This is a genomic window from Lentzea waywayandensis (genome assembly GCF_900115955.1).
GTDB lineage: Bacteria > Actinomycetota > Actinomycetes > Mycobacteriales > Pseudonocardiaceae > Lentzea > Lentzea waywayandensis.
The window spans coordinates 1-57,671 of sequence record NZ_FOYL01000024.1; the positions used below are offsets into that span (position 1 = coordinate 1).

Consider the following 57,671-nt stretch of genomic DNA (forward strand, 5'->3'; position numbering starts at 1 on the left):
GCACCATCTCCTTGACGATCTTCGCGATACCGACCGTCACCACGCTCACCGTGATGTCGTCGACCGTCTTGCCCAGGAACGTCGAACCCGCATGCACCACGATCTGCAGAGCACGCGCCACCCACGCCGTGAACTGCTGAAAGATCAACTTGACGACACCCTGCATCATCCCGATGAACGGACCGATCAACGGCCACTCGAACGGATCCACCCACATCCGGATGATCTCCGTCGCCGCGAAAATCATCTGCACGATCATCGAGATCTTCGCACCCTGCACGTTCAGCGAATAACCACGCGCCAACTCCGCCAGATCACGCGCACCCCGCGCATAAAACGCCGGCTGCTCCGCCAGCTTCTCCCCATAACGCCAAAAAGCACGACCCACAGTCGGATCGACGTGATTCATCACCTCCTGCAACGCCAGCACAAGACCATCGACAACACCATCGAGATCGTCACCGGCCTCCAGCAACGCCTCATGGATCTGCCAGATCTCACCCTCACGACCAGGCGGCCAATCACCACCCGCAAGAATGATGAAAACCCAATTCAACTCCGGAGGCACAAACATATTGCCGTGGACAGCCATATACCCGTCCCCCGGTCAACGCAGCAGGAACCCGACCAGGACCGAAGTCCCCGACCGGGTTCCCAAGCTGATCATCACACCAACACTTTCCGCTCTAACGACGACCGAAATGACCGCCGGTACTCCCGCCTCCGCCGCCGGCACCGCCGGGGAGGGGCGGCGGCGGTAGCGGCGGGATGCCGTTCAAACCAGGGCTGGAGCCGGGGCTGGTGACCTTGTCGAGGTCACCCGCCATCGTCGTGGTGACCTTGTCGGTCTTGTCCACGGCGTCGGCCATTCCGTCCACGCCGTCCGCGGTTGCCCTGACGCTGCCGCTGACCGCGCGGACGCCCTCGTCCCACTGACGGAAGTCCTGGTCCCACTTGGCGAAGAACTCACGACCACCCTTGTCGTCACCGAAGGTCTCCGGGTTGACTACGGTGCTGTTGACCTTGGCGTAGAGGCGGGAGACGACATCGTTGAACCGGCCGGCCTCTTCCGCGAGCCTGGTCGCGGCGGCACGAAGGCCGGCAACGCTGGCCCAGTTGACATCACTCGAAGGCATCGGTGTTCTCCTATACCTCGTCCAGCCCGCGGAAGAAGACCCCGTCCTCCGGGTTCTCCGGGAAAAGGCGGTCGATGTCGAGCTTGCCCGGCTCCTTGCCGCGCATCGACATGCCCGCCGGCATCATCGGCTCCATCAGTTCGACCAGCTGCTCGCGCGCCATCGTCTGCGCCTTGCGGACGGTTTCGCGCACGACCTTCGCGAGTTCCGCTGGTGCCATGTTCTTGTAGGCGTTGGTGGGGAACGCGATGCCGGTGATCTGGCCGTGCGTGTCCACGGTCGCCGTCACGACTTTGCGCGGCGCGGACGCGGTCGACGACATCTCAGCCATCTTCTCCTGCATCTGCTGCAGGTCCGCACGCTTCTGCCGGTACTCGGCAAGGGTCTGCTCGAGCTGATCCTGCAAAGACGACGACATGAGCTCACCTCACCGGACGAACAGAAGTAGATGTCAGCGAGTAAAGAAGATGGTCTAGACGTACAGCAAGTGACTGCGCTCACCTTGGCGTATTCCGGGCTGACCTCCGTGCCCGTTTGGGCACGGAGGTTGCACAACCACGGCCGTTCGGTCTCAACAGGTCAGCCCACGGAGGCCAGCCCCAGCCCGGTTTCCGCCGTGCTCACTGCCGCCGGAGGCAGGTCCGCGACGGCCAACGTGCGGGACGCTGCCGTGCGAGCCAGCCTGCGGGCCAGCTTGTGTGCCGGGTAGACGGTCTCTCGGTCGGTGATGCCGGACAGACGCTCGGCAACGGCGTCGCGCACCTCGTCAGGCACCTCGTGGCCACGGCGAACAAGCTCGCGCACCGCCAGCGCGGCGAGTTCGCCCACTGAGTACGGCGCGAGGTCCCAGCCTTCCAGGAAGCAGTCGGCCAGCGTGGGCACCTGTTGGAACAGCGGCACCAGCCGGGCGTGCTCGCCGAGCACGACGACGACCGGATCTGCGGCCCCGCGCAACATCCGGCCGGTCATCGTCTCGACGACCTCCAGAGCGTGCTCAGGGTCCAGGTCACCGTCGAGATCGACCACGAGCACACCGCCCGCTGCGTCCTCGAAAGCCGTGCGCACCAGGCTTTCCGCCTGCCCCGGCCAGTGCGACAGCAGGTCGGAGGCGACGGATCTGCGGACCAGGTGCCCGACCCGAACCAGCTGAAGTTCGGACAACGCCTGCGCGTACAGTCTGGCGATCTCGCCGCGACCGCTGCCACGCTTGCCACCGATCACGACGTTGGCCGCGTTGCCCAACGCTTGGTTGCCGCGCTTCATCGTGGCCAGGCGCACCAGATTCGCGCCTGCGGCTTCCCGGATGCTCGCCTGCCCGATCATCGAGTGGAAGCGTTTCCAACTGGCGCTCCCCTGCACTGCCGCAGAGGGATCGAGCGTGTCGTCACGGCTTGCGGGAGCGCTCTCGGCGACCGTCTGCAGCACGTCGATCTCGGACTGGAGGTCGTCCGCGGTGAGACGGTTCATCTCCGAGTCCTTCGACGGCGGCGCGGTGGCCAGTCGAGACGCCTGGTTGTTGACCATCGCCTCGAACAGCTTTCGCGCCACACGACCGTTACCGAACGTGGCGTTCTTCGGCACCCGCTCGAAGTACTCGGTGAGCGCCTGCAGACCGTCTTCGGTCATCTCGTAGTAGTGCTTGCGGCACAAGCCGAGCGTGATCGTGACCAGCTCGTCGACGCTGTAGTTCGGAAACTCGATCGTGCGGGTGAACCTGGACGCCAAACCAGGGTTTGACTCCAGGAAACGCTCCATCAGCTCGGAGTACCCGGCGACGATCACCACGATCGACTCGCGCTGGTCCTCCATGATCTTCATCAGCGCGTCGATGGCCTCCTGGCCGAAGTCCGGACCCGACCCGCCCGTCTGCGCGGACAACGTGTACGCCTCATCGATGAAAAGGACGCCACCGATGGCCTTCGTGACCACCTCGGTGGTCTTGATGGCCGTGGAACCGATGTACTGCCCGACGAGGTCGGCGCGCGCGACCTCGACCATGTGGCCCTTCTCCAGCACCCCGAGCTCGGCGAGGACCGTGCCGTAGAGCCGGGCGACTGTGGTCTTACCGGTACCCGGAGGGCCTGCGAAGACCAGGTGCCGCGACATCGGGGGCATCGGGAGCCCCATCTCCTTGCGTACCTGGGACATCTTGATGAGATTGATCAGCCCGGTGACTTCGCGCTTGACCCCGCTCAACCCGACGAGGGTCTCCAGTTCGGCCAGCGGTCCCGACAGCGGTACGTCCGAAAGGGTCTCCTGCACCGGTGTCGGCGCGACGGCCTCACGGTCGGTCCGCGCCGCCACGGTGGCGGCCACCGAAGCCGGTCTGGACCGTTCCGCTCGAACTCCAACGGGTTCCTCGATCGTCACGCGGTCGTCGCCGAACCGCCGCACGTCGACCCCGCGGCTTTCCCGCACCACGCAACGGCTCAGCAGCACCGGTTCCGCGGTGTCCAGCCGGATGCCGTCCTCCGCGCTGCCGACCACCTCGCACTCGGTCAGCGTACCGCCCGCGCCGGACGAGAAGCTCACGCCGGTGCCCTTCGACGACAGCACGCGGCACCGCGTGATCGTCGACGCGGCACCCGACCGCAGGTCGAGGCCGTGCGAACGGGAGCCGACGAACTCGCTGTCCTGCATGGAGATCTGCGTGTCCGACGCCCGCAATCCGCCACCGCGCACCAGCAGCGATGTCAAGGTGGCCTTCACGCCGCCATCGAACAGGATCGCGGACTCCGCGGTCGACTGGATCCGCAGATCCGATGCATCCACAGTGGACCCGTCGGATGCCTCGAGCGCCGTCTCGGCCGCCACGTCAAGCTCGATGTCGGACAACCGGATCACGCTCTTGCCCACGACCACCAGACCGCGCCCGGTGCTGAAACCCATCCGCAGCCCCGAGAACACCGCCTTCGACTCTGTTCCGACATGGACGGCGATCTGCGCGATACCGTTCAGCTTGACCCGGTCGAACTCGGGCGAGCTGCCCTCGTCGACGGCGATGCCGACCGGCGATTCGCCGACCTGACAGTCGGTGAACTTGGGTGACGAAGCACCGTTGACCTGGATCGCGGTGCGGCCGACGCCGGTGAAGGTGCACCCGGTGAACACCGGCTCCGAGGCGCCCGCGATGTGCGCGGACTGCACTGCCGCACCGTCGAACTTCGAATCCGAAATGGACATCCGCCCCTTGCTCATCAGGTACAGATCGACGTTCTCGCTGCCGGTGACGGTGAGCTGCGAGAGCTTCAGGCTGCCCTGCTGCTCGGCCACGATGGCGGGCTTGACCGCTCCCGTGATCTCGCACCGCTCGGCCTGGATCGTGCCGGCACCGTTGACACAGAGCCCGTTGCCCTGCGGCCGGGTGATCACACAGCGGCGCAGCACCACGGACCCGTGTTCGGTCGCGACCACCGCGGACGAGCCGACGTCGATGATCTGGGTGTCCTCGATCGTGCTGACCGACGGGGATGACGTCACGATGCCCGCCCCGGCCGCGCTGGTCACCTTGCACCCTCGCAACGCGATCGCACCAGTGCCCCGTGCGTACATCGTCGTCCAGGCCGAGCCGCCGAGATCACAGCCGTCGAACGCCACCTCGCCGCGCACGACGTCGACCCCGGCCAGCTGCGAGTCCTCGCACCGCAGCGTCAACCCGTTGAGCTGCACAGCTTCCGCGCTCGCGACGAGCACGCTGCCCTGCTTCGCGATGATCTCCACGGTGCCGGAGCCGTTCTCGGCGTGGAGCGTCACGAGCTTGCTGACGACCAGGTTTTCCTCGTACCGGCCGGGCGCGATCGAGATCATGGCGCCGGGGAGCGCGCTTCCGAGCGCGGCGCCGATGGACGGGAACGCGCCCGGCGTATCTCCCGCGACGCGGAGCAGCTGTCGGTTCATCGGTTCACCAATCCTCATGCCAAGCCGGGCAATGCGCCGAAACGGTCAGCCGCGGCGGGGTCCACCTCGACCTGCTGGGCGCCGCCCGCCCACTGCTCCGCCTGCCTGCGCAACGAGTTCAGCGCAAGCTCGTCGAGCGAGATCCGGTTCGGGTCGACCCGGCCGTCCGCGTCGATCTCGACCGCGGTCAACTCGCGCAGCAGGATCTGGCCACGCGCGCCGTCTGCCTGCGGTTCGGTCATCTCCAGCACCTTGAAACTGGTGCCTGGCACGAACAACACGCGTTCCTTCACGCCGCTCTGGCCTTCGAGGAGCTTCGTGCGCCGCGCGGTCATCGACCACACGAGCACGTCGACCTCGCTCGTCTGATCAGCGGGAAGCCCGGTGAGCGCGTGCAGGAAACCCCACTCCGTCAACAACTTGTGCTCGCGGTAGAGATCCCACTCACCGGGCGTGGGCGAGGCGCCGAACACCGCCGGCCCGCGGTGCGACGGCAGCCTGCTCAACCCGGACACGACGCAGCGCGCGAACGGCACGTGTGGCCCGACGGCGGCGGTGCGCAGCGCGTCGTCGACGGCCTTGCCACGGTCGGTCAGGTAGAGCTGCACGGCGACCGCGTCGGTGAGCACCTCGCTGGACGAGGCCGAAAGAGCGCCCTGAAAGCCGGGGTGTTCGGAGAGGATGCGGGCGACCGAGTTCGACAGCACACCGAACTCCGCGGCCAGTGTGCGGCGCAGCCAGGCACGCTCGTCTGCGATGCCGCGCTTGGGCAGGAGGCCGGTCGCCTCGGGCGCGGGAACGGGCTGCAGCCGCGCGATGTCCGCCACGGCGGGCTTGGATTGAGCGACGGGCTGTGCTGGGAGCGTCACCTCGGCTGCGGGCTGTGGTGCCGGCTCCGCCACGGCCAATGGCTCGGGTGCGGGCTCCGCCTCGGGCTGTCGTGCCGGCTCTGCCTCAAGCATCGGCTCGGCTGCGGGCTGTGTGGGCGCGGCCTGGGCCGGAGAGACCGCGACCGGTCCCACCCCGAGACCGGCGGGCTGCACCGGCGCGTCGAACACGAGCGGAGCCGACTCGATGACGGGCGGTGCCACCGCAGCGTACGACGCGACCGGGGGCGAGAGGTCCACCTGAGGGGAGACGACGGTCGGCGACACGGCGTCCAGCCGCGCGGCGACGACGCCCGGCCTGGAGAGGTCCAGTCGAGTGGAAACGATGCCAGATGCGATCTCCGCCCGTGCGACCTCCGGCACAGCGAAGACATCCGACGCGGCAACAACATCCGGCGAGAGCGCGCCCACCGAACCAGAAGCCTGAGCACGGTCCCGCTCCGGCCCGACGGCCTCAACACCGACCGACTCGGCATAGGGACCCGACACCGCGCGAATCACGGTAGTCATCTCCACTGACGCCGGCAGCGCGGCGATCGACGCTTCCTCACTCTGGTCGAAGATCCCGGCGGAGCTCAAGGTGTCCGCGAACCCGGCAGCCACCTGCGAGAAGGGCCGAGCTTGGGTGTTCAGCAGAGATCGGGCGTGCAAGACGCGCGACATCGGGCGCACCGAGTTGCCGAGGCGCTGCGAGAGCTCGCTCGCGAGGTGCTCCATGCGCGCGAGGTCGGCCTCGGTCTCAGCCTCGTACATCAGGTTGTGGGTCGCAGGGTCGGTCGGGATGGCCTGGATCGCCTCGACGTTCGTGGTCGCGGCGGGCGGGCGGACGAGCAGGCCGGACTGGACGACCTCCACGACCGCGTCGACCGAATACCAGTAGATGCCGCGTGAGACCTCGCGGACGCCGGGGAACGGGGCTCGGTGCGTTACCACGGTGGGGACCTTGGGCATCTCGGCTTCCGAGGAACGCGGCTGGTACTTCAACTCGCGGGCGAACGCGTGCCAGCCGAGGGTGCCGTCCTGGCGCACGGTGAAGATCTCCGGCGCGACCGCGGGACCGATGGGCATGCCCGCGAAGAAGATGATCTCGCGTCCCAACGCGTCAGCGAGCGTCTGGCCCAGCTCACCGCGCGGCACGGACATCGGTCCATATTGGACGAACCGCACGCGATCGTGCAGGTGCTCCGGAAGTTCGCGCCACATCAGGGCGACGTCATTCTCACTGAGCGGCACACCACCGGGGCTGCCGAGCACCACGCTGATCAGGTCAGGCTGGCACGGCATGGTCTCGATCAGACGCAGCCGGTTGGCACGCAGCTGCGGGTCGTCTCCGATCGGCCGGATCCAGATGCCGCTGGGCAACTGCTCGGCGACACCGCGCGCGCTGGTCAGGAAGTTCTCCGACATCAGCGCCGCGTCCCACTGCGGGCGGGGGAAGCGCTTCGCCTCCAGGCGAGGCGGTTTGCCGGGGCTGCACCGCACCCAGCCGCTGCTCGGTCCCGAGTGGACGAACAAAGTCCCACCCGCGCCACACAGCAAAAGGCCGTCCGGAACCAGCACGGTGCGCTTCAACCGCTCGGCCAGCCAATGGCCCGCGAGTGCGGTCGTTTCGCGCGAGCGCCCACCGATCACGAGGCGCACACCGCGCCGTCGCTTCGGCAGCACCTGTGCGACCGACTCCCACATCCAAATCGGTGAGCTCACCGGTAGATCGACCACGACGAGGTCGTTCTCGGTGTCCGCCGCGACGTTGAGCGCCAGGTTCTGCGCCGCCTTGGTCATGTTGCCCACCGGGTAGACCACGAGAGCGTTGCCGATGGTGTGCTTGGCCAGCCCGAACTCACCCCCGTCGGTCTCTCGGTCGCGGGTCATGATCGCCATGTCATCCTCCCTGTTCAACGACCACGGAGTTGCGTGTCAAGGCAGGCCCAGCCGGGATCGTGGACAGCACTTCGCTGCGCATCGGAACAGGCTGCACACCCCCCAGACCGAGCGCCTGGATCGAGTTGTCGTCGGGAACGAGGTAGCGCTTCCCGCGTTCGGTGATCAAGTAGCGGTCAGGCCCCTTCTGGCCGTTCGGAATCGGCAGCTCCGCCACCAAGATGCCGCGGTTGGTCGGCACCCAGACACCGGCGGGCCACTTGTGCGCGCCCGGCACGGTCACCATGTAGCTGACGACGTCTGCGCCCCTGCCCTCCTGTTTGAGGCACGGATGGCCGATCGACTCATCGAGCGGCTTCTTGACCACCACGTCGGGCAGGCGCGTGAGCATCGACTGGTCCGCGGAGAACGGCGCGGTGAGGATCTGCTGCGCGTTGATCTCCACTGGAGACTTGCCCGGCTGAGCCCTCAACAGCGCGAACTCGGTCGCCGACACGGGTGCAAGTCCTTTGTCCACCAACACGTAGCGCTGCTCGGTGCCGTTGCCAGGGTCGTGCGTGAAGAGATCACCGATCTTGTGTGGGCGACCGGCTACGGCCAGCCCGGCCTTCCCGGCGTCCGGGATGACCGCTGACTTGAGCGGCGTACCGGTCGGGATGATGTTGAGCCACAAGTCGGGCACGCGCGGTGCCGGCGTGGAAGCCAGACCGAAGACGACCAACGAGTTTGCGTCCGGGACCTGGTGCTTCTGATCCTTCCAGATCACCCAGAGCGTGCCGGCGGCGGATTGCACGACCGCGTACCGGTCGTCCGGCATCCACTCGGACTTCTCGCCGGGGTCGAAGTTCACGTTCACACCGGGCTTGCCGCCCTCGACGGGCGCAGTCGGACACAGCAGCCACGACGCCGGTACCAGATCCTGTGGCGTCGGCACGGTGTCCGGAGCGCCTGCAATCCCCATCTGCGGCCCGCGCGACAGACCCTCCAGCGACTTGCGCGAGATCGTGGTGACCTTGTTGCCAGGCCCCTGGATCAGCATGGCCGACGCCAGGTTCGGCGTTGCCATCAGCGCGCCGTTGACGTAGACGTACCGGGTGCCGGACTCCTTCTCGACGAGGATGGCGCCCTTCTGCCGCCACGCCGTGTTGCCGCCGGGCACGATCAGCCCGTAGACGCCGAACCCGATCACGATCAGCAACGCGATGACGGTGCCGGTGAGCAGACCCGAACGGCCGCGCCTGGTGGGCGGCTCCATCATGGTCGGATCGCCGACTGTCAGCGCGGTCGTCATCCGCTGCAGCAGGAACTGGTATGCGTGGACGTGGTCCTTCTGCGTCTGCACGAGAGGTCACCCGGCCAATCCGCGGGCCCAGGCGTAGACGCCCAGGATCTGCAGCAGCACCGGAATCGTGGCTGCGGCCACCAGCCACTCGATCCAGTTCGCGCGCTGCACCCAGAGCGGCACGAGGCGCCGCGTCGGCGGGCGCAGCACGGCCAGCACGAGTGCGATCAACGTGACCACCACGACCGAGAGCACGACGACGCGCCACCCGAACGTCAGGCCGTCACCGAACGCGATCAGCAGCTTGACGCAGCCCACCACACCGGCGATGACGAGAGCGATCCGCTGCCAGGCGTTGAGGAAACCGCTGGAACGCACGAGCGCGGAGACGAGGACCAGGATCCCGAGCGTTGTCGGCGCCCAGCCCTCCGCCTCGAACAGTACCGAGTAGCTGAAGCTGAAGACGAGCGCCGCGGTGACCATGAACGAGGTCAGGTAGCGGTCCGCGTACCTGGTGCGCTCGATGATCATCTCGACGTCGAGCGGGTCGATGTCGGAGTTCAGCTCATCGGCCGTGCGCGGCAGCTGCGGCCCGCGCAACCGCGCCATCCGGATCACCAGCTTCGGCACGCCGATCAGCACCGCCAGCGCGACCACCGAGTACAGGCCCGCGGCGGTCTCGGGTGCCAGCTCCATGTCGAGGTAGACGCGCATGCCGAGGAACGCGACGAGGCCCGCGCCCATCAGCACGCCCAGCGGCACCACCGGCAGCTTGGGCGCCCACAGCGTCGAAGCACCGAACAGCGCGACCGACGCGACCGCCAGCGTGAGCCCGCCCAACGCGACCGAGCTCGCGTTGAGGTCGAACGCCGCTTCGACCCCATCCGCCGAGAAGGCCCCGGCGAGAGCGAGGTGTACGAGGCCCGGCACCGCGAACAGCAGCGCCAGCGGCTGGTCCTCGATCTTGCTGGACACCGGGACGGCCGCACCGGCGAGCAGCAGGCCGATGACCGCCGACGTGAGCGCCGCAGTGAGCGTCGACCCCGCGCCGGCGGCCAGCGCGGCCATCACGGCGGTCGCTGTGACGCCGAGCGTGAGAAACAACCACCGGCTGAACTCCGGCTTCCAGCGATCCTTCTGCCGGCCCAGCGCTACCGCCATGCCGTCGGAGATGTCGTCGAAGGCCAGCTCCGGCAACGGGTTCGCGGCCGGACGAACGTAGAACGTCTCGCCCTCCAGCCACTCCAGACTCTCTGGGGTGCCCTCGGGGTCGAGCGGCGGCTCGCCCAGTCGCTGCAGCACCCAGGACCGCTCACCGGTGACCTCGACGCCCGCGACGACGTGGTCGTTCGGATCGGTGGTGTGCTTGAGCAGCACCGGAAGCAGACCCGCGAGCGGGATCGAGACGGGCACGGCCAGATCGGCCCGGCCAGCCGGGCCGAACACGGTGATGCGGCAGAGCTCAGCCTGTGCACTCGTCATGACTGCTTCCTATTGCTCATGTTGCTGTTGGTCGTCTCGATCTCGGTCACTGCCATCTCGCACCACCTGCCGCCGACGCGACCGGAATCTCCACGTACCCTGTTTGCACGAGCCGGATGCCCTTGCGGTTCACCAACTGCGCGCGGCCCGCCGGCAATTTGCGCGGCATCGCCTCGCCGAGGAACTTGCCCTCCTCCTTGGGGTAGGAGAAGACGATGCCGGGCGTACCGAGTTCCCACATGCGGCGGATCACCGGATCGCTGAGCGCCCGCATCGCGCCGGACGTGCTGCGGGCGATGATGACGTGCAGTCCGATGTAGACACCCTGGGCGAGCATGGGCAGCAGGGCGTCGAGCGGGGAGCCCATGCCCATACCGAACAGCTCGTAGTCGTCGACGACGAGGAAGAACTGCGGCCCGTCCCACCAGTCGCGCCTGCGCAGCCGGTCGGAGCTGACGTCCTCACCGGGAACCCGGCGCGACATCGACACCGCGGCCTTGCCCACCAGGTCCTTCAACGTGTCGCCGGTGATCGCGTAGCCGACCCGGTACGCCTCCGGCACGAACGTGTCGAGCTGCCGGTTGGGATCGCCGAGCAGGATCTTCGCCTGGTCGGGCGAGTAGCGCGACTTGATCGACTGCAGCACCATGCGCAGCGCGTTGGTCTTGCCGGTCTCGCTGTCGCCGAACACCAGCAGGTGCGAGTTCTGCTCGAAGTCGTGCCAGACCGGTTCCAGCCGCTCCTCGTCCAGGCCGATCGCGATCCGGAGATCGCCCTCCGCCCGCGGCAGGTCCGCGACGGACAGCAGGGGCGGGAGCATCCGCACCGGCGGGGCCGGTTGGCCTGGCCAGAACGTCGCGACCTCCTCGGCGAGCGACTTCGTGGCCGACGCCATGGACTCCGTGTCCGAGCTGTGGTCCATGCGAGGCAGACCGGACAGGAAGTGCATGCCCGCCGGGGTAAGGCCGCGGCCAGGCTGCGAGGGAACGGTCTGCGCCTTGCGGGACCCGACCTCGGACTCCATCGGGTCACCGAGCCGCAGCTCGAACTTGCTGCCGATGACGTCGCGCAACGCGGGCCGGATCTCCGACCAGCGGTTCGCGCCGATCACCACGTGGATGCCGAACGAGAGACCGCGCACCGCGAGCTCGTTGATCCGCGGCTCCAGGTCGGCGTAGTCCTGCTTGATCGTGTACCAGCCGTCGACGATCAGGAACACGTCGCCGTACGGGTCGGTGATCTGGCCGTTGCGCCGCATTTCCCGGTACGCAGCCATGGATTCGAGGCCACGGCTGGTGAACTCGTTCTCGCGGGTCTCGATCAGCAGCAGCAGTTGCGCGATGGTGCGGACCACCCGGTCATGCTCCAGGCGGGTCGCGATAGAGCCGACGTGCGGCAGCCCCGCGATCGACATGATGCCGCCACCGCCGAAGTCGAGGCCGTAGAACTGGACCTCCGACGGCGTGTGCGTCATCGCCAGTGACAGCACCAAAGTGCGCAGCAGGGTCGACTTGCCCGACTGCGGGGCGCCGACCACGGCAACGTGACCGTCCGCACCGGACAGGTCGGCGACCATCAGCTCGCGCACCTGCTCGTACGGGCGGTCGATCATGCCCAGCGGCGCCCGCAGCTTGCCCTGCATGGTCGGGTCCTCGACGTTCATGCCGCGGAACTGGTCCGGCAACACGCTGGGCAGCAACGAGTCCAGGCTCGGCGACTCGGCGAGCGGCGGCAGCCACACCTGACGCGCGGCGGGTCCGGCACCCTGGAGCCGGCCGATGAACGCGTCGGCGAGGCTGACCGTGCTGGCCTGCGCGACCGTTTCGGCCTCGGTCTCCTCCGCCTTCTCCTCCTCGTCCAACACGATGAGTCGGCGCAGCGGCCGGGCGTGCGTGGCGAAGGGCACGATCTCCTGGGCCGCCTTCTCCTCGACGGCGGCCTCGGTCGTCGGCACCGGCGCCGGACCTGAGACGTAGGCGCCCTTGAAACGCACCAGGTTCGTCTGGTCGATCTTGAGGTAACCGTTGCCCGGCTCGGACGGCAGCTCGTAGGCGTTCGCGACACCGATGACGCTGCGGGACTCCATAGAGGAGAACGTGCGCAGCGCGATCCGGTACGAGAGGTGGCCCTCGACGCGGTTGATGCGACCCTCGTCAAGTCGTTGCGAGGCAAGCAGAAGGTGCACGCCGAGGCTTCGGCCCAGGCGGCCGACCGAGACGAACAAGTCCATGAACTCCGGCTTGCTGGCCAGCAGTTCGGAGAACTCGTCCACCACCAGCAGCAGCGTGGGGAACGGCGCGAGCGGCTCGCCTGCCGCCCGGGCCTTCTCGTACTCGAACAACGACGGATAACCACTGACGCGCAACAGTTCCTGGCGCCGGATCATCTCGCCGTTGAGCGAGTCCTGCATGCGGTCGACCAATGGCAGCTCGTCCGCCAGGTTGGTGATCACCGCGGAGGTGTGCGGCAGCCGGTCCATGCCGAGGAACGTCGCGCCACCCTTGAAGTCGACCAGCACCAGGTTGAGGATCTCAGAGGAGTGCGTCGCCGCGAGCCCTAGCACCAGGGTCCGCAGCAGCTCGCTCTTGCCGGAGCCGGTGGCACCGATGACGAGACCGTGCGGACCCATGCCGCCCTGCGCCGACTCCTTGAGGTCGAGCTCGACGACCTCGCCCTCCTCCGTGACTCCGATCGGCACGGACATGCGGGCGCGCTGGGCGTTGCGGGGCCGCCACTGGTGGTTGATGTCGAACGTGTTGACGTCGCGAATGCCGAGCAACGTGGTCAGCTCGAAGTCGGACTCCAGCGACCGCTCGATCAGCTCGACGTGACCGCTGGTGCGCTTGGGCGCGAGGGTCCGCGCGAGCACCTCGGACTCGACCAGACTCAGCTCGTCGCGCGACGCGATACCGGTGCCGTCACCGGACGGGAACTCGATCCTGTCCTCGACGGCGGTGAGGCGCAGCACCTTCTCGCCACCGGGCAGCATGCCGGTGATGTCGAGCAGCACGACGTTGCGCAGACCGACGTCGAAGAGGCGCGAGGACTCGGGCACGGTCGCCAGGTGGGCGACCACCACAACGAGCGGCTCGGAGTTGCTGGGTGCCGCCGCCTTGTCGTGCGGGCTGCGGTCGGTGACCTCCTTGCCCAGCATGTCCATCAGCTCGTCGTGGTCGCACGCGAGCATCCGGATGGGACCGGCGTCGTCGCGCGCCGTCGGGTGCGCGGTGTGCGGCATCCACTTGATCCAGTCCCACTCGGACCGGGTCTCCTCCGAGGTGAGCACAGCGATCCGCAGTTCTTCAGGGGCGTGGAACGTGACGAGCTGCGCGAGCATCGCACGCGCCAGTGCGAGCGCCTTGCCGATCTCACCGGCGAACTCGACGCTCGTGAAGCTGCGCAACCCGACCGCGATCGGAATGCCGGCCACCGTCCGGTAGGTCTCACTGAATCGCCGCAACGAGATCGCCGACAGCGGTTCGAGGTCCTCGATCGGCTTGGTGGTCGGCGGCACCAGCTCCAGCGCCGCCTGCTGCGTGCCCAGCCCGATCCGCACCCTGCCGAAGTCCTCGTGGCTGGCCCTGCGCTCCCACAGCCGCGAGCCGCTGGCGATGTACCAGAGCCACCCCGGCGCGGGGTTGTTCCACAGCACCGCAGCCCGTTGCTCGTCGGCTGTGGCACGGGTGCGTGTGCGCATCTGGCCGATGTAGCGCAGGTAGTCCCGCCGCTCGGCCGCCATCTTCTTCTTGCGGTCGCCGGCCCCCCTGCCCATCTGGCCGAAGCCCATGCTGATCATCGCGATGCCCATGCCGCCACCCATGACGTACGTCATCGGCGAGCTGCCACCGGCCCCGGAGAAGGCCAGGATCATGACCATCGAGCCGAGGCCCATGGGCAGGAACATCATCATGGACGCGAAGTCCAGAGCGGCGGGCTCGGCGAGCACAGGGGGTTCCTGCAGCTCGATCTGCCCGGTCGGCATTTCGGGACCGGCGACCCTGGGGGGACGTTTGACCGTCTCGGTCGCCATCAGACTCGCTCCTCTTCGGTCATGGTCATTCGAGGACTCCCGTCGGCTTCGCGACCTTCACGCGGCCCCACGCCGACTCGCGCTCGTTGAGAAGGTCGGCTGCGGAACGCTCCTGCGGTTCGGCGTCCTCGTCCTCGTCTTCGCCCCGCTCGATCCGCTCGATCCGCTCGGCCTCAGCGGCCAGCCAGGCTTCCCGCTGATCGACCGGCACGGAGAACTCGTCCCCGCACGACCTGTCCGGCACGAAGCTGTCGACGACCTTGGGCCCTTCCTCGCCCGCCTTTCGGCGCCGGTAGGTGGCGAGCGCGATCGACGGCTCCACGTCCCACAACGGGGTTTCTTCGAGTTGGGCGTCGACCGTCGGTCCCTCGGCGTCCCAGCCGGACTTGTCGGACTTGTCGGACCTGTCCATGACGAACGGCGTCGTCACGCCGGCCAACAGGAGGCCCGTTCCGCCGGTGTCCCACGCACTGGTGTCGAGCACGGCGTCGTCCGGCCTGACCACGACCACCGAGTCGACGCCGGGCAGCGGTCCTGGTGCACCGCCCCTGAGCACCAGGCCGCCTGCCTCGTCCTCGTCGTCCTGGACGTTGCCGTCCGCGTCGACGTGAGGGAACTCGGAGGTGGGCAGGGTGGTCGAGCCGGTCCCGTTGGCGGACAAGCCGTTGCTCGTGCCGTTGGGCATGGTTCCCGGCGGCGTGGCACCGGTCGGCGGCACATTCGTGAGCATGGGAGCCAACGCGGCTGCCGCCGTGACGCCACTAGCACCCAGCACCGCAGCGGTCGCCGCGGCCGACGGCCCGTCCTGCACGGCCGGAACGACATCGGAACTCGCCGCCCATCCGGCCGGTGCAGCCGCCGGTGCCAGGTCGACGGACCCTGGCATGACAGCTTCCAGCGTCAACTTCTCAGGCGCGACAACGAACTCAGGCGTCTCGGCGTCCGGAACCACGAGCTCGGGGTTCACCTCAGCCAGCGTCTCCGGCGTCACCGCCCAAGGCGCGGATCGCGCAGCCGGCGTCATTGTCACCTGGTCCGTGCCCGACGGCGGCGCGGACTCCCACGACCCGGTCTCGCCGCCGAGCAACGCCGACGAGTCCGGCCGTTCCGCAACCGCAGCGGGCGTTCCGGCGCCCGGCGGAACCACCGGCGGCGGCACCACGGGCGTCTGGTCCGCGGGCATTAGCGCCCACGACTCCGACGTCGCCGACTCCGACATGTCCGAGGTGCCACCGACCCGGCCGTCGTCACCCGAACCGGTCCACGGCGCGTTGACGCCGCCGAGCAGACCCGATGAGTCCGGCCGCTCCGCGGTGCCACCGGGCTGGCCTCCCGCGCCAGGAGGCGGCGGCATCATCGGCGCACCAGGCGGTACCTGCTGCCCCGGCGGGGTCGTCAGGTCGACCGCAGGCGGCAGGCCAGGCAGTTGGAGTCCCTCGCCACCAGGCACCTGGACACCGGACGAGCCGGAATCACCCGTCGCCCAGTCCTCGGGCGCCACCACGGGCGGCGGTACCTGGCTGAGGTCGAGCGAGGGCGGCTTCGCACCCTCCCACGGCTTCGTCTCGCCACCGAGCAGGCCGGACGAGTCCGGGCGCTCTGCAGCAGAACCACCAGGCTGACCACCCATGCCCGAAGGCGGCGGCATCATCGGCGCACCAGGCGGTACCTGAGCACCGTTGCCGCCACCGGTACCGGTCGACGGCGGCGCGGCCCAGTCCTCCGGCTTCGTGAGCGGCGGCTTGACCCCGCCGGGGTCGCCGAGCGGCGGTGGTGAGCCCGCTTCCCACGGCTCCTTGACGCCGCCGAGCAGACCCGACGAGTCCGGCCGGTCAGCGCCCGCACCGGGTCCCCCGCCACCCGCACCCGCGGGCGGCGGCATCATCGGGGGCGGCGGCACAGCGCCACCGCGATCGTTGAGCGCGTTGCTACCAGAGGGCCCCTCGATGCCGAGAGCCGGCGGCCTCGGCACGTTCACGTTGTTGCCAGTACCGCCATCGCTGCCGCTGGGCGGCGGGTTCACGGCCAGGGCCGGCGGCACCTTGATGCCACCAGTGCCACCGCCAGTGCCACCCGTGCCACCACCGGTACCGCTCGGAGGCGGCACGCTCAACGGCGGCGGCTTCGGGATGTTGCCCGTACCTCCGTTGCCGGCACCACCCGTCGGAGGCGGCGGCACGTTGAGAGACGGCGGCTTCGGCACGTTGCCGGTACCACCGGGACCGCCACTACCCGTACCGGGAGGCGGCGGCACGTTGAGAGATGGAGGCGGCGGGATGTTGCCACCACCGGCACCGCCAAGACCACCACTGGGACCACCACCCGTGCCAGGAGGCGGCGGCACGTTGAGAGACGGAGGCGGCGGGATGTTGCCACCACCGGCACCGCCAGTCGGAGGCGGCGGGATCTTGGGCGGAGGCGGGGGCTGGTTGCCATCACTGCCGGGTGGCTGCGGCGTGACGTTGAAGTCGGCGGGGTTCGGCGCCGTCACGCTGTTGGTGTTCATTACGTACTGCTGCGCGAGGATCCGGACGATCTTCTTCATGTCCTCGGTCATCTGCGCCACCAGCTCGGGGTAGTCCGAGATGCGCGCGAGGCCGTTGCCCATCGTGACGCCAATGGAGCGGACGTAGTCGGCGTAGTAGACGTCGACCGCCTTGATGGCTTCCTGGGCCCATTCCAGGTGGTTTCCGCTGTTCCACAACTGGGCGGGCACGTTGTTCGTGCCGACGTACTCGCCACCGTTGATCTGCTGGGCCTTGGCCTCGAGTTTCGCGGAGAACAGGAGGTTGATCGAGCGGAACGCGTCGGCGGCGGGGCTCTTCCACGCGCCGTTCTCACCGGCGAGGGCTTCGGTCTGCAGCCGGATGTTGTCGCTCACGTGCTGGAGTGCCCAGCGCGCCCGGTTGAACACCACGGAAGCGTTGCGGATCGAGTCGGGGTCCGCGAAGGAGGGTGTGCTCGTCGGAACAGCCCCGGCTGGAGCGGCCGAGTAGCCGACGACGGCAGCCCGGATCTGCTTCCAGTCCCAGCTCTCGTAGTCCTTGTTGTCGGTCAGGTTCGCGGTGGGATCCGCGAAGATCCCGCCGTTGGGACCGAGCTTGAAGCCGTCTTTGTCATACACGCCGGGAGGCATCGCACACCCACACCTTTACTCAAAGAAAGACCTGCCAGGCCGCCGCCTTCGCCTGGCAGGCACCGGAACCACGCACCGCCGAACGTGGTGTGCCGGGCCCGGCCGGCCGGTCCCGACTGGTCGAGACCGGTCAGCTGGCCGCCCCGAGCGGCAGGTTGCTGACCTTGGCCTTCACGCTGCCCACCATCGACGAGAACTCCTTCACGTCGAGCTCGGTGAGCTCGTCCGCGGTCTTGTACTTCTGCGCGATCTCGAAGCATCGCGCCGAGACCTCGTCGATGATCGTCTCCGCTTCGACGAACACCTGGCGGGTGGACTCGAGCAACGTCGCGGTGTTCTTGCCGCTGGCCCCGCCGAACACCTTGGACTTGAAGTTGTTCGCGGCGCCGAAGTTGCCCGCCCCGAAGCCCCTCGTCGCGAGGTCGTCCAGCTCCTTGATCGCCTGCGTGATCACCCGCTTCAACGACCTGATGTTGTTGGCGTAGAGCTTGATCGCGTCGACGTTGATGACCTTGACGCCCTTACCGGGCGTCTCGGTGCCACCGGGAACTTTGGGCGCCGGGGGGAGCGGCGGATGGTTTCCCTTGTGGATGTCCCACGGGTCGCCTAGCTGGGTATTGCTGGTGTCAGGCTTCCAGTCGGGGTCCGGCTTCGGTGGGGAGCTGTCGCCGCTCCAGATCACCGTGTCGCCGTTCTCGTACTTGCCGACCCAGCTGCCGTCTTCTTGCTTCGTGGCGCCCTTGAAGTCTTGCTCACCGTGGCCCATGGGGTGTTGGGCGCCGTCCGGGGGTTCACCTATCACGGTGCCGGGTGGCTTGTCCTTGGCCATTCAGCACGCCTCCTTCATCAGGTCGGTCACAGGGCGTCTGTCGCGAACCGCAGCCGGGTGGACCGATCCACCCGGCTGCTGGGCCGCGCCACCACCCGTGAGTTACCGGGGTGCTCAGCCCCAGCTGTCGGTGATGGCCGACTCGGTCTGGTTCAGCCGGGTCGTGACGTTCGTCAGGATTTCCGACCCCATCTGGAGCGACACGGGCATCGCGGCCGCGGCGTTGTCCCAGCGCGTCTTCCGCGCGTTGTACGCGTCCCTCGAAGTGGGGCTCTGCCAGGCGGCCAACGAACTCTGGAGGGACGTGTGCAGGTCGTCCAACTCCCGCTTGACCCTGGTGTTGGCGTCCATGATCTCGGCCGCGACGCGCTGATTGATGGCGCCGCTGTAGGTGTACGTGGGCTGACTCACGATTCGGTTTCCCTTCTAGGTTCCAGGTTCGCGAGGTGTTCGGGGAATTCCGCGATCTAGAGACCGGAAAGGCCGCCGAAGGTGCCGGCCATCCTGGCCGAGGCTTCCGTCACTTCGTCCGTCGTGTCGGCGTCGCTCTTGCCGACGTGCTGCGCGCCGTCCTGCATGATGCGGATCATCTCCCTGAGCGCCGACTCGATGTCCGTGACGTTGGCGAACCAACTCGTGAACGCGCGCTTGTACTCGTTGGCGGCGCCACCGGTGAAGGTGCCGGACAGGCTGTTGATCGAGGCCTCGACCTCACCGCGCTCCCGCTGGACGGCGCTCAGGGTCTGCCCCATCCGCTCCGCCGCGGCGAGCATTCCCTCCCTGGTTACCGAGTTCTCGGCACTTGTCATCGCTGCTCAACTCCCTCAATGAATCTCACGACGTCGCCGGTCAATGTCCAAAAGAGGACAGCTGCCACCGATTCATCATCGTTTCGCGTGAACTGGACGAACAGTCCGGCGAAGCCACCGGGTGGGCGGGCGACCACGGATGCGCTTCAACGGTGGGAGCGTTCTCGCTTCCAGTTCCGGACGTTAATCATCGAGACACAGCTCACGCAACCAAAGTTGCAGCTCACCAAAGCAGCTCTGCCCGAACGTGTCGCGACTGTGTGCCCTTTCAGACATCAGTCCAGCTCAAAACCCGTCGCGCATCTCAGTTCGCAGTGTGCGCAAATCGAGTCTCAGCCGTGATGACTGACGGAACGCAACATGTGCAGCGCCCACTTCTGGTCGTCCGGATCCGTGAAGAAAGCACCGAGGCTCAACGCGGTGCCCTCCCTGACCACGTGGGCGTAGAAGTCGCGCTGCGGACGCCCGTCGACCACCGTGTCCACCCAGAAGGCGTGCGTGATGTCGTCGGCGGTGGGTGTGATGAGCGTCTGCTCCTTCGGCACGTCCGGCGCGCCCTTCAGCAGGTCGCGCAGGAACTCCGCGGGCGAACGCCGCTCCTTGTCGGTCAGCACGTCGACGAACACCGACCGGCCTGGCTTGCCGAACCGCCAGGTGCCGTCGTTCAGTCCTGCCGCCGTTCCCTCGCCTCGCTCGACGCTCCAGTGCCTGCTCACCCTGGCGCGGATCGCGACCGGCAACGGGTCGGGGAACCAGTTCAGCACGACATCCCGGTCCCACGTTTCGGTCAGCATTCGGTGCAACATCGGATGATCCGAGTTCACGATCGTCGGCGGCTCGTCCATCGCGCGGACTGAGGCCATGACCTCAGCGCCCCGCAGCGTCGCGGTCCACGGCTTGAGGTCGTTGCCCAGCGCGCCGTGCAGGACCAGACCGTCCCAAGTGGAGTCACGCCAGGCGGCGAACGCACGCTGGAAGTCCTCCTCGCGCAACTCCAGCCACGTCATGTACATCAGCGTCGTCCCCCCGGTGAGCATCACCGGCAACAGGCATCGCACGAACGTCGGCCCGGCTTCCAGGCGCAGAAAGGCCGCGTTGGGGTTGGTCTCCTTCGACGCGACCGCGCCATCGGGCAGGGGCACGGTCAAATCGATGCGACCCGGGCTGTTGATCGCGGCGCCACAGCAAGCGCACTGCTCGACAGGTGGTGTCGTCACACCGTCAAGGCTATTTCGTCGCCGGTCGAGCCGAGACCGCTTCGCCGCCCGGATGACCGGAAGGCCTCTCAATCACGCCCGTTCGCGCCTTGTGCGGACGCGCAGTGAACCTCGCAGTGAGGTACGAGCGTCGTCGTCCTCCGGATCGTGGGCAATACCAAGAAGAACGCCGTTCTCGCTCATTTCATATGCATCCGCCGGACGAGCGAATTCGTCCATCGACGAACCAGGCTCGGATCCGGGCATTGCGGTCTCGAAGCTGTACATCTGCTTCTCCTCGTCGGTCCTATTCCAAACCAACAATGCCCACGAATCCCACCGATGTGGGCGTTCCCGAGCCGAGAGTGCCTCAATTCCCAGCGAACACTTCCCTCAGGAACCCCGGAACGTCTCAAATGGCGCCGACGCGCATCGCGTACGACACCGCATGCGCGCGATTACGCAGCCGCAGCCGGCTCATCACGTCCTGAATGATCTTCTTGATCGTCCGCTCGGAATAGTTGAGCTCGCTCGCGATCCGGGTGGTGTCGTAGCCCTCGGCCAGCCGCCGGAGCACCTCCACCTCGCGCTCGGTCAGCCCACCGGCCATGACTCCCTGCGACGTCAGCATGTCGAACTGGGACGACCGCACCTCGTCGACGAGCCACCGCACCAGCACGTCCGGCACGACCGCCCGTCCCGCGGAACTGGCCAGCACCGCACGAACCACCTGATCCGCCGTCACACCGCGGTACGGCAGCACGCTCACCACACCGGCCCCGAAGAGCTGCGGCAGGTACCGCTCCCGCAGCGGGCCCGCGACCAGCACGATCCGCTGCCCCGCGGATTCCTGCGCAGCCAGCTCGTCGACCACCGCGTCGGTCACCAACTCGGCCAGCACCACGACCACATCCGCGTCGACCCACTCGGTCGCCAGCACACCCAAGTCCTGGCGCGCGGTCAGTGCGGCCACCACCTCGCCGCCCAGCCCCGCATCACCCGCCAGCACCGTCACGGCCACCCGAACGGGTCCCGCGGGCGTCACTCTTGCCATCGCCTGCGACATCACTGCACCTCATCCACCACCACTGCAGATTGAAGGGTGCAGAAAAACACAGCACCGTCAACAGGTCGTCGACACGGCGTCAACGAATTCATGCACGGCCGTACCAGGAATCGCGCCAGATCGTCCGGCAGTAGTCCGAAGATCTTTCAGGACGAGCGCGCCGCCGCACCCAGAACGGGAAGAACCCGCAGTTCACAGACCTAACACGAGCGAACCACAAACTCTCCCCCGCCTGGTCGAGTGCCGTTGACAGCCTGCCGCCGCATCGGGCGAACGGAGTCGCGGAACCGTGACCGTGCCGCGATTTGCACTGCTACGAATAAATCATCAGCCATCAATGCGACCGCACCGGACGCCGGGCCGGATCCGGGAACTGCGCTCCGGCACCGGCGCGCCCGCCACGACGAAGCGGCCGAAGGGTGAACGGCGCAATGAACTGTGCCCTGACAACCCCCTGCCAAGCTTGAGCCGAACGGGGCACAGAGACGTAACATGCGCATATGGTCGCGTTCAACTTGCCCGAGGCGAGCGAGGAACAACCGCGGACCGGCAACGGTCTAGCGCTCGCGGTGCTCGGCTCGGTGCGGGCGTGGCGCAATGGGTCCGAACTGGACGTCGGCTCACCTCAGCAACGGCTGACGCTCGCCGTGCTGGCCCTGGCTCGCGGCCGGGCGGTGCAGGTACCGGAGATCATCGCGGCGCTGTGGGGAGATCGCGAACCACAGGCCGCGCGCGGCACTGTGCGAACGTACGTACACCGGTTGCGCCGGGTCTTCGACGACGCGTCCGGCACGATGAATCCGTTGCGCTCGGTCGGCAACGGCTACCAGCTCAAGATCGACGACCAGGCGTCCGACCTCGGCCGTTTTCTCTCCGCGCGCCAGGCCGCCGCCGAGGCCAGGTCCCACAAGGACCCGCACCGCGCGGTGGCGCTACTAAGGGAAGCCACCGGCGAGTGGCACGACGACGCGCTCGCCGGCCTGCCCGGCGAGTGGGCGGAGACCGAACGCCAGCGCTTCAAGCGACTCGGCATCCAGACCATCGAGACACTCGCCGAACTCGAGCTCGAACTGGGCCACAGCACGGAGGTCGCGGAACGGCTGACCGTGCTCGCGGAGGCCGAACCGCTGCGAGAGCACGTGCACGAGCTGCTGATGCTCGCCTTGTACCGGGCCGGCCGCCCGGCCGAAGCACTCACCGTGTTCGAAAGACTGCGCCTCACCCTGCGCGACGAGCTCGGTGTGGACCCCGGACCCTCGCTGCGGACCTTGCACGAACGCATCCTGACCGCCGACGTCACGCTGCTGCCGCAGCCGGACGCGGGCCCTCCCCCGGGCCCGCCTCCCCTGATCCGACCCGCCCAGCTGCCCTCCGCGCTGCCCATGTTCGTCGGCAGGCGCACCGAGCTAGACGACCTGACCGCGAGGTTGTCCACCGCACCGGTTCCCGGCGTCGTGGTGGTGCACGGCACCGCCGGCGTCGGCAAGACGACGTTCGCGGTGTACTGGGCGAACCACGCGGCACCGTCCTATCCGGACGGCCAGCTCTACGTCAACCTCCGCGGCTTCGAGGCCGGCGGCGTCGCGAGGAAACCGGAGGAGGTGCTCACCGAACTCCTCGACGCGCTCGGCGTGCCCAAAACGAACCGGCCCACCAGCATCGACGCCCTGACCGCGCTCTACCGCAGTGCGCTGGCCGACCGGCGCGTGCTGGTTCTGCTGGACAACGCGCGGACGAGCTCACAGGTGTTGCCGCTGCTGCCGGGCGGAAAGCACTGCGTGGCCCTGATCACCAGCCGCATCGAACTGACCGGCCTGGTCGCCACCACCGGTGCACACGCCGTCACCCTGGACCTGATGAACGACCAGGAGTCGGCAGAGCTGATGGCCGCACGACTCGGCGCGAGCCGAGTCGCAGCGGAACCCTGCGCCGTCCGGGAGATCGCGGACATCTGCGCCCGGCTCCCCCTCGCGCTCGCGGTCGTCTGCGCCCGCATCGCCAACAACCCCAGGCTGCCGCTCTCCGACGCCCTGGACCAGATCACCCGTCACGCCGAGAACCGGTTGGACGTGCTGGGCGGCGCTGACCCGAGCACGGACCTGCGCTCGTTGCTGTCGTGGTCGTACCGCGCCCTCAGCCCACAGGCCGCACAACTGTTCCGGCGCCTGTCCTTGTTGCCGGGAGCCGAGTTCAGCCCGCACGCGGCTGCCAGCCTCGCCGAGTTGCCCCTGCGCCAGACCACCGCGGTCATGCAGGAGCTGACCAGGGCGTGCCTGCTCACGCCGCAGCGAGGCCGCTACAGCTGGCACGACCTGTTGCGCGACTACGCCGAGGAACTGCTGGAGGACACCGAGAGCACCGAGGAGATCCGCGCGGCGCACCGCCGTCTCTTTGACCACTACGTCCTGCTCACCAAGGCTGGCACGAACGGCATGGACCCGAACAGCGAGGACCAGCCACCGCCGTTGGAGATCGCGCCTGGGGTGCTGCCGTGCAGGGAGTTCGACGAGCAGTCGTCGGTGGCCATGTTCAACACCGCCTACGAGACCGTGCTGACCCTCATCCACCTCGCCGCCGAGACCGGGTTCGAGCAGCATGCCTGGCACCTCACCTGGTACACGCGGCGCTACCTCGACTGGGCCGGTCGCATCGACGACCTGGCCACCTGCAACCAGGTCGCACTGGAAGCCGCGCAACGAACTCAGGACCAGCGCGGGGCCGCTTACGCCTACCGCGGGCTCGCGCGCGTCGCCTGGTGGAACAACAACATCGACACCTGCCTGGCGTACCTGGACGCCGCCGCCGCTGCGTTCAGGGCCGTCGGCGACCGTCTCGCGGAGGCCTACACCCACCGCCAGGCGGTGGGCGTGCTGGCCGCCGTGAAGCAGAACGACGCCGCGCTCGACCGGATCGAGCTGGCGCGGGAGCTGTTCTGCGCCGAGAATCGGATGGACCTCGAACGCGGGCTGCTCAGCGCTGCCGCCAAATGCCTGTTCCAGCAGGGCCGCTATTCCGAAGCGATCGAAGCCGGATACGTGGCGCGCGAACGCAACCACGAACTGGGCGGCAAGGACGACCTGTCCACCGCGCTGAGCGTGCTCGCCTACGCCCACGCACACCTGGGCAACTACCACGCGGCCGTCCAGTTCATGGAGGAGGAGATCGAGGTCCAGCGCGGCAGCGAGGAGTTCACCGGCCCCAACTACGCGGCGAGCCGGCGCGGCCTGCTGACCATCGAGATGATCCAGTTCGGCCGGATGCTCTTCGCCGCGGGCGAGCACGAGCGAGCCGAGCGTGTGCAACGTGAAGCCCTGCACCGGCTTCGCAACGAGCTCACCGATCTCTGGTCGACCGCGGACCTGGTGTCCGGCGGCGAGCGCCACGCGGTGCTGGCCGACCTGGACGCGTTGCTGGCCGTGGACCTGCCGGACCACGACTGGCACGCTGCCTGCGAGGCGATCTTCCACCGTGCGGACCGGGTGACGAACCCCTTGGGGTCGTTGCACTGGCTGAACGATGAGCTGCCACCGGCAGAGAACGGTGCCCGGCCGGCGTGATCACGACCAGGCACCGCGGGTTCTACTTGGTGGATCCCGCCAGCACGCCCTGCACGAAGTAGCGCTGGAACGCCAGGAACACCGCCAGTGGCACCACCATCGACAGGAACGCGCCACTGGCCAGCAGGTCGATATTGGTGCCGAACTGCCGCAGCTGACCCCGCAGGGCGACCGTGATCGGTGCCGAGTCCTGGTCCGCGAACACCAGTGCCACCAACAGGTCGTTCCACACCCAGAGGAACTGGAAGATCGCCAGCGAAGCCAGGGCAGGCTTGGCGACCGGCAGCACGACCCGGCGGAAGATGACCCACTCGGTCGCGCCGTCCATCCGTGCCGCTTCCACGAGATCACGCGGAATCCCCGTGAAGAAGTTGCGCAGCAGGAAGATCGCGAACGGCAGCCCGAACGCGACGTGGAACGCCACGACTCCCGTGATCGTGCCGAACAGGTCCAGCGCACCGAACAGCTTCGCCACCGGGATCAGCGCGACCTGCACCGGCATCACCAGCAGACCCACCACCCCGACCGTCAGCCAGATCCGGCCGCGGAACTCGATCCACGCCAGCCCGTACGCCGCGAGTGCCGCCAGCACCACCACGAGGATCGTCGACGGCACCGCGATGTAGACGGTGTTGAGGAACGACTGCAGGATCGTCGCGTTGCCCATGAGATCCACGTAGTTGTTCAACGTCAGCTCGGCTGGCTTGGTGAAAACGGCCCACCAGCCCGACTCGCTGTTCGCCCGCTCACTGCGCAGAGACGCGACGAACAGACCGAACACCGGCATCAGCCAGAACACCGCGACCAGCGCGAGCACGACCTGCACCGCGCCGTTGCCCAGCCCCGACATCGCACGGGACAACACGCCCCGGCGTGGCGTCCCGGACACGCTCAGCTCGACGACGCGAGGCTTGTCCTGCACCAGAGTCACGTCTGCTCCCGTCGGAATCGGCGGATGTTGAACAGCATCGCGGGCGCCACCAGCAGGAACAGCACCACGGCCAGCGCGCTGCCCGCTCCCTGGTCACCGCCAGAGCCGAAGGAGACCTGCCACATCTGCAGCGCCAGCACGTTCGCCTCCTCCTGCACCGAGCCGGGCGCGATGACGAACACCAACTCGAAGATCTTCAACACGTTGATCACCAGCGTCACGAACACGACCAGCAGCACAGGGGTCAGCAACGGCACCGTGACCCGCTTGAAGACCTGCCACTCCGTCGCGCCGTCCACCCGCGCCGCTTCGAGAGCGTCACGCGGGATCGCGGAGAGGCCGGCGGCGATGAACGTGATCGCGAACCCGGTCATGATCCAGATCCAGGACGAGATGATCACCGGGGTGATCAGCGACGGCCCGAGCCACGTCAGGCCGCGGAACGGCAGCGCGAAGTTGCTGGGCGGCAACCGAAGCGCGTAGTCGCGGTTGGCCAGGTCCGGGAACGTGAAAATGCCGTTGGACCCGGTCGTGGTGCGCGCGACGACCTTGCCGTCGGCCACCGCCTCGACGATCACGCCGGGCAGTCCACGTTCACCGGAGTCCGTTTTCGCCGCCATGCCACCGGCAGAGACGTCCAGCCACACAGCACCGCGCAGCTCGTCGGAGTCCGCGGCCGGCAGTGCCGCGTCGGCCGCGGTGTCCGGCAGCTGCTGGGGCTGGAACCCGACCATCGGCACCGTGACCACGTCACCGGGACGGAACGACGAGTTCGTGGCGTACCCGTCCGGTGTCGCGGTGATCGGCGCACCCTGCCGCGGACGTGCGCCCGGGAACGACGACTGCGCGGCGAACATGTCGTGGACGCCAACCGCGACCGCGTTGACGATGCCCTGGTTCGGGTCTTCCTCGTAGACCAGCCGGAAGATGATGCCGGAAGCGAACAGCGAGATGGCCATCGGCATGAAGAGCACCAGCCGGAACGCCGTCGCCCAGCGGATCCGCTCGGTGAGCACCGCCAGGATCAGCCCGAGCCCGGTGACCGCCGCCGGTGCCACCACGACCCAGATCACGTTGTTCTTGAACGCGGTCAGCGTCCTGGGGTCGGTGAACAGGTCCACGTAGTTGCCGAGTCCGACGAACTCGTCACCGGTCCGGTCGAAGAAGCTGCGCACCATCGAGTACAGCAACGGGTACACGACGAGTGCGCCGAGCACGAGCAGTCCTGGCAACAGGAACGGGATGGCCTGCCTCGGGGAACGGCCGGGGATCCGGTCCGGCCGCGCCACCCTTTTGAAAGGCACAGGCTTCGCTGCTGCCGTCATGCGGCGAACGCCTTCGCTGCCTCGGCTTCGAGTCGCTGCATCGTGGCGTCGATCGCGGCCGGGTCAGCCAGGAAGTCCTGCAGCGCCTTCCACTCCCCCGCGCCCTTCGTGCCACCGAACGCAGCCGGGGCGAGGTCGGACATGTCGAAGCGCACGTTGTCGCCGGCCTGCACGAGCTGCCGGGCGAGCTCACGGCTCACGTCGTCGGGGTAGGTCTCCGCAGGCACGTTCTTGTTGGGGGACAAGAAACCGCCGAGCCCCGCCCACACCGCGGCGGCGTCGGCGGAAGCAAGGTACTCCATAAGCTTCGTGGTGGCCTCGTCGTCCTTGAACTGCACCGCCATGTCGCCGCCCGCAACGACGGCAGGGGCGCTGCCGTTGATCGACGGGAACGGGAAGAACCTCGCGTCAACGCCGACCTTCGCGGACGTGCTCGCGGTGATGACACCGGAGACGAAGTCACCCTCGAACACCATCGCGGCCTTCTGCGGGTTCCCGAAGACGTTCGTCACCGACTTGGGGAACTCGGTCTGCAGCGCACCAGCGGAGCCACCTTCAATGAACTGCGGCGAGCCGAAGATCTGGGCCAACGCCTGCAGCGCCGTGCGCACCGACGGGTCGGTCCACGGGATCTCGTGCTTGCTGAGCTTGTCGTAGTTCGCAGGTCCGGCGGTGCGCAGGTAGACGTTCTCGAACCAGTCGGTCAGCGTCCACCCGTCCGCACCCGCGATCGACAGCGCCGGCGTGCCCGCGTCCGACAGGGTGCGCGCAGCCAGGACGAACTCGTCCCACGTCTTCGGCTGGCCGACCCCGGCCAGCGCCAGCGCGTTGTTGCTGTACCAGACCGTGGACTTGTTGGCGGCCTTGAAGTACACGCCGTAGAGCTGGCCCTTGACGCTGCCGAGCTGCTTCCACACGCCGGCGAAGTTCGAGTCCACGGCGGCGGAGACGCTGGCGGCGACAGGCTTCAGCTTGCCGTCGGTGGCGTACCGCGCGACGAGGCCGGGCTGGGCGACGAGTGCGACGTTCGGCGGGGTACCGCCCTGCAGCCTGGTTTCCAGCACGGTGGGCAGCTCGTCGCCGGCCGCGGTGTAGGTCACGTCGATGCCGGACTTCGCCTCGAACTTCGCGATCACCTGTTCGAACCGCGCCTGCTCGTCGCCGGACCAGGTGCCGACCACTTCGACGGACTGCCCGCTCTGGGCCGGCGTACCGCCGGAACAGCCGGCCAGCACCAGTGCTGTGGCGACCGCTGTGATGCCGAGGATTCTCATCGCTGTTCTCCTGAAGTGGTCCAGATGGAGGACCCGGTCACCGGGTCGAAGAAGTGAAGACGCGAGGTGTCGACCCAGGTGGCGACCTGCTGACCCTCGTAGACGTTGGCGCGGGGCGAGAACCGTCCAACCAGGACGGTGCCCTTTGACGATGGGTGGAGGTCCGCGATGCCCGCGTCCTCGGCCAGCAGCCGGGTGTCCTCCGTGTTCGCCGGAGGTGCGTCGATCGGCAGGTGCACCAGCACGTCGGACCCCATCGCCTCCACGAGGTCCGCCACGGAGTGCAGGAGCTGTCCTTCCTGCGCGTCGGCGAGTGAGGCGTCCTCCATGTCCTCCGGCCGGATGCCGACGACGACCTCCTGGCCGACGTAGTCCTTCAACGCCGGGCGTGCGTGCAGCACCGAGTCGGGCAGCAGCAAAGTGTCGGAGTTCAGTGACACCCAGTACCGGCCGTTGACGTGGTGCAGCCGTGCCATCACCTGGTTCATGCCCGGTGAGCCGATGAACCCGGCCACGAACAGGTTCGCGGGGCGGTCGTAGAGCTCCTGAGGCGGCCCGACCTGTTGCAGGACACCACGTTTCATCACGGCCACCCGGTCGCCGAGCGTCATGGCCTCGGTCTGGTCGTGCGTCACGTAAACAGTCGTCACGCCGAGGTCGCGCTGCACCCGTGCGATCTCGGCACGCATCTGCACCCGTAGCTTGGCGTCCAGGTTGGACAGTGGTTCGTCCATCAGGAACACCTGCGGGGAACGCACCATCGCGCGGCCCATCGCGACCCGCTGACGCTGGCCGCCGGACAGGTTGCGCGGCTTGCGGTCGAGGTGCTCTGCGAGCTCCAACGACTCCGCGACCTCGCGGACACGTTCGTCGATCTTCTGCTTGGACAGCTTGCGCAACGTCAGACCGAACGCGATGTTGTCGTAGACGTTCAGATGCGGGTAGAGGGCGTAGGACTGGAAAACCATTGCCACGTCCCGATCACGAGACGGCACGTTGTTGACGACCCGCTGGCCGATCCGGATGTCGCCCTCGGTGATGTTCTCCAGTCCCGCGATCATCCGCAGCGCTGTGGTCTTCCCGCAGCCGGACGGGCCGACGAGCACCAGGAACTCACCGTCGCGGATGTCGAGGTTCAGGTCTTCCACCGCGCGGGTGCCGTCCGCATACGCCTTGCCGAGCCCGGTGAGGACTACCTCTGCCACACCTTCTCCTCGCTCTCTGGCGGCCTGGAGCGGCCGGTGCGTGGACGGTATTGCGAGGTTCCTTAACGGTCCCTTAAACGCGGAACACGGTTCGACCGACTCGCAACGCGGGGATGACGTCGTGGCAACACCAGAACTACCCTTCGTGTCATGTCGCAGGTTCCGGTGGTGGTCCGGTGAAACGGGAGATGACCAGGTCGTTGATGTTGGCGACCGGCCTCGTCGCGCTGGTGCTCGTGTGTGCCGCGTCCGCACTTCTCTTGTGGGACAACGTCCGTGGAGCCGAAGCCGCCGATCGTCAGGACCTCGCGGCGGTGACCGCGGTAGCGGCGGTGACCCTTGACCCGGACGACCTGCGTGCCGCGGTGGCGCGGACGGCCGCCGGCGCGGACGGCCGGATCGCCGTCCATCTCGTGCTCGGCGACATCATCGGCTCCGGCCGGGCGACCCACGCGGAGGTGGCCATGGTGGCGGCGGGCGCACCGGCGCCGTCGTCGTGGCGGGTGCTTCCGGGTCGCGCCGTCATCGAACTGACAGAGCCCGCCGCCGTGGTGGACATGGCGACGGTGGGCGAGATCGGGCTGCTCGTGGTGGCCGCCGCCCTGGGGAGTGCCGCCGCCGTTGCGTTGGGAGGCAGGCGGTTCAGCCCGCTGTTGCAGGACATGCGGACGCTCGCCGACGCCGCACGGGCCGGCGGGACGCGGGTGCACGCGACCGGACCTGCCGAGCTGACCGACCTCGCGGCGGCCGTGAACGAGGTAGCCGATCGCGCGGATCGTTTACTGGCCAACGAACGCGAGATGATCGCGGACGTGTCGCACCGGCTGCGCACGCCGTTGACCGCACTGCGCCTGGACATCGACGTCCTGGGCGACAGCGTGGTGGCGAACCGGATCCGCGGCGCGGTGTGCGCGATGGACCGCGACGTGGACCTGATCCTCGAGTCGCTTCAACCGGTCGGACCTGGCCGGGTTGCCGAATGCGACCTGACGGCTGTGGTGCGGGCACGCATGGCGTTCTGGGCGGTGCGCGCCGCCGACCAGGGCCGGTGGTGCGAAGTGGACGTCCCGGATGGACCGATGCAGGTCGAGCTGGCGAAGGACGACCTCGCCGCAGCTGTGGACACGATCCTGGACAACGTCTTCCAGCACACGCCGGAGGGTTCGCCGATCGCGGTCGAGGTCGTCGAGCACGCGGGCTGGATCACGTTGGTCGTCGAGGACGGCGGGCGCGGTGTGTCCGCACCGGACGAAGCGGTGCGGCGCGGGCGCAGCGGCGGCCGTTCGACCGGACTCGGGCTCGCGATCGCCCGTGCCGCCGCGGAGTCCACCGGCGGGTCGCTGCACGTGGAGCGCGGCAGGCTCGGCGGGGCGCGGATCAGGATGAGGTTCGGCGAAGCGGGCAGGACGTCCCATGACTCCGGGCCGCGCGCGTGGCGACTCTGGTACACCGCCCGTTGACACGGGGTGGGTGCCCGCCGCCCGGGAAGGGGTTTGGCGGCGGGCACCAGCCTCGCGCACAGCGCGGGGTGTCGCCTGCGCGAGCTCACCGCCCTCAGGCGTTCTGCACACCCGAGGAACTGCCGGCCGTGAGGAGTATCGGCCGGACGTTTTCTGCAATTCGCTGACTTTCAGGATCCACATTAAATCTCCCGCCACCGCCTTACCAGCCTTTGAAGCCGAAGTAGAGCGCACGGGCAAATTACTGTGCGTCGCAGGGCAAGCGGGTTTCCGGAACGGAGGTGTGTGTGCTTGCCTGCACGGTGAGTCCGGGTAGGCGGAGGAAAACTAGTGACGGCTCTTGCAAGTAACTTTCACGGAATCAGTGCGACGACCGTGCAGGCATTGCCGGTCGAGCTCCGGCAATCGTTGACGGGCATCGCCAGGACGCCGCACCTGCTGGTCGCGTGCGACTACGACGGCACGCTGGCCCCGATCGCCAGCACACCCAACGAGGCCTTCCCTGACCAGCGTTCGATGGCCGCACTGCGCTCGCTCGCCGGTCTGCACGCGACGACCTGCTCGGTGATCTCCGGGCGTGCGTTGCGCGACCTGGCCGCGCTCTCACGGTTGCCGGGCGAGGTGCGCCTCGTCGGGTCGCACGGCTCGGAGTTCGACGTCGGCTTCGTCAACGTGTTGTCCGAGCACACCCGCGACACGCTCGCCGCGCTGCACCGCGAACTCGAGGCGCTGGTCAGGGTGACACCGGGCGCCCTGCTCGAAGTGAAGCCCGCCGCCGTCGCGGTGCACTACCGCAACTGCTCGGAGTCCGTGGCACAGCGGATGTTGAAGGTGCTGGAGGCCGGTCTGCGCACAGCGGTGGATCTGCAGATCACGCACGGCAAAGCGGTCGTAGAGTTCTCGGTCGTCGAGACCGACAAGGGCTGTGCACTGGATGTGCTGCGGCACGAGGTGGGCGCGACGGCGGCCGTGTTCCTGGGTGACGACGTGACGGACGAGAAGGCGTTTGCGCGCCTGTCAGGGCCGGATGTCGGCATCCGCGTGGGTGCCGGCCAGTCGCAGGCGTCGTTCCGCGTGGCGGATCCGGCCTCGGTTGCCGCAGTGCTGGCGTTCCTGCTCGAGGAGCGACGGGCGTGGTTGCACGGTGATCAGGCTGTACCGATCGAGCGCCTGACGATGCTCGCGAACGAGCGTTCGGTGGCTCTCGTGACGCCGGATGCCAAGGTGAACTGGTTGTGCCACCCGGAACCTGATTCTGCGGCGCTCTTCGCGGATCTGCTGGGTGGTCCCAGTGCCGGTCACTTCTCGATCAAGCCGGAGCACGGGGCATTGCCGTTGGGGCAGCGTTATCTGCCGGGCACGATGATCGTGGAGACGCGGTGGTCGCGGTTGCTGGTGACGGACTACCTGGAGCACGACCTGGCTTCGCACCGCACGGATCTGGTGCGCAGGATCTCCGGTTCGACGAGCGCGGTGATCACGTTCGCGCCGCGACCGGAGTTCGGCCAGGTGCCGGGGCGGTTGGTATCCGAATCGGATGGCCTGCGCGTGGTCGGCACCTCGGACCCGATGGTGCTGCGGTCGCCGGGCCTGGTTTGGGAGATCACTTCCGACGGTGTGCACGAGACCGCTTCCGCCGTGGTGCGGCTGCGGGAGGGTGCTCCAGTGGTGCTGGAGTTGCGTTGTGGCACCGACGACCTGTCCGCTGCTGTCGCGGAGGAGTCGGCGCGGCACCGCCGTGCGGCGAGCTATTGGTCGTCGTGGGCGGCCGGGCTGACGTTGCCTGCGGTCGAGCCCGATCTGGTGCTGCGATCGGCTTTGACGTTGCGCGGTCTCGTGCACGTGCCGACCGGCTCGATCATGGCCGCGGCGACCACGTCATTGCCCGAGGAGCTGGGAGGCGTCCGCAACTGGGACTACCGCTACTGCTGGCTGCGTGACGCCGCGATGACCGCCTCCGCGCTGGTGTCGCTCGGGTCGTTCGCCGAGGCGGAGGCCTATCTCGGCTGGCTGCACGGTGTGCTCGCGACGGTGCCGGGCCCGGAGCGGCTGCATCCGCTGTACACGTTGCACGGCACGCAGCTCGGTGCCGAGGCCGTCATCGACACGCTGCCCGGTTACGCGGGTTCGCGTCCAGTGCGCGTGGGCAACCTCGCGAACCAGCAGGTGCAGCTCGACGTGTTCGGTCCGGTCGTCGACCTGGTGGTTTCTCTTGCCACGGCACGGGGTTCGTTGTCCGACGAGGACTGGACGATGGTGCACGCGATGGCCGAGGCGGTCTCGCGGCGCTGGCACGAGCCCGACCACGGCATCTGGGAGGAGCGGCACGCGCCGCGCCACCACGTGTACTCGAAGGTCATGTGCTGGCTGACGATCGACCGCGCGATCAAGCTCGGCGAACAGTTCGGCCGTGCGCTGGATCCGTCGTGGATCGCTCTGCGCGACATGATCGCCGCCGACGTGCTGAAGAACGGCTGGAATGACGAGGTCCAGTCCTTCACCACGGCCTACGACGGCGACGACCTCGACGCTGCCTCGCTGTTCGTCGGCCTGTCCGGTCTGATCGCCCCGGATGACGAGCGCTTCCAGTCGACCGTGACGGCGATCGAGGCCTCGCTGCGCTCCGGCTCCACCGTCTACCGCTACCGCCGCGACGACGGCCTGCCGGGCGACGAGGGCGGCTTCCACCTGTGCGCTGCCTGGATGATCGAGTCTTATCTTCTGACCGGCCGACGCACCGAAGCAGAAGACCTCTTCGCCCAGATCGTCGCCGCCGCCGGCCCCACCGGCCTGCTCCCCGAGGAATACGACCCGATCACCGAACGCTCTCTCGGCAACCACCCCCAGGCCTACTCTCACCTGGGACTGATCCGCTGTGCCCAGCTACTCTCGCAGTAAGTAAGTCGAAGCGCCGGGTCTGCTCACTGCAGACCCGGCGCTCGTCACACCAATCCGGTTCGTCACACCAGCCCGGCGCGTACGGCCTGCGCCACCACTTCAAACCTGTTGCGCGCACCGCACTTCTGCACGACAGCCTGCACTCGATTGATCACTGTTCGGGGCGACAGCGACACCTTCTTGGCGATCTCGTGGCTGTCCCAGCCGTCCGCGACGAGATTCAGCAGCTGGACGTCCCACGCGTCCAGGTCCGCCACCGGAACGTGATGACCCGTCGCGCGCATCTCGTCCAGCGCCTCCCACAGCTCCTCGTCACCGGTGAGCTCGAGCGATGCCGTGATCACCGCGTTCACCAGGCGATCGCGGTCCATCGTCTTGCGAGGCAACACGGTCACCACCCCGGCCCGCACCGCCGCGTCCAACGCCTCGTCAGGCATGTTGTCGAGCGCCAGCACCACGACCGCGCCGATTCGCCGCGCCGTTTCCCCGAGTGATTCGAAGAAGAAGCCGTCGACCAGGCCTTCGACCGCCACGAACACGTCCGCGGGTGAATCCGTGGCAATGCTGATGTCGGGATGCGATGTCAGCCAGCTCTCCACCCCAGCGGTGACGACCGGGTCGGCCTCCGGCAGGCGCACCCGGATCACTCAGATTCCACCTTTCGATTGCATCCGTTCGCACGTTGTTGTCTCAGGGGATATCAATCCATGCCCTTCCAACCCGCATGCGCCGCCGGGGCGGCTTCCGCGCCGAAACGCCGGGCAGTATCTCGCCACAGCCCCTGTTCACCTGGAGGGCCGTACCCGGCCGTCCGCAGACGCACGCGAGGTCGCATGCAATCCGTTCTGCTCGTCGAAGACGACTGCAGCATCAGAGCTGCCTTGCACAGCGCGTTGACCGAGCGCCGGTTCTCCGTCGTGGCGGTCGCGACCGCCGCCGAAGCGCTACGGGAGACCGCCGCCGGCCCGGTGGACATCGTGCTGCTCGACCTCGGCCTCCCTGACCTCGACGGCACCGCCGCGCTGCGCATGATCCGCGGCATCAGCTCGGTCCCGGTGATCATAGTGACCGCGCGCCGCGGCGAGACCTCCATCGTGCAACTGCTCGAGGCCGGCGCGGACGACTACGTGGTCAAGCCGTTCTCCGCTGATCACCTGGTCGCCCGCATGCGCGCGTTGCTGCGCCGCACTTCCGCAGTCGACGCCCAGGAACAACGCGTCATCGCCGCCGGGGACCTGCACATCGACCTGAACGCGCGCAGCGCGTCGTTCCACGGCCAGAACCTCGCCCTCACCAGGCGCGAGTTCGACCTGCTGGTCTACCTCGCCGAGCGCCCGAACCGCGTCGTGACCAGGCGGGAACTGTGCGACCAGGTCTGGGCAGCCTCCGAGAGGGCCAGCGACCAGACCATCGACGTGCACTTGTCGTGGTTGCGCCGCAAGCTCGGCGAAACCGCCGCGAACCCCCGTTACCTGCACACGGTTCGCGGCGTCGGCGTGAAGCTGGTCGTGACGACCTGAACCCTCAGATCACGCCGGCTCGTGCCGCGTAGGCGACCGCATGCGCGCGATTGCGCAGGTTCAGGCGGCTGATCATGCCCTGGATGATGTTCTTCACCGTGCGCTCGGAGTACCACAGCGCCTGCGCGACCTCGGTGGTGTCCTTGCCGTCTGCGATCAGCGTGAGCACGTTGATCTCCCGCGGCGTGAGGCCGGAGCTGGTCAGCCCGTTGGGCCGCAACACCGCGTCGTGCAACGTGTGCACCTGGTCGAGCAGCGGCCCGATCAGCTTCGCCGGGATCTCCCCTGCACCGGCGGCAACGGCCGTGATGGTTCTAATCAACCGGTCCCCGGTCGCCTGCGCCATCGGCACGACCGCGCGCACCCCCCATTCGACCGCGCCCAGCAACTGCGACTCCCGCAGTTCCTGCACCACGAGGACGATCGGCTTGGTGAACTCGGGCATTTTCTCCCGAAGCTCTCGCAAATCGGAAATCCTCAAGCGATCGTGCACCACCACGAGAACATCCGCGTCCTGCCACTGTTCCACCAGAACAATGTCGACAGCTGGCTGTCCACGCAGCAGCGCCATCACTCCGGCCCCCAAAATTGGAGTTTGGGCCTGCACAGCAACCGGTGTCGCATCCACTCGACGGCCTCCTTGCCATTTCGCATCGAGTGCAATCATGAGGGACTCTCTCTTAACACCTCCTTAAAAGAAATTCACGACTGACGGGTAACCCGCGGGACCCGTCTGCAGGCTCCGCAACACCAAGCCGGCGTGGAACGCCATCGCCTCGGAGTCACGGCGCTCCACGGCGGCGATCAGCTCCTCGCCCGCCACCACTGAAGCCAACAGGTCCACGATCTCCTCCGCGCGCTCGTCGTCGTGCTGACGCACCAGTTCGCGATGCACCTCGAGCAACAGAGCGTCCTCGACCGACCGTGGGTCCGGAACCGCCATCGCAGCCGTCCTTTCAACAGAATTGATCAAGACCTTGGCGAACCAGACGTCGGATGACCAGCCTCAGACCACGTTCTTGCCCTGATAGACGTAGAACCCAGTCCCCATGAACCACAGGTCACCCGATTGGACCGCGCTCACGCCTCGGAGCCCTTGTGCCACCCCTGCCCACCCGTAACGCGCGGCGCGGTGGTGACGATCGTGGCCAGCGCAGCAGCAGTCCGAGGAATCACCGTCGGACAGCGGCCGGCGGCCGAAACCAGGACCGATCCTGCTGCACGTTCAACAGGGGCAACCGCAACACGCCCGGAACGCTCAGGTACCGCACCCCGGGCGGCACCTGACACTGCCCGAACACGGTGTCGTCAGCCTCAGCCAGGAACGTGACGTGCACTCGCGGCACCAGGCCGCAGCCCGTCTGACCGCGGGTGACTGCTCAGATCGCATCGGCGGATTCCTTCACGCTCGCAAGAGCTTTCAGTGCAGCACCACAACGGCCCGCAGCCGAATCTCCGAGGACCAGACATGTCCGAAAGGACCAGAAACCGCTACCGACCTGCCACCTGATGCTCAGCGGTGCAGCAGAAACAGGCCACACGGGCAAGCATCAGCCAGAACCACGCCGACCACCGTGACTCCGTACGTACGTACAACTACAACCGTGCAATCAACGGAGGAACTCAGATGCACGCGTCATCGAACCCGGCGACAGACCACCACTACGCAGACCTGGTCTGCGTCGCACGCGTGCACGACTACCTCCGGGGCGGCAACCACAACTTCTCCTTCGACCGCGACTACGCGGACGCTCATCCCGACGCGGCCCAGGTGGTCCGCAAGATCCTCAGCCGCGAACAGGAGTTCCTGAACCGAGCCGTCCAGTTCATGCTCGACCAGGGCATCACCCAGTTCCTGAACCTGGGCTCCGGACTGCCGGCGAGGGGCACTGTCCTGGACACGGTCGTCCGCCTCTACCCGGAGGCGCAGGTCGTGCACGTGGACACCGACCCGGCCGTGGTCGAACACGGTCGCCTGATCGCCGGCGAACGCACGCACTTCCTCCAGGCCGACGCCACCTGCCTGAGCCAGGTCCTGATTCCACCGATCACGGCCGGAACGTTGAAGCTGCACAAACCGATCGGGGTCCTGGCCGTGGGCCTCGCGCACCTGCTGCCGGAATCAGAGCGCGCCCTGACGTTCCTGCCCTCCTACGGCGAAACCCTCGCCCACGGCAGCGCACTGGCCGCAACGCACCTCACACCGTGGTTCGGCGGCCGCTTCACTCCTGCCGCAGCGCAACTCATCGCCGGGCCCTGCGGATCCCTGCATCCACGCAGAAGACGCAAGGTCGCCCAGCTGTTCACCGGCTTCGAACTGGTGGCGCCCGGCCTGATCGCGGATACGTCGATGCTGACCGGCCTGGCTCTCAAACCGTCCAAAAGCGACACTGAACGGAGACTACGCGAATGACACCATCACCTGCCTCTGTGCTCGCACGGGTCGCGCTTTCGAGCGCGCTCGTGCTCGGCACCTTCGTTTCCGGTCTGGGTACCGCAGCCGCCCAGGCAGCTTCCGTCAGACCCGCTACCTGGGGGCAGTGTGCGGCTGATGTTCTCGCCGGGTTGCCTCCCTCCGTGACGCCCGAGGAACGCGCGCGCCTCACCTGCGCCGTCCAGGACGTACCCGTCGACCACTCACGCCCGTACGGGGAGAAGACGGGCATCTTCATGATCAAGCGCGCGGCGAACGACCCGTCGCGCAGGATCGGCTCGATCTTTCTCAACCCCGGTGGTCCCGGCCTTTCCGGCGTGCTGCACGGCGCCTTGGTCAAGAACTATCTCCACGCCACCGTGCTCGACCGGTTCGACGTCATCGGCTTCGACCCGCGCGGCGTCGCGCGCAGCAACCCGATGCGCTGCTTCCGCACCAAGGAGGAGGCCGACGCGGTGAACCAGGGCCGGTCCCCCCTGCCGCGGACGGAGGAAGAGATCTCCAGCTCCATCAGGCAGGCCAAGCTCTACACGGACTACTGCAAGGTCAACGCCGGTCCGCTGCTCAACCACATGTCGACCGAGGCCGTCGCGCGCGACCTCGACATCATGCGCGAGTCCATCGGCGAAAAGCAGCTCAACTTCGTCGGCTTCTCCTACGGCACGGTGATCGGCTCGACGTACGCGAACATCTTCCCGCATCGTGTCCGAGCGATGGTGCTCGATGGCAACGTCGACGCGCCGCTGCGTCTGACGAACGGCGAGGAGAACGACCGCCAGAGCGCCCGTGGCTTCGAGATCGCTTTCGACGCGATGCTGAAGCGTTGCGACAGCGTGGGTGTGGCGAAGTGCGCCTTCGCCGGCGATGCCCGCTCCAAGTTCGAGGCGATGAGGAAGGCGCTCGCCGCAGGCCCGGTCACGTTGCCCGACGGCAGCAAGGTCGCCCTCGCCACGTTGATCGGCCGCGTGTACGGCGACCTGTACGCACCGTCGCGCTTCGGCACGCTGGCGGCGTGGCTGCAGAGCGTGCACAACGCGCTGAACCCGTCGGCGGCTCTGGCCCTTCAGTCCACCGTGGAGCCTCCGCCGCCGCTGGCGAACCAGAACGACCGCCTGGACATCGCCCCGCAGTCGGGAACCCCGTACACCGCGGACGACTCGTTCTACGGCGTCAACTGCACCGACAAGCCGTACCTGCGCACGAACCGCTTCTGGGCGCAGACGGCCAGCAAGTGGGAGCAGGAATCGCCCACGTTCGGCCGCTACCAGGCCGCTTCCGGGCTGATGACGTGCCCGACCTGGCCGACCAACAACCCGGACCGCTGGATCGGCCCGTGGGACAGGCCCACCAAGAACCCGATCGTCCTGGTGGGCAACTACTACGACCCGGCGACGCAGTACCTGTTCGCGCAGCGCATGGCCAAGCAGCTCGGCAACGCGCGGCTGATCAGCGTCGACGCGTTCGGCCACTGCATCCTGGGCCGCTCGGCCGGCACCGACACGGCGGTCGCGAAGTACCTGCTCGACCTCACGCCGCCGGCTGACGGCGCGGTGTTCCAGCCGAACGAGCAGCCGTTCGCCTGACCAACACGACGACCAGCAGTACCTCCGCACTGAAGAACGGCGTCAGCGGGGCCGTGGCCAGCGAGACCAGAGCCACGGCCGCGTCGGCGCCGTTCTTCTTGATCAGAGCGTTGATGCCCGGCACGTGCCTCACCATGAACGCGATGATGGCGACCAGCAACGCGGGAGCGAACGGCAGTTGGAGCAGGGCCCAGCTGAGATCATGGTCGCCGACTTGAAGCTCGCGCCAACGCCTGACACCCAGTCACCGTCGACCACCCGCACGTCGCCTTGTCGAGCGCGACGTCGTGCGAGTTGTCGTTGAAGTCCTTCCTGCCTTATCTGAACCCCAACCCATTCTTGCCAGGTAACTCATCACGTTCACGGCGAACCCGGACCTGGCACCGCCCCCAGTAGTCCTTGAGGTCGCTGGGCCCGAAGACGAACTCTCTTCTCCCCGTGGGCATCCGCGCAGTACGCCGCGATGAGGATCTTGCGCGGCGCCACAAGCATACCTGTGAAGGTCTGCCCCTCCGGCCGCGTCGCATCTGCACGCTTGCCCGCGACGATGCCAGGAAACTCGCTGGCAGAGACGTTCTGCCCGCCGACGAACATCGGCGAGACGTTGCCCAGATCAACAGGGACGGTGCCGCCCGAAGCAGCTCGCCGCAGGTGCGTTCGCAAGCGCGGACAGAGCCGCGTTCGAAATACCGGCAGCCGTCGGCGGGCCCCCGGTCCGTGTTCTGTTCACGACTGTTCCCCTCCGGATCAGGAACGCTCGCCTCTGAGTTTGGACGCGGCCGTTCGCTGCCGACCGCTGTCGAACGAGTCCCGGAGAGGAACAATCAGGGTCGATCTCCGTAGGGGTAATGCGCCTCAGTCGTCAGCCTCAGCTTCCAAGTCCTCAACACGCCCGTAGATCATGTGCTCCCGCCGCACGCCGTCCTCATCAACCCCGTCGGCGAAGTCCCCCCAATCCATGTTGGCGATCGTGAGGTTGTTCTCGATCTCCTGAATGGTGTGAGGAAGAGCCCGAAACGACCGCCCAGCGGCTTCCCCGGGCCAGCCCTGGTCCGGATCAGCCTCCGATCCGAGGTCCACAACCAGAATCGGGTGCTCAGCAGACCGAATCGTGGTCTCGTCAACAACCAGCAACAACGCGTGCGTGGGGCGGTCCGGCCCAGCCGCCAACAGCTCGGCGACCGTAGCCCCAGCGAACACCGGGTCATCGACAAAACTGACGTTGGCCTCGAACTCGTCCGGCGTGACCCACCCGATCCCGGCCTTGATCCGTTCCCAGGCCTCTTGGTCGGAAAAGTCGGTGCGGATCACCGGCACGTCCGGCGTCGCCGGCAGCTGCGTAGTCATACCAACCACCTTCGCGGCGCTGGCGTTCAACTTCTCGGCCAGCGCCCCAAATCGGCACCTCGGACACGTTTGTCTGCACCTTGAGACCTCGGCAAGAGCGATGACATCGGCCGCCATTTCGAGGCGCATGGGCACCGCTGATACCGCACAGGCGGCCTCGTGCGGTACGACGATCACGGCGACCTGCTCTACATGGGACGCCGTGATGACCAGGTGCAGATGCGAGACTGTTGGATCGAACTCGCGATGACTGTCCAACCGGCTGGACAGTCCCAGAAAGGACCATGAACCGAATCGGGGCCTCAGGCAGCGACGATTTCCACGGCGTCTGCCGGGCAGGATCTGGTTGACTGACACATGGACAGCCGCGGCACCCACTCCTTCTGGATCGGCGACCGGTTCCACGGCCTGTTCAACTCCACCAAGCCTGACGGAATCCTCTTCGCCCCCAGGGCCTGACGGCCGGCAAGGTCAGACCTCGGTCGCCACCATCCGTTCGCCGTTCGCCGCGATGTGCTGGACAGCTTCGACGAAAGCACCGATCTCCGGCTCCGCGACGTGCCCCAGCCATCCCAGCGCCAGCGTCGTACCTGGGAGGTCGGTCACAGGCACGGCGCACACCTCGTCCGTCAGTCGTTCGCTGGCTGTGGAGCCCACCACGGTGACGAGACGCCCGAAGGCGACGCGATCGAGTATTTCGTCCAGCCCCATCAACGGGCACTGCTCCTGGAAGAACCGCTCCCGGCGGAGTTCGGAGACGGTCACCGCCTCTCGGCTCGCCAGGCGGTGCTTGCGCGGCAGCAGCGCGACGGGAGTTTCCTCGGCAACCGGTGCGGTGTGCAGATCCGTGAGGTCGTCGCTGCCAAGACACACGAGAGCGACATCGGCTGTGCCCTCGCGCAGTGCCTTGGTCTGGTCGTGCGTGAACACGATCTCGGGTTCGGCACCGTCGTAGGACCTGAGCAACCGAGCCAGCAGGCGGGAGCCGGTGCCAGGCCGCACGGCGAGAATGAGCCCAGGGGGCTGGCCGGCTCTCTGCGTGCGCCGCACCGCGTTGTCGATGCCCGCCAGCAGGCGCCGGCATTCGGCGAGGAAGACTAGACCCGCCGAGGTGAGCTCGACGCTGCGGCTGGTCCGTCGGAGCAGAGCCACGCCCACGCGGCGTTCGAGCCTCGAGATGGCCCTGGACAAGGGCGGTTGTGCCATGGACAGACGCTCCGCGGCACGGGTGAAATGCAGTTCCTCCGCCACCGTCACGAAATAGACGAGCTCCCGAGTCTCCAAGAGTTCCATACCTGGAGGGTATCGCGGCCTGCCTCGGCAGTCATGGCTTCTCCGCGCCCTTCCCTGGTTCAGTGGACGGCGGGCCAGTACCGCAGTTGATCGTCGACGGTTCGCCTTCCCCAGGCCCGAGGACTGCAAGGCGCCTCAGATGTGAACCATTTCAGGAGCAATCGATTGAATGGCGAGCGCAAGGCTCAGTATCCCTGGCCTGTGAATTTGCCGAACGCAGGAGTCTTCCGTCCCCCGTGGGCGCGACGACCACGTCCACATCTGTCCTGGAGCGCGAAACTCCCCCGAGAGTGTCACCCGCAGCCGCTATTTCTTCTCCGGCTGGCACGTGGTGCGGCGTCACCGCCGGCGTTAAGTCGTTCAACTGATGCCTTCGAACGCGGTTCGAAGCAGACTTCTGACACGACGACGACCTGTGAGGTGTGGCCATGCGTGCGATCGTGCTCGACCAATTCGGCAGTCCGCTGACCGTCAGGGAGATCCGTACACCAGAGGTGTCCGCGGGCCAGGTTCTCGTCCGCGTCGAGGCGAGCGGGGTCAACCCGTTGGACACCAAGATCCGTGCCGGGAAGGCGGCCCATGCCAGGGTCCAGCCACCTGCCGTGCTCGGGCTCGACCTGGCAGGCGTGGTCGAGGCGGTCGGCCCTGGCGTGACGACGTTCCAACCAGGCGACGTGGTCTACGGGCTGACCGGTGGCGTCGGTGATCTACAGGGTTCGCTCGCCGAGTACGCCTCCGTCGACGCCGAGTTGCTCGCTCCGGCGCCGTCGTCTTTGACGACGAGAGAAGCGGCGGTGCTGCCGCTGGCGGTGATCACCGCGTGGGAGGGCCTGGTCGACCGCGCGAACGTCCAGTCAGGACAGAAGGTGCTGGTGCACGGAGGTGCGGGCGGGGTCGGGCACGTGGCTGTCCAGCTCGCCCTGGCGCGGGGCGCGGAGGTGTGGGCGACCGGTTCGGCGCGCAGCCTGAAGACGATCGAGAGCCTCGGAGCGACCCCGATCGACCACGTCACCACACCGGTCGACGAGTACGTGCGGGAACACACCGGCGGAGAAGGTTTCGACGTCATCGTCGACACCATCGGCGGTGCGACGTTGGACGCGTCCTTCGCCGCAGTGCGCACCTACACCGGCCACGTCGTCAGTGCGCTCGGCTGGGGCACGCATTCGCTCGCACCGCTGTCGTTCCGCGGTGCCACCTATTCCGGTGTGTTCACCCTGCTGCCGATGCTGACCGGGCGCGGGCGGGCGCATCACGGCGAGATCCTGCGCCACGCGACCGCCCTCGCCGACAAGGGGCTGTTGCGGCCTGTGCTCGACCCGCGCCGGTTCACTCTCGACACCGTGAACGATGCGCACACACACGTGGAACAGGGCACGGGCCAAGGAAAACTCGTGATCAACGTGCACTCAGAGAACTGACGAGGCCGAACTTTCATGACAGAAGAACGAAAGATCCAGAACGTGCTGGCACTCTATGTCCGCGCCACCGATCGGCGCGACGGAAAGGGCCAGGGCGCGTTGTTCACCGACGACGCGATCGTGAGGATCCTGTGCAAGACGGGCCCCGACGAATACAAGCCGTTCGGAGAACCGCTGATCGGCGGGGACGCCGTCGCATACGCGGTCGACAACTTCATGGAGCCTCATCCACCAGGCGGCTCCAGCCATCACCTGACCGGCGACCACATCATCGATGTCAACGGCGACGAGGCGCACCTGAACGCCCAGTTCGTGGTCTTCCAGACCCGCGCCGCCGAACGTCCGGCCGACGGCTGGCCCGAGGGTGCCCGCGGTGCGCAGGGAGAGGTCAAGCCGATCGAGTCCGGGTACTACGACACCGATCTGCGCAAGGTCAACGGCAAATGGAAGATCGTGGGCCACCGTGTCCTGCTCGACATGCCGATGGCGGCCGGCTGATGAGAGCGATCGTCTACCGCCGGTACGGCGATGCCGACGTCCTCGAGGTCGCCGAGCTACCGGAGCCGAAGATGCAGATGGACTCGGTGCTCGTGCGCGTCGTGGCAGCCGGGTTGAACCCTGCGGACGCCGCCTACCGATCCGGGGCCGTGGCGCACACCGTCGACGCGTATTTCCCGGTGATTCCCGGCTGGGACGTGGCGGGCGTGGTCGAGCAGGCCGGACCCGGAGCGCCGGAGTTCGCCCCCGGCGACGAGGTCATCGGCTACATCCGCGGCGAGTCCCTGCGTCAGCACGGTGGCTACGCCGAGTTGGTGTCGGCCGACGTGCGGACACTGGTCCGCAAGCCCATCAACCAGACCTGGGCTCAGGCCGCCGGGTTGCCGCTGGCCGGTCTCACCGCTTATCGAGCCGTGACGCGAAGCCTGGCGATCTCGGCCGGCGAGACGTTGCTCGTCCATGGGGCGGCAGGTGGGGTCGGCTCTCTCGCTGTGCAGATCGCCGTCGCCGCCGGCGCGCGGGTGATCGGTACCGCATCCCCTGGCAACCACGAGTACCTGCGTTCCCTCGGCGCGGAGCCGGTCGGTTACGGAAACGGCCTCGCCGGCCGCGTCCGGGCCCTCGCGCCAGGCGGGGTGGACGCCGTTCTCGATGTCGTGGGCGGTGACACGCTCGCCGACACAGCCGAGGTGGGTACGCCGTTCGTGCGGGTGGCCACGGTGGCGGGATCCACCTTTCCGGGCGCGATCCAGGTCAGCGCACGTCTCGACACGGCGGACTTCACCGCGCTGGTCCACCTGGTCGAGGCGGGCCGGGTCTCGGTCCGGGTCGCCGCCACCTACCCGCTGGAGAAGGCCGCCGAGGCGCAGCAGGCGCTCGCAGACGGCCACAGCCCGGGAAAGATCGTCCTGGAGGTTTCCCAGCCACCGCACCACTAGAACCGGCGTTGTCGATCAAGGGCATCGCGGAGCGCCGCGCGCGAGGCGATGCCCAGCTTGGGGAAGATCCGGTACAGATGAGCGCCGATGGTTCGGGGTGACAGCAGGAGGCGCTGGCCGATCTGCTTGTTGGTCAGGCCCGTGGCGGCGAGGAGGGCGATCGCCCGTTCCTGCGGGGTGAGTGAGGCCGGCTCCGCGCCCATCGGCGCGGGGTTGCGGCCTGCCGCGCGCAGCTCGTTGCGGGCACGGGCCGTCCACGGCGCGGCGGAGAGGCGCTCGAAGCCGTCCAGCGCGGCGACGAGGTGCACTCGTGACTCCGCGACGGCTCGGGTGCGCCTCAGGTGTTCTCCATAGGCGAGGTGCACCCTGGCGAGGTGGAACGGCCACCGTTCTACACCGGGAACGGCGAGTGCCTGCTCGAACAACGCGCCGGCCGCGGCAGCAGGCGCGGAGATGGCCGTCGCCGCGCCGACCAGGAGCGTGAGCCGTGCGGAGGTGGCCGCCACACCGGCGGCTAGCACCGCCTCGACGTGGGCCGAAGCCTCGGCGTGCCGCCCGGTGCGCACAGCGGCTTCTACCAGGTCCAGCACGAGCCACAGCGCGTGCGGAACGTGTGAGGCGAGGACGCCTGGCGGGCTGATCGTGGACGCTTGCAGGTAGGCGGTCTCGAAGTCTCCGCACCCCAGTGCGGCGAGCGTTCTGACGTGTGCGACGTAAACCTGCACCACCCCGACCTTCCGAGGTGCCGCCCACCGTCCCATCTCGGCAGTCAGCGCGCGGGTGCGGGCATGGTCGCCACGGACCGCGGCGACCATGGCGCGGAGGTAGATACCCGGCAGCGAGAGCAATCGGTAGTTGCGCAGTGCGGAGAGTCTTAGCCCCTCCTCGCACAGTCGCTCGAGCTCGTCCCACCTGCCGGCCAGGTAGTCGTCGTTGCCCAGCAGGAACAGTGCTTCGATCCCGGACGTGACAGCGCCGCCGTCCCGTCCGGCGTGGACGATCCGCCACAACGCGGCGCGGCAGCCCGCCAGCCGGTCGACGTGGGAGGCCGCGATGCCGGTCCGCAGGATCCGGACGGGATCGGTCTCGATGCTCAACCGGTCAATGGCGGCGTCCAGTCGGCGGAGGATCGGCGCGGTGAGGCGGGCCGGGTCGGCGAACGCGGTTCCGAGCAGGTCCAGCAGCGGCGGAGGTTCCGGTTCCAGCCGGGCCACCGCGGCGTGGAACGGCTCCCAGAGCTCGGCGCGTCCGCCGAAGAAGCACACCATGGCCAGACAGTGCAACGCCTCGATCAGGCCCATGTTCCGAGCGTCACCCGGATCCGCGATGGCGTCGATCGCGCCGGAGAGCACGCGGTGCGCGGTGTCGACATCACCGTCCTCGTTGACCAGCAGGTAGGCGGTGGCGATCGCGACGTGCAGTGAGCCGCCCAGCTCGGGGTCGGCTCGGCTCGCGTCGATGAGCAGTCGCGGCACCGTCTCCAACTGTCCGGCCACGCCCGCTCCGACGTAGGCCGCCTCGACGAGTCGCCGGCCGCGATCGGCGGGACGAGGGCTGAGATCGGCCGCGCGGAGAAGCGCGGCCACCGCACCGTTCGCGTCACCCCGGCGCAGGGCGTGCGCCGACGCCTCGTCCAGCAGCGCGGCGACCTGCTCGTCCGGTCCTGCCGCCGCACCTGCCAGATGCCACGCCCGCCGCTCGGGCCGCTCGGTCAGCACCTCCGCGAGCACCAGGTGCGCGCGTCGGCGTTCGCCATCGGTGGACACACTCACCACGGTCGACCGGACCGCCGGATGCCTGAAGGTCAGCCTGCCGGAGATGCGTTCGACACCGACCAGTCCGGCCTGTTCCGCCGGCGCGAGGTCCGCGAGTTCGCCGTTCTCGCCGCTGACCGCCCGCAGGGCAGCGAGTTCACCGCTGCCCTCCAACGCGGCGAGCAGGAGCAGCCAGGTGGTCCTGGCCGGCAGAGAGGAGACCTCGGCGGTGAACAACGCTCGCAGACGCCTGCTGAGCGGCAGGATCTCCGGCAACGGCTCCAGCGCGGCGCGCTGGCGGTCACTCAGCGCGGCGGGCAGCTCGAGGAGGGCCAGGGGGTTCCCCTGTCCCTCCGCCTGCACCCGCTGGCGGACCGAGACCGCCAGGCCCGGAAAACGAAGCTCCAGCAGTTGACTCGCGGCATCCGCACCGAGTGGGAGCACCTCGTACTCCGGCAGTTGACCGGAGCCGAGGAAAGGGTCGCCCTCGACGCCGGACGCCGCGATGAGTCCGATGCGGCTGCCGGCGAGGCGGCGAGCCACGAATCCGAGCACGGCTGCGCTAGGCCGGTCGAGCCGGTGCGCGTCGTCGACGACGATCAGCAGGGGACGTGACGTCGCGCCCGATCGCACGAGTGCCAGCGTCGCGGCGGACACACTCGATCGGTGAACTCGCCCGCCGCTGTCGTGACGCACCGCCGCGGACAGGGCGGCACGATCCACGGCGTCGAGCAGTTCAGTCTCCCTGTGGAGCCGGCAGAGCACCTGGTGCAGCCAGGAGAAGGCCATGCCGGTCTCGGACTCCACGCCTGCCACGTACAGGACCCGCGTGCCGGCTTCTCGTGCGACTCTCACCGCCGCGGCCAGCAGCGCGGTCTTGCCGACACCTGGCTGTCCAGACAACACCAGCGCCCCACCGTCGGATGAAGCCCGGTTCACGAACGCCCGGACAACACCGAATTCGTGCTCCCGGCCGACCAGCTCCTCTCCGACGTCCGTCTGGCGGTGATCCAAGCTTCTCGATGTCACATCAGTTGGTCGATCGTGATGGGCAGCGACCGGATTCTGCGTCCGGTGGCGTGATAGACGGCGTTCGCGATCGCGGCGGGCACACCCACCACGCCGACCTCGCCGAGGCCCTTCACGCCGGTCGGGCTGAACGCGTCAGGTCCACCGACGAACACCACGTCGAGGTCGGGCACGTCGGCGTTGACCGGGATCAGGTAGTCGCCGAAGGTGGCGTTCGCCACCCGGCCCGTGGCGTGGTCGAAGGCGACCTCCTCGAACATGGCCATCCCGATCCCCATCACGGTGCCACCGATGATCTGGCTGCGTGCCGTCTTCTCGTTCAGGATGCGACCACCGTCCACAACGGACAGCAGCCGGGTGACGCGCAGCAGGCCGAGGTCCTCGTCGACGCGGACCTCGGCGAACCGCGCCGCGAACGCCCCTGCGGGCGCCACACCCGCGTCGGCGGCCGCGGCGGCGAGGTCCAGCTCGCCGTCCGCGGTCAGCTCGTCGAGTCCATGACGTGCCAGCACATCCGCGTACTTCTCGCCGACCGCCGGATCGTCGATCAGGTGAAGCCGGCCGTCGCTTGCGGTGACCTCGTCCAGTCTTCTCCCCCTCAACGGCGACCGCGCGTCGGCGGCCACCTCGTCCAGGAGGGCCCGCAGCAGGTTGGCGGCGGCAACCTGAATCGCGCCGGTCAGCGCGACGGCCAGCCCAGAGCCGCCGGACTGCGGCGCGGGCGGCAGGTCGCTGTCCCCGATCTCCACCCGGACCTGGTCCACCCGCAGGCCGAGCAGCTCGGCCACCTGCTGCGCGGCGATCGTGTACGTGCCGGTGCCGATGTCGGTGGCGGCGGCCTTGAGCACGGCGGTACCCGAGGCGAGGATGGACAGCCGCGCCCGGCACGGTGCCGCGTACCACCCGAAGGTGACCCCGGCCATCCCGTACCCGACCAGCCAGTTCCCGTCCCGCGTCGACCGGGGCACCGGGCTGCGGTCCCGCCAGCCGAACCGCTCGGCGCCGACCTGCAGGCACTCGCGCAGCGCGTTGCTCGACCAGGGCAGACCGGACTGCGGATGGACCTCGGCGAAGTTGCGCAGCCGCAGCTCGACCGGATCGATGCCGACCCGGTACGACAGTTCGTCGAGAGCGGACTCCAACGCGAAGTTGCCTTCGGCGTGCCCCGGCGCCCGCATGAAGCCGGGGTTGGGGATGTTCAGCCGCACCTGCCGGTCATGCGTGGCGACGTTCGGGCAGTCGTAGGCGTGCGGTGTGCCGAGCACGACGGCGGAGAAGTTGTCCTCCTCGGCGCCCAGCGCGGCGGTGCTCTCCTGGTCGATCGCCACCAACCGGCCGGCGCCGGTCATGCCGAGCCGCAGCCGTTGCCGCGACCGCGCCCGGTGTCCCACCGACGTGAACATCTGCGGCCGGGTCAGCACCAGCTTGACCGGGCGCCCCACGACCCGTGCCGCCAGCGCGGCCAGCAGGGTGTGGGACCAGGCGCGCAGTCCCGCGCCGAACCCACCGCCCAGGTAGGGCACCAGCACCCGCACGTCGCTCTCGGGCAGGCCGAACGCGGTCGCGAGCGCCTGGCGCGTCATGATCGGCCACTGGGAGCAGTCGTGGACCGTCAGCCGGTCGCTGTCCCAGCTCGCCAGCGTGGTGAACAGGCCCAGCGGGTTGTTCGCCTCCGGGGCGATGTCGAACGTCTCTTCGTAGGTGATCTCGGCGGAGGACAGCGCGGCCTCGGCGTCACCGACGTCGACCTCCATGCCCCAGCCGTTGTCCACCACCTCGGCGCGAGGATCGTCCAGATCCAGCACCGGTTTGGCCGTCTCGTAGGAGACCTGCACGAGCCGTGCCGCCGAGGCCGCCTGCTCGTGCGTTCCGGCGACGACGACGGCCACGTGCTGTCCGCAGTGGATGATGCGGTCGTCCTTGAACGGGAACCGGGGCGGCGCACCGAGAGGCGTCATCGGCAGATCGGCCAACGGAGGAGCGTTCTCGTGCGTGATCACCGCGAGGACACCGGGCGCGGCCAGTGCCGCCGTGGTGTCGATCGCGCTGATCCGTCCGGCGGCAACGGTCGACTGCACCAGCACCGCGTGCACCTGGTCCGGCAGCGTGAAGTCCGACGGGTAGGGCGCGCTGCCGGAGACCTTCAGCGGTGCGTCGACCCGGTCGAGCGCGGTCATGACTGTTCTCCCGAGACGGTCCGCAGGACGCGCACGATCGTGCGCTTGGCGAGCTCGACCTTGAACTCGGTGCCGGGCACCGTGAACGGATCCTGGATCGCGGCCTCGGCGGCGGCCAGGAACGTCCTGGCGGTCGCCGGAGCGCCGACGAGGACCCGTTCGGCCTCGGTGGCCCGCCACGGGACCGTGCCGACCCCGCCGAGTGCGAGACGTGCCAGCGTGATGACGCCGTCCTCGATCGACAGCGCGGCGGCCGCCGAGGTCAGCGCGAACTCGTAGGACACCCGGTCGCGGACCTTCAGATAACCCGACCGCGTCCCGGCCGGCAGCAGCGGCACGAGCACCTCGCTGATCATCTCCCCGTGCCGCAGCACGGTCTCGACGTCCGGCCGTTCACCCGGCATCACGTGCAGGTCGGCGAACGCGATGGTGCGTTGCCCCGCGGCGCCCTCCACCCGCACCTCGGCGTCAAGAGCCCGCAGTGGCACACAGAGATCGGACGCGTGCAACGCGATGCAATGCGCGCTGGCGCCGAGAATGGCGTGCATCCGCGCGGCACCCGTGACCGCGGCACATCCCGAACCGGGCGTGCGTTTGTTGCAGTCCGTCACCGCGATGTCCCGGAAATAGCGGCATCTGGTGCGTTGCAACAGGTTTCCGCCGATTGTGGCCATGTTGCGCAGCTGGGTCGACGCTCCCGCGAGCAGGGCCTCGCTCACGAACGGCACGCGCTCGGCGACCACGGGATCCGCGGCCAGTTCCTCCATCGTGGTCAGCGCGCCGACCCGCAGCACGTCGCCGTCAGTGGCGATCCCGCGCAGCGGAAGCCGGCCGATGTCCACCAGGAGGCCTTGCGGCACAACGGCGTCCTTGAGCATCAGGTCCAGCTGGGTCGTTCCACCGGCCAGGTAGGACGCTCCGGGATCGCCGCTCACCAGCGCGACGGCGCTCCCCACATCGGTGGCCCGGACGTACTCGAAACCCCTCACCGGGACGTTGCCTCCTGTCCAGCGACCTCGCGGATGGCGGCGACGATGTTCGGGTAGGCGCCACACCGGCAGAGGTTGCCGCTCATGAACTCGCGGATCTCGTCGTCGGAGCCGGCTCGTCCTTCGGCCAGCAGCGAGATCGCCGACATGACCTGGCCGGGGGTGCAGTAGCCGCACTGCAGCGCGTCGTGCCGGCAGAAAGCCTCCTGCACGGCATGCGGACGGCCGTCCACTGTCACACCCTCGACCGTGGTCACCTCCCGGCCCTCGCACTGAGCGGCGAGAACGAGGCAGGACACGATCCGCTTGCCGTCCAGCAGCACGGTGCACGCGCCGCACGCCCCCTGGTCGCAGCCCTTCTTGGTACCACTCAGTTCCAGGTGGTCGCGCAGTGCGTCGAGCAACGTCGTGCGGCTGTCGAGCTGCACCTGATGCACACTCCCGTTGACGGTCAGCGTCACCAACTCGGGGGTCTGTCTGAGAGCGTCACTCACTCGCCCTCCTCTCGTTCGGCACCTGGTTGACGGACATGAGCTCGAGACCGAGGTCCTGGGTCCGTTGGATCAGGCCGTACAGGTGGGATTGGTCGTACACGGCACCAGTGAGCACGGTGTCGCCACCGGCCCGCTCCAGGTGCATCCCCTCGAACAGCAGGGCGTGGTGGTCGCCGAGCTCGCCACGGATGATGAGCTCGTAGATCTGGCCACTCCGCTTGCTGATCATGATAGGAAGCAGAATGGCCGCGGCCGGGGTGATCTGTCGTCACCCGCAGCCGGGAATCACCTAGGTGAGAGATGCGCGACCGCCTCTGCCCGCGAACCGACTCCGAGCTTGCGGTAGATCGACTTCACGTGGCTGTGCACGGTGTTGACCGACAGGCTGAGCTGCTGGGCGATCTCCCGTTCGGACAGGGTGCTGCGGAGGTACCGGAGCACCACCAGTTCCCGCTCGGTCAGCTCCGTTCCGGGTGCGGTCGCCGGCTGCCCGCCGACCGCGGTGGCCCGGCGGGCGGCGGCCAGGCGGGCGGGAAGCTCGCCCGCGTCGGCGCAGCGGGACAAGACCTCGTCGGCCTCGTCGAACAGATCCGCCGCCCGCCCGCGGTCACCGGCGATGGCCACTGCGGGCGCGAGTGCGATCAGCCCGTCGACGATCTCGAGCTGCTGCCCCCACAGTCTGCGCAGCAGGACTCCCTGCTCCAGCTCGGGAAGCGCCTCCTCGTCACGCCCGTGCGCGCTCAACGCCAAACCGAGGGCCGTGCGCACCTCGCCCACCTCACGGGCGTCAAACAGACCGTGCTCCCTGGCCAGGCCCGCCGCCTCGGTCGCCAGCCGCAGCTGTAACGACCGCAGGCCTCGTCTGCCCGCGATCATCGACAGCTCGGCCACCGCCCCGATCACCACGATCCACTGATCCACGTGCGGCCCGAGCGTTCGGGTCTCGGTCAGCCACCGCTCCGCCTGATCGAGCTCTCCCCTGCAGTAGTGCCCCCAGCCGAGCGCCCAGCTGACCACCGGCCGCCACGGCGAGTCGAGGCCTTCGAGCTCCGCGGCCCTGGTGCCGTGCTCGATGATCGCCGAGACGTCTCCCCAGACGAAACTCGCCTGCAACACCGCAAGACTCGACTCGAGCGACGCGAAACCCTCGACAGGTCCCTCGTCCGCGCCGCCGGCTTGCTGGATCTGCCTGATCGCGGCCCTCGTGTCGTGTTCGGTGCCGCGGAACGCCGAGACCCAGGCACGGATGAGCAGCAGGCGCCGGTCGGCGAGCAGGGCCTCCTCGGGAAATCGCCTCAGCCAGTCGAGCACCGTCGAGGTCCGGCCCGCGTTGACGTGGCCGACCCAGGCCTGCGCGACGAGCTGCGCGGCGTCGTGCCAGGCCCGCGCCTCGAACGCGTGGTGCACGGACTCCTCGACCGTGCCGAACTCGGCGTGCCACGTCTGCGCACGCCGGTGCAGATCACAGATCAGTCCGGGTTCGTCACGTCTCAGCTCCAGCAGCAGGATCTCCCGGAACAGCTGGTGGAAGCGGAACCACTCGTGACGATCATCCAACGGCACCAGGAACAGGTTCGACGCCGCCAGCGAGTTCAACGTGTCCGCCGACCCCTGCCGCTCGAGCACGACGTCGCAGAGCGGGCCGCTGAGCCTGTCGAGAACCGAGATCCTTCTCATGAAACCGCGGATCTCCGGCCCGTACCCGGCAAGCACCTCCTCGGACAGGAAGTCGACGACGTGTCTGCTGGTCCCGTCGAACTGTCTGACCAGCGCATGCTTGTCGTGGCTGGCTGACAGTGACAGCGCCGCCAGGTAGATCGCGGCCGGCCAGCCCTCGGTCCGTGCCACGAGCAGGTCGACGTCGCCACGGGCCAGTTCAAGATCGAGCCGCCCGTTCAGGAACTCGTAGGCTTCTTCCGGCGTGAACCGCAGGTCGTCCGCGCGCAGCTCGAGCAGGTGTCCACGCGCACGCAGGGCACTCAGCGGCAACGCCGGATCCGTGCGGGTTGCCAGCACCACCTGCACGCTCGCCGGGGCGTGCTCGACGAACCACACGACGCTGTCCCGGGCCGGCCCGGCATTCAGCCGGTGGAAGTCGTCCAGCACGAGTACGAGCTGGGCCTGCGCAGCGACGAGTTCGTTGACCGCCCTGGGCAGCATCACCTCGAGAATAGGTGCCGAGGTCGCCAGCCCGGCGAGCGTCTCGTGGTCGATCGCCGGACAGGCGCGTCCCAGAGCCTCGATCAGGTGCGACCAGAGCACGACGGCGTCGTCGTCTCCCTCGTCCAGACTCATCCACGCCACCGGCCGCCTCTGGGCCTCGTCCTGTGCCCAGGCCGCCAGCAGCGTCGACTTGCCGAAGCCCGCCGGGCAGGTCACCAAGCTCAACCTCAGCCCATGGCCGTCGCACAACCGCTGATACAGCCGTTGACGCGTGACTGTCTGCGCCGGGACGAACGGCGGATGAAGTTTCGTCAACAACACTGTCGGCGCGCCAGTGGGCGGGCTGTGTTGTTGTTCGTCGGCTTCGAGCATCACGAAATTTCCTCAGCGTCAGCGCTTCAGTGCCGTGCGAGCCTACGACTCCTGCCGATGCACAACGCGGTTCGACGATGCCTGGAACACCCTATTTCTCTGCCCTTTTGACCCTCCCGCATTACCAGGTCCGGCCCGCCTGTAGTGAGGTGAAGTCGATGACTGTATTTAGCGCGGAGAGTCATTTGACTGTTCACCTTTTTCGTCACCATCTCCATGGTGGACACGAACTACTGCGAAACCGGAGGCAATGACATGACAGGCGACAGCGGCGGGCCGCGGGTGGCGATCGTGACGGGGGGATCTCGCGGGATCGGCAGGGAGACCGCAGGACGGCTGGCGCAAGACGGGTTCGCCGTCGTCATCAACTACGCCGGCAACAAGGTCGAAGCGGACGCGGCGGTGGAAGACCTGGTGGCGAGCGGCGCGTTGGCCTTCGCCGTACAGGCGGACGTGGCCGACGAGGTCGCTGTCGCGAGCGTCTTCGACCAGGCCGAGGAACGGTTCGGTGGCGTCGACGTGGTGGTGCACGCCGCCGGCGTGATGCCCTTGTCACCACTTGCCGATCTCGATCTGGCGGTGCTCGACCGCGTGCTGAGGACCAACGTCCGGGGCACCTTCGTGGTCGACCAGCAGGCAGCACGGCGACTACGGCCAGGTGGCGCGATCATCAACTTCTCGAGTTCGATCACCCGGTTCTCCCGTCCCGGCTACGCCGCCTACGGCGCCAGCAAGGGCGCGGTCGAGGCGATCACCCTGACGCTGGCACGAGAGCTGCGCGGGCGGAACATCACGGTCAACGCGGTGGCACCGGGACCGACCGCGACCGCGCTGTTCCTCGATGGCAAGTCCGAGGAGCTGATCACCAGGATCGCGGGCGAGTCACCGCTGGAACGGCTGGGTGAGCCCGCAGACCTCGCCGAGGTGGTGGCGTTCCTCGCCGGTGCCGGGAGATGGGTCAACGGCCAGGTCATCTATGTCAACGGCGGATCCATCTAATCAGACGGGAAGTGACGACCATGTCGAAAGTCGTGTTGATCAGCGGTGCTTCCAGCGGGTTCGGGGCGCTGACCGCGCGTGCGCTGGCTGACACCGGGCACACCGTCTACGCCGGTATGCGCGACGTCGGGGGCCGCAACGCCCCGGCGGCCGCGGAAGCGGCGGGTCACCCAGGAGACCTGCGGACCGTCGAACTGGACGTGTCCTCCGACTCCTCGGTCGGGCAGGCGGTGCAGACGGTGCTGGACCAGGCCGGGCGGCTCGACGTGCTGGTGCACAACGCCGGTCACATGGTGACCGGTCCGGCGGAGGCGTTCACGCCGGAGCAACTGGCTGCGCTCTACGACACCAATGTGCTTGGCGCGCACCGGATCAACCGTGCCGCCCTGCCGCACATGCGCGCGGCGGGCGACGGCCTGCTGGTGTGGGTCGGCAGCTCCAGCACCCGCGGCGGCACACCTCCGTACCTCACCCCGTACTTCGCGGCGAAGGCCGGAATGGACGCACTGGCGGCCGGGTACGCACTGGAGGTGGCGCGGTTCGGCATCGAGAGCACGATCATCGTGCCGGGCTCGTTCACCAGCGGTACCAACCACTACGCCCACAGCGGGCACCCTGACGACACCGCGATCGTCAGGGAGTACGAGACGCGCTACGCCGGGCTGCTCGAAGACGTGGGCAAGCGGATGGCCGAGATCGAGCCACCCGACGCGGACGTGTCCGAGGTCGCACGGGCCATCGTGACGGTCATCGGCACACCCAAGGGCAAGCGTCCCTTCCGCGTGCACATCACCCCGACCGACGATGGCGCGAGCGTGGTGAACGCCGTCGCCGACCACATGCGCGTCGAGTTCCTCCGCCGGATCGGACTGGACGACCTGCTGCGGCCTGCACACGGCTGACGTCAGCGGGCCGCCACGAGCTCAGTGCCCTGTCGCCGGAAAGCACCGGGGCTGACCCCGAACTCGCGTTTGAAGGCGCGGTTGAACGCGAATTCGGAGGTGTAGCCCACCCTTTCCGCCACCGCGCGGAGCGATACGCCGGGTTCGCCGCGGAGAATCCGTCCGGCCGTGGTCATCCGCCACCACATCAGGTACTCCATGGGCGGCCGCCCGACCAGGTCGGTGAAGCGCCGGGAGAACGCGGAGCGCGACCTCCCGGCTCGCCGGGCGAGCTTCTCGACGGTCCAGGCCGCTGCGGGCTCGGCGTGCATGTGGCCGAGAGCGGGCCCGACAGCTGGATCGTCCAGAGCCGCCGCCCACCCACCGGCGCCGCGCGGAACGTGATCCTGGTACCAGGTGCGCAGGACGTACAGCAGCATGGCGTCGAGCAGCGCGGAGATCGCCGCGTCGGTACCAGGCCTGTACTCGTCGAGCTCACTGCCGAGCAGTTCGACGACGGCGTTGAGCGCCGCGCGGCCGCCCAGGCGACGTGGGAGGTGCACGACGGGCGGGAGCTCGGTGAGCAAAGGATGGGCGCCCGCCCGATCGAGCTGGTAGGAGCCGCACATCAACAGGGTGTGTTCCCCGGCGGCTTCGAGCCGGGGAACCCAGGAGTCGTCCATCTCGGGCGCGACGTCGACGAGGTCGCTGCCCGGTGAGTCGGCGAGGGCGATCTCGTGGCCGTGCGGCGTGAGCACGACGTCCCCCGCACCCAGTGGCACCGGATCCGAACCCTCGGCGAGCAGCCAGCACCTGCCCTGCAGGACGACGTGGAACCCGGTTCCCGGCTCGGCCGGGAACCGCAGTCCCCACGGCGCGATCCGGTGTGTACGCGCCGCGTGCGGTCGTCCGGTGCGGATGGAGGCGATCGCGTCGCTGACAACGTCCACCGTCCAATCGTATACGTGGGAAGACGAATGGACAAAAATTTGCCCTTCTCAGTCATAGATCGTCCAGTTCGGAGCTCATAGGCTTCGGTCTTGCAACGTTCAACGCACACCGGAGGAACCCCAATGCCACGCGGCACCGCTCTCGACGACCTCACCGGCCGGCGCGCACTGGTCACCGGAGGCACCCGCGGGATCGGATCGGCGATCGTCGACCACCTCACCCGCGCCGGCGCGACGGTGGCCTACAGCGCCCGGACCGCCCCGCCCCCGGAATCCGCGACCGACCTGTTCATCCAGGCCGACCTCGCCTCGCCCGCGGACGTCGAAGCGATCTCCCACCACGTTCACGACCGCCTCGGCGGAGTCGACATCCTCGTCCACAACGTCGGCGCGGACGGCGGGCAGCACGTGCCGCTGCTCAAGCAGGACAACGACATCTGGCAGCTCGTGATGGACGTCAACGTCCTCGCCCCCGCCCGGCTCGACCGCGCACTGGTCCCCGGCATGGTCGAACGCGGCACCGGCGCCGTCGTCCACATCTCGTCGCT

Annotated in this window: 44 protein-coding genes (1 of these 44 running past the window's edge); 12 read left to right on the forward strand and 32 right to left on the reverse strand. The window is 68.1% G+C overall.

Features of this window, described 5'->3' with window-relative positions; all coding sequences use genetic code 11:
• The 15 genes from BM417_RS47385 to BM417_RS45215 all read right to left on the reverse strand — a co-directional run.
• Positions 1-592 (reverse strand): WXG100-like domain-containing protein (locus tag BM417_RS47385; protein WP_143139098.1); only part of this gene is annotated, 592 nt, incomplete at its 3' end.
• Between the two features lie 94 nt (positions 593-686).
• On the reverse strand, positions 687-1,136 hold the full coding sequence (locus BM417_RS45155) for a WXG100 family type VII secretion target (protein ID WP_093606285.1): 450 nt from the start codon (positions 1,134-1,136) through the stop codon (positions 687-689).
• A 10-nt stretch (positions 1,137-1,146) separates the two neighbouring features.
• Positions 1,147-1,554: a YbaB/EbfC family nucleoid-associated protein gene (locus BM417_RS45160; protein WP_093606286.1), complete on the reverse strand. Its 408-nt coding sequence runs from the start codon at positions 1,552-1,554 to the stop codon at positions 1,147-1,149.
• A 161-nt stretch (positions 1,555-1,715) separates the two neighbouring features.
• Positions 1,716-5,033: a right-handed parallel beta-helix repeat-containing protein gene (locus BM417_RS45165; RefSeq protein ID WP_093606287.1), complete on the reverse strand. Its 3,318-nt coding sequence runs from the start codon at positions 5,031-5,033 to the stop codon at positions 1,716-1,718.
• A 14-nt stretch (positions 5,034-5,047) separates the two neighbouring features.
• Positions 5,048-7,801 (reverse strand): hypothetical protein, encoded by a 2,754-nt coding sequence (locus BM417_RS45170; protein ID WP_093606288.1) that lies wholly within the window; start codon positions 7,799-7,801, stop codon positions 5,048-5,050.
• 1 nt (position 7,802) lies between these two features.
• The gene (gene eccB, locus BM417_RS45175; protein WP_093606289.1) at positions 7,803-9,143 is read right to left on the reverse strand and encodes a type VII secretion protein EccB; all 1,341 of its coding nucleotides are present in this window, start codon (positions 9,141-9,143) and stop codon (positions 7,803-7,805) included.
• A gap of 6 nt (positions 9,144-9,149) precedes the next feature.
• Entirely contained in the window at positions 9,150-10,565 is a 1,416-nt protein-coding gene (gene eccD, locus BM417_RS45180; RefSeq protein WP_093606290.1) for a type VII secretion integral membrane protein EccD, read from the reverse strand.
• A 46-nt stretch (positions 10,566-10,611) separates the two neighbouring features.
• Positions 10,612-14,595 (reverse strand): type VII secretion protein EccCa, encoded by a 3,984-nt coding sequence (eccCa, locus tag BM417_RS45185; protein WP_093606291.1) that lies wholly within the window; start codon positions 14,593-14,595, stop codon positions 10,612-10,614.
• A 25-nt stretch (positions 14,596-14,620) separates the two neighbouring features.
• The gene (locus tag BM417_RS45190; protein WP_218164779.1) at positions 14,621-17,731 is read right to left on the reverse strand and encodes a hypothetical protein; all 3,111 of its coding nucleotides are present in this window, start codon (positions 17,729-17,731) and stop codon (positions 14,621-14,623) included.
• Positions 17,732-17,861: 130 nt separating this feature from the next.
• Positions 17,862-18,560 (reverse strand): hypothetical protein, encoded by a 699-nt coding sequence (locus BM417_RS45195; RefSeq protein ID WP_093606293.1) that lies wholly within the window; start codon positions 18,558-18,560, stop codon positions 17,862-17,864.
• 114 nt (positions 18,561-18,674) lie between these two features.
• Entirely contained in the window at positions 18,675-18,971 is a 297-nt protein-coding gene (locus BM417_RS45200) for a WXG100 family type VII secretion target (RefSeq protein WP_093606294.1), read from the reverse strand.
• Positions 18,972-19,027: 56 nt separating this feature from the next.
• On the reverse strand, positions 19,028-19,369 hold the full coding sequence (locus BM417_RS45205; RefSeq protein ID WP_093606295.1) for a WXG100 family type VII secretion target: 342 nt from the start codon (positions 19,367-19,369) through the stop codon (positions 19,028-19,030).
• Between the two features lie 332 nt (positions 19,370-19,701).
• Complete coding sequence (locus tag BM417_RS45210; protein ID WP_177320984.1) at positions 19,702-20,586, reverse strand: DUF2199 domain-containing protein; 885 nt, start codon at positions 20,584-20,586, stop codon at positions 19,702-19,704.
• 72 nt (positions 20,587-20,658) lie between these two features.
• Entirely contained in the window at positions 20,659-20,853 is a 195-nt protein-coding gene (locus tag BM417_RS47390) for a hypothetical protein (RefSeq protein WP_143139099.1), read from the reverse strand.
• Between the two features lie 124 nt (positions 20,854-20,977).
• Positions 20,978-21,631: a helix-turn-helix transcriptional regulator gene (locus BM417_RS45215; RefSeq protein ID WP_143139100.1), complete on the reverse strand. Its 654-nt coding sequence runs from the start codon at positions 21,629-21,631 to the stop codon at positions 20,978-20,980.
• Positions 21,632-22,131: 500 nt separating this feature from the next.
• Between BM417_RS45215 and BM417_RS45220 the strand changes: the two genes are divergently transcribed.
• Positions 22,132-25,188, forward strand: a complete 3,057-nt coding sequence (locus tag BM417_RS45220; protein WP_093606298.1) for an AfsR/SARP family transcriptional regulator — start codon at positions 22,132-22,134, stop codon at positions 25,186-25,188.
• 22 nt (positions 25,189-25,210) lie between these two features.
• On the opposite strand, the gene BM417_RS45225 is transcribed toward BM417_RS45220, so the two are convergent.
• From BM417_RS45225 to BM417_RS45240, 4 genes are read right to left on the reverse strand one after another with little or no spacing between them, the layout of a single operon-like run.
• Complete coding sequence (locus BM417_RS45225) at positions 25,211-26,119, reverse strand: carbohydrate ABC transporter permease (RefSeq protein ID WP_093606299.1); 909 nt, start codon at positions 26,117-26,119, stop codon at positions 25,211-25,213.
• Positions 26,116-27,423: an ABC transporter permease gene (locus BM417_RS45230; protein ID WP_245822855.1), complete on the reverse strand. Its 1,308-nt coding sequence runs from the start codon at positions 27,421-27,423 to the stop codon at positions 26,116-26,118. The genes BM417_RS45225 and BM417_RS45230 overlap by 4 nt, the downstream gene beginning before the upstream one ends.
• Before the next feature lie 17 nt (positions 27,424-27,440).
• A complete protein-coding gene (locus BM417_RS45235) occupies positions 27,441-28,718 on the reverse strand; it encodes an ABC transporter substrate-binding protein (RefSeq protein WP_093606301.1) in 1,278 nt (425 codons plus the stop codon).
• Entirely contained in the window at positions 28,715-29,923 is a 1,209-nt protein-coding gene (locus BM417_RS45240) for an ABC transporter ATP-binding protein (protein ID WP_093606302.1), read from the reverse strand. The genes BM417_RS45235 and BM417_RS45240 overlap by 4 nt, the downstream gene beginning before the upstream one ends.
• Positions 29,924-30,099: 176 nt before the next feature.
• Between BM417_RS45240 and BM417_RS45245 the strand changes: the two genes are divergently transcribed.
• Positions 30,100-31,383, forward strand: coding sequence for a sensor histidine kinase (locus BM417_RS45245; protein WP_143139101.1), 1,284 nt, complete (start codon positions 30,100-30,102; stop codon positions 31,381-31,383).
• 375 nt (positions 31,384-31,758) lie between these two features.
• Entirely contained in the window at positions 31,759-34,281 is a 2,523-nt protein-coding gene (gene otsB / locus BM417_RS45250) for a trehalose-phosphatase (protein WP_245822857.1), read from the forward strand.
• 62 nt (positions 34,282-34,343) lie between these two features.
• Here the strand turns inward: otsB and BM417_RS45255 are convergent, their stop codons facing one another.
• On the reverse strand, positions 34,344-34,928 hold the full coding sequence (locus BM417_RS45255) for a helix-turn-helix transcriptional regulator (protein WP_093606304.1): 585 nt from the start codon (positions 34,926-34,928) through the stop codon (positions 34,344-34,346).
• Between the two features lie 186 nt (positions 34,929-35,114).
• Here BM417_RS45255 and BM417_RS45260 point away from each other — a divergent pair, with 186 nt between their 5' ends.
• Positions 35,115-35,801, forward strand: a complete 687-nt coding sequence (locus tag BM417_RS45260; protein WP_093606305.1) for a response regulator transcription factor — start codon at positions 35,115-35,117, stop codon at positions 35,799-35,801.
• Between the two features lie 4 nt (positions 35,802-35,805).
• On the opposite strand, the gene BM417_RS45265 is transcribed toward BM417_RS45260, so the two are convergent.
• Both BM417_RS45265 and BM417_RS45270 read right to left on the reverse strand, forming a co-directional pair.
• The gene (locus tag BM417_RS45265) at positions 35,806-36,429 is read right to left on the reverse strand and encodes a helix-turn-helix transcriptional regulator (RefSeq protein ID WP_245822859.1); all 624 of its coding nucleotides are present in this window, start codon (positions 36,427-36,429) and stop codon (positions 35,806-35,808) included.
• A gap of 63 nt (positions 36,430-36,492) precedes the next feature.
• A complete protein-coding gene (locus tag BM417_RS45270; protein ID WP_093606307.1) occupies positions 36,493-36,744 on the reverse strand; it encodes a hypothetical protein in 252 nt (83 codons plus the stop codon).
• Positions 36,745-37,428: 684 nt separating this feature from the next.
• On the opposite strand from BM417_RS45270, the gene BM417_RS45275 reads away from it, so the two are divergent.
• Together BM417_RS45275 and BM417_RS45280 are read left to right on the forward strand one after the other, a co-directional pair.
• Positions 37,429-38,214, forward strand: a complete 786-nt coding sequence (locus tag BM417_RS45275; RefSeq protein ID WP_143139102.1) for an SAM-dependent methyltransferase — start codon at positions 37,429-37,431, stop codon at positions 38,212-38,214.
• A 164-nt stretch (positions 38,215-38,378) separates the two neighbouring features.
• The gene (locus tag BM417_RS45280) at positions 38,379-39,818 is read left to right on the forward strand and encodes an alpha/beta hydrolase (protein ID WP_322789060.1); all 1,440 of its coding nucleotides are present in this window, start codon (positions 38,379-38,381) and stop codon (positions 39,816-39,818) included.
• Here the strand turns inward: BM417_RS45280 and BM417_RS45285 are convergent.
• The 3 genes from BM417_RS45285 to BM417_RS45295 form a co-directional block, all read right to left on the reverse strand.
• Entirely contained in the window at positions 39,763-39,978 is a 216-nt protein-coding gene (locus BM417_RS45285; RefSeq protein WP_093606310.1) for a hypothetical protein, read from the reverse strand. The genes BM417_RS45280 and BM417_RS45285 overlap by 56 nt on opposite strands.
• A gap of 695 nt (positions 39,979-40,673) precedes the next feature.
• A complete protein-coding gene (locus BM417_RS45290) occupies positions 40,674-41,342 on the reverse strand; it encodes a DUF6924 domain-containing protein (RefSeq protein ID WP_143139103.1) in 669 nt (222 codons plus the stop codon).
• Positions 41,343-41,636: 294 nt separating this feature from the next.
• Positions 41,637-42,458 carry a LysR family transcriptional regulator gene (locus BM417_RS45295; RefSeq protein WP_093606312.1) on the reverse strand — a complete coding sequence of 274 codons (822 nt, stop codon included), beginning with the start codon at positions 42,456-42,458 and terminating at the stop codon, positions 41,637-41,639.
• Positions 42,459-42,886: 428 nt separating this feature from the next.
• On the opposite strand from BM417_RS45295, the gene BM417_RS45300 reads away from it, so the two are divergent.
• The 3 genes from BM417_RS45300 to BM417_RS45310 are packed head-to-tail and all read left to right on the forward strand — an operon-like array spanning position 42,887 to position 45,315.
• Positions 42,887-43,879, forward strand: a complete 993-nt coding sequence (locus tag BM417_RS45300) for a zinc-dependent alcohol dehydrogenase family protein (RefSeq protein WP_093606313.1) — start codon at positions 42,887-42,889, stop codon at positions 43,877-43,879.
• Between the two features lie 15 nt (positions 43,880-43,894).
• A complete protein-coding gene (locus tag BM417_RS45305) occupies positions 43,895-44,377 on the forward strand; it encodes a nuclear transport factor 2 family protein (RefSeq protein ID WP_093606314.1) in 483 nt (160 codons plus the stop codon).
• The gene (locus tag BM417_RS45310; protein WP_093606315.1) at positions 44,377-45,315 is read left to right on the forward strand and encodes an NADP-dependent oxidoreductase; all 939 of its coding nucleotides are present in this window, start codon (positions 44,377-44,379) and stop codon (positions 45,313-45,315) included. Before BM417_RS45305 ends, BM417_RS45310 begins: the two co-directional genes overlap by 1 nt.
• Here BM417_RS45310 and BM417_RS45315 read toward each other — a convergent pair.
• The 6 genes from BM417_RS45315 to BM417_RS49700 are packed head-to-tail and all read right to left on the reverse strand — an operon-like array spanning position 45,312 to position 54,137.
• Positions 45,312-48,083, reverse strand: coding sequence for an AAA family ATPase (locus BM417_RS45315; RefSeq protein ID WP_093606316.1), 2,772 nt, complete (start codon positions 48,081-48,083; stop codon positions 45,312-45,314). The genes BM417_RS45310 and BM417_RS45315 overlap by 4 nt on opposite strands.
• 11 nt (positions 48,084-48,094) lie before the next feature.
• The gene (locus tag BM417_RS45320) at positions 48,095-50,275 is read right to left on the reverse strand and encodes a xanthine dehydrogenase family protein molybdopterin-binding subunit (RefSeq protein WP_093606317.1); all 2,181 of its coding nucleotides are present in this window, start codon (positions 50,273-50,275) and stop codon (positions 48,095-48,097) included.
• Positions 50,272-51,264 carry an FAD binding domain-containing protein gene (locus BM417_RS45325; RefSeq protein WP_093606318.1) on the reverse strand — a complete coding sequence of 331 codons (993 nt, stop codon included), beginning with the start codon at positions 51,262-51,264 and terminating at the stop codon, positions 50,272-50,274. Before BM417_RS45325 ends, BM417_RS45320 begins: the two co-directional genes overlap by 4 nt.
• Positions 51,261-51,758, reverse strand: coding sequence for a (2Fe-2S)-binding protein (locus BM417_RS45330; protein ID WP_093606319.1), 498 nt, complete (start codon positions 51,756-51,758; stop codon positions 51,261-51,263). The genes BM417_RS45325 and BM417_RS45330 overlap by 4 nt, the downstream gene beginning before the upstream one ends.
• Positions 51,751-51,987: a hypothetical protein gene (locus BM417_RS45335; RefSeq protein ID WP_093606320.1), complete on the reverse strand. Its 237-nt coding sequence runs from the start codon at positions 51,985-51,987 to the stop codon at positions 51,751-51,753. Before BM417_RS45335 ends, BM417_RS45330 begins: the two co-directional genes overlap by 8 nt.
• A gap of 56 nt (positions 51,988-52,043) precedes the next feature.
• Positions 52,044-54,137 carry a LuxR C-terminal-related transcriptional regulator gene (locus tag BM417_RS49700; protein WP_177320985.1) on the reverse strand — a complete coding sequence of 698 codons (2,094 nt, stop codon included), beginning with the start codon at positions 54,135-54,137 and terminating at the stop codon, positions 52,044-52,046.
• Positions 54,138-54,548: 411 nt separating this feature from the next.
• On the opposite strand from BM417_RS49700, the gene BM417_RS45345 reads away from it, so the two are divergent.
• Together BM417_RS45345 and BM417_RS45350 are read left to right on the forward strand one after the other, a co-directional pair.
• Positions 54,549-55,292: an SDR family oxidoreductase gene (locus tag BM417_RS45345; RefSeq protein ID WP_093606326.1), complete on the forward strand. Its 744-nt coding sequence runs from the start codon at positions 54,549-54,551 to the stop codon at positions 55,290-55,292.
• A 20-nt stretch (positions 55,293-55,312) separates the two neighbouring features.
• Positions 55,313-56,194 carry an SDR family oxidoreductase gene (locus tag BM417_RS45350; protein WP_093606322.1) on the forward strand — a complete coding sequence of 294 codons (882 nt, stop codon included), beginning with the start codon at positions 55,313-55,315 and terminating at the stop codon, positions 56,192-56,194.
• 2 nt (positions 56,195-56,196) lie between these two features.
• Here the strand turns inward: BM417_RS45350 and BM417_RS45355 are convergent, their stop codons facing one another.
• Complete coding sequence (locus BM417_RS45355; RefSeq protein WP_093606323.1) at positions 56,197-57,123, reverse strand: AraC family transcriptional regulator; 927 nt, start codon at positions 57,121-57,123, stop codon at positions 56,197-56,199.
• A 123-nt stretch (positions 57,124-57,246) separates the two neighbouring features.
• On the opposite strand from BM417_RS45355, the gene BM417_RS45360 reads away from it, so the two are divergent.
• Positions 57,247-57,671: the 5' portion of an SDR family oxidoreductase gene (locus tag BM417_RS45360; RefSeq protein ID WP_093606324.1), read on the forward strand. 361 nt of this gene lie beyond the right edge of the window; only the first 425 of its 786 coding nucleotides appear in the window; it begins with the start codon at positions 57,247-57,249; the stop codon falls past the right edge of the window.

Bases quoted from the DNA above. Each gene is read 5' to 3' on its own strand.
- BM417_RS45155 (WP_093606285.1), bottom strand. From the start codon at position 1,136: ATGCCTTCGAGTGATGTCAACTGGGCCAGCGTTGCCGGCCTTCGTGCC.
- BM417_RS45160 (WP_093606286.1), bottom strand. From the start codon at position 1,554: ATGTCGTCGTCTTTGCAGGATCAGCTCGAGCAGACCCTTGCCGAGTAC.
- BM417_RS45165 (WP_093606287.1), bottom strand. From the start codon at position 5,033: ATGAACCGACAGCTGCTCCGCGTCGCGGGAGATACGCCGGGCGCGTTC.
- BM417_RS45170 (WP_093606288.1), bottom strand. From the start codon at position 7,801: ATGGCGATCATGACCCGCGACCGAGAGACCGACGGGGGTGAGTTCGGG.
- eccD (WP_093606290.1), bottom strand. From the start codon at position 10,565: ATGACGAGTGCACAGGCTGAGCTCTGCCGCATCACCGTGTTCGGCCCG.
- eccCa (WP_093606291.1), bottom strand. From the start codon at position 14,595: ATGGCGACCGAGACGGTCAAACGTCCCCCCAGGGTCGCCGGTCCCGAA.
- BM417_RS45190 (WP_218164779.1), bottom strand. From the start codon at position 17,731: ATGCCTCCCGGCGTGTATGACAAAGACGGCTTCAAGCTCGGTCCCAAC.
- BM417_RS45195 (WP_093606293.1), bottom strand. From the start codon at position 18,560: ATGGCCAAGGACAAGCCACCCGGCACCGTGATAGGTGAACCCCCGGAC.
- BM417_RS45205 (WP_093606295.1), bottom strand. From the start codon at position 19,369: ATGACAAGTGCCGAGAACTCGGTAACCAGGGAGGGAATGCTCGCCGCG.
- BM417_RS47390 (WP_143139099.1), bottom strand. From the start codon at position 20,853: ATGTACAGCTTCGAGACCGCAATGCCCGGATCCGAGCCTGGTTCGTCG.
- BM417_RS45215 (WP_143139100.1), bottom strand. From the start codon at position 21,631: ATGTCGCAGGCGATGGCAAGAGTGACGCCCGCGGGACCCGTTCGGGTG.
- BM417_RS45220 (WP_093606298.1), top strand. From the start codon at position 22,132: ATGGTCGCGTTCAACTTGCCCGAGGCGAGCGAGGAACAACCGCGGACC.
- BM417_RS45235 (WP_093606301.1), bottom strand. From the start codon at position 28,718: ATGAGAATCCTCGGCATCACAGCGGTCGCCACAGCACTGGTGCTGGCC.
- BM417_RS45260 (WP_093606305.1), top strand. From the start codon at position 35,115: ATGCAATCCGTTCTGCTCGTCGAAGACGACTGCAGCATCAGAGCTGCC.
- BM417_RS45270 (WP_093606307.1), bottom strand. From the start codon at position 36,744: ATGGCGGTTCCGGACCCACGGTCGGTCGAGGACGCTCTGTTGCTCGAG.
- BM417_RS45275 (WP_143139102.1), top strand. From the start codon at position 37,429: ATGCACGCGTCATCGAACCCGGCGACAGACCACCACTACGCAGACCTG.
- BM417_RS45295 (WP_093606312.1), bottom strand. From the start codon at position 42,458: ATGGAACTCTTGGAGACTCGGGAGCTCGTCTATTTCGTGACGGTGGCG.
- BM417_RS45300 (WP_093606313.1), top strand. From the start codon at position 42,887: ATGCGTGCGATCGTGCTCGACCAATTCGGCAGTCCGCTGACCGTCAGG.
- BM417_RS45305 (WP_093606314.1), top strand. From the start codon at position 43,895: ATGACAGAAGAACGAAAGATCCAGAACGTGCTGGCACTCTATGTCCGC.
- BM417_RS45310 (WP_093606315.1), top strand. From the start codon at position 44,377: ATGAGAGCGATCGTCTACCGCCGGTACGGCGATGCCGACGTCCTCGAG.
- BM417_RS45320 (WP_093606317.1), bottom strand. From the start codon at position 50,275: ATGACCGCGCTCGACCGGGTCGACGCACCGCTGAAGGTCTCCGGCAGC.
- BM417_RS45335 (WP_093606320.1), bottom strand. From the start codon at position 51,987: ATGATCAGCAAGCGGAGTGGCCAGATCTACGAGCTCATCATCCGTGGC.
- BM417_RS45345 (WP_093606326.1), top strand. From the start codon at position 54,549: ATGACAGGCGACAGCGGCGGGCCGCGGGTGGCGATCGTGACGGGGGGA.
- BM417_RS45350 (WP_093606322.1), top strand. From the start codon at position 55,313: ATGTCGAAAGTCGTGTTGATCAGCGGTGCTTCCAGCGGGTTCGGGGCG.